Annotated in this window: 40 protein-coding genes and 1 other annotated feature (1 of these 41 running past the window's edge); of the genes, 26 read left to right on the top strand and 14 right to left on the bottom strand. The window is 46.1% G+C overall.

What is annotated here, in order from left to right:
• The 11 genes from murE to lpxC all read left to right on the top strand — a co-directional run.
• On the top strand, positions 1-1,427 hold the 3' portion of the coding sequence (murE, locus tag VJL_RS12030; protein WP_038878237.1) for a UDP-N-acetylmuramoyl-L-alanyl-D-glutamate--2,6-diaminopimelate ligase. The gene continues 55 nt to the left of window position 1, outside the view; 1,427 of the gene's 1,482 nt are visible here — the last part of the coding sequence; its start codon lies off the left edge, out of view; its stop codon occupies positions 1,425-1,427.
• Complete coding sequence (locus VJL_RS12025) at positions 1,424-2,788, top strand: UDP-N-acetylmuramoyl-tripeptide--D-alanyl-D-alanine ligase (protein ID WP_038878236.1); 1,365 nt, start codon at positions 1,424-1,426, stop codon at positions 2,786-2,788. The genes murE and VJL_RS12025 overlap by 4 nt, the downstream gene beginning before the upstream one ends.
• Positions 2,788-3,870, top strand: coding sequence for a phospho-N-acetylmuramoyl-pentapeptide-transferase (gene mraY, locus VJL_RS12020; protein WP_038866256.1), 1,083 nt, complete (start codon positions 2,788-2,790; stop codon positions 3,868-3,870). Before VJL_RS12025 ends, mraY begins: the two co-directional genes overlap by 1 nt.
• A gap of 39 nt (positions 3,871-3,909) precedes the next feature.
• Positions 3,910-5,223 carry a UDP-N-acetylmuramoyl-L-alanine--D-glutamate ligase gene (gene murD, locus VJL_RS12015; RefSeq protein ID WP_038878235.1) on the top strand — a complete coding sequence of 438 codons (1,314 nt, stop codon included), beginning with the start codon at positions 3,910-3,912 and terminating at the stop codon, positions 5,221-5,223.
• 18 nt (positions 5,224-5,241) lie between these two features.
• Positions 5,242-6,438, top strand: a complete 1,197-nt coding sequence (ftsW, locus tag VJL_RS12010; RefSeq protein ID WP_038878233.1) for a cell division protein FtsW — start codon at positions 5,242-5,244, stop codon at positions 6,436-6,438.
• On the top strand, positions 6,425-7,492 hold the full coding sequence (murG, locus tag VJL_RS12005) for an undecaprenyldiphospho-muramoylpentapeptide beta-N-acetylglucosaminyltransferase (protein WP_038878230.1): 1,068 nt from the start codon (positions 6,425-6,427) through the stop codon (positions 7,490-7,492). Before ftsW ends, murG begins: the two co-directional genes overlap by 14 nt.
• A gap of 22 nt (positions 7,493-7,514) precedes the next feature.
• The gene (gene murC, locus VJL_RS12000) at positions 7,515-8,972 is read left to right on the top strand and encodes a UDP-N-acetylmuramate--L-alanine ligase (RefSeq protein WP_038878227.1); all 1,458 of its coding nucleotides are present in this window, start codon (positions 7,515-7,517) and stop codon (positions 8,970-8,972) included.
• Between the two features lie 191 nt (positions 8,973-9,163).
• Positions 9,164-9,949, top strand: coding sequence for a cell division protein FtsQ/DivIB (locus VJL_RS11995; RefSeq protein WP_038866267.1), 786 nt, complete (start codon positions 9,164-9,166; stop codon positions 9,947-9,949).
• A complete protein-coding gene (ftsA, locus tag VJL_RS11990) occupies positions 9,942-11,204 on the top strand; it encodes a cell division protein FtsA (RefSeq protein ID WP_038866269.1) in 1,263 nt (420 codons plus the stop codon). Before VJL_RS11995 ends, ftsA begins: the two co-directional genes overlap by 8 nt.
• A 30-nt stretch (positions 11,205-11,234) precedes the next feature.
• Positions 11,235-12,482, top strand: coding sequence for a cell division protein FtsZ (ftsZ, locus tag VJL_RS11985; RefSeq protein ID WP_038878224.1), 1,248 nt, complete (start codon positions 11,235-11,237; stop codon positions 12,480-12,482).
• A 101-nt stretch (positions 12,483-12,583) separates the two neighbouring features.
• Positions 12,584-13,501 (top strand): UDP-3-O-acyl-N-acetylglucosamine deacetylase, encoded by a 918-nt coding sequence (lpxC, locus tag VJL_RS11980; RefSeq protein WP_038878223.1) that lies wholly within the window; start codon positions 12,584-12,586, stop codon positions 13,499-13,501.
• A 103-nt stretch (positions 13,502-13,604) separates the two neighbouring features.
• Here the strand turns inward: lpxC and VJL_RS11975 are convergent, their stop codons facing one another.
• Positions 13,605-14,063, bottom strand: a complete 459-nt coding sequence (locus tag VJL_RS11975; RefSeq protein ID WP_038866275.1) for a DUF721 domain-containing protein — start codon at positions 14,061-14,063, stop codon at positions 13,605-13,607.
• Positions 14,064-14,483: 420 nt separating this feature from the next.
• On the opposite strand from VJL_RS11975, the gene secA reads away from it, so the two are divergent.
• From secA to carB, 5 genes are all read left to right on the top strand, one after another.
• Entirely contained in the window at positions 14,484-17,213 is a 2,730-nt protein-coding gene (gene secA / locus VJL_RS11970) for a preprotein translocase subunit SecA (RefSeq protein WP_038866278.1), read from the top strand.
• 338 nt (positions 17,214-17,551) lie between these two features.
• Positions 17,552-17,950 carry an 8-oxo-dGTP diphosphatase MutT gene (gene mutT / locus VJL_RS11965; RefSeq protein ID WP_038878221.1) on the top strand — a complete coding sequence of 133 codons (399 nt, stop codon included), beginning with the start codon at positions 17,552-17,554 and terminating at the stop codon, positions 17,948-17,950.
• A gap of 113 nt (positions 17,951-18,063) precedes the next feature.
• Positions 18,064-18,873 (top strand): 4-hydroxy-tetrahydrodipicolinate reductase, encoded by an 810-nt coding sequence (dapB, locus tag VJL_RS11960; RefSeq protein WP_038866282.1) that lies wholly within the window; start codon positions 18,064-18,066, stop codon positions 18,871-18,873.
• Between the two features lie 481 nt (positions 18,874-19,354).
• Positions 19,355-20,494 carry a glutamine-hydrolyzing carbamoyl-phosphate synthase small subunit gene (gene carA, locus VJL_RS11955; protein WP_038866284.1) on the top strand — a complete coding sequence of 380 codons (1,140 nt, stop codon included), beginning with the start codon at positions 19,355-19,357 and terminating at the stop codon, positions 20,492-20,494.
• Positions 20,495-20,510: 16 nt separating this feature from the next.
• A complete protein-coding gene (gene carB, locus VJL_RS11950) occupies positions 20,511-23,744 on the top strand; it encodes a carbamoyl-phosphate synthase large subunit (protein WP_038878219.1) in 3,234 nt (1,077 codons plus the stop codon).
• Between the two features lie 484 nt (positions 23,745-24,228).
• Here carB and ssp4 read toward each other — a convergent pair whose 3' ends face one another.
• The gene (gene ssp4 / locus VJL_RS11940; RefSeq protein ID WP_038878211.1) at positions 24,229-25,143 is read right to left on the bottom strand and encodes an Ssp4 family T6SS effector; all 915 of its coding nucleotides are present in this window, start codon (positions 25,141-25,143) and stop codon (positions 24,229-24,231) included.
• Positions 25,144-25,392: 249 nt separating this feature from the next.
• On the opposite strand from ssp4, the gene VJL_RS11935 reads away from it, so the two are divergent.
• On the top strand, positions 25,393-26,172 hold the full coding sequence (locus tag VJL_RS11935; RefSeq protein WP_038878208.1) for a TSUP family transporter: 780 nt from the start codon (positions 25,393-25,395) through the stop codon (positions 26,170-26,172).
• On the opposite strand, the gene VJL_RS11930 is transcribed toward VJL_RS11935, so the two are convergent.
• From VJL_RS11930 to gltB (VJL_RS11885), 10 genes are all read right to left on the bottom strand, one after another.
• Positions 26,108-26,968 (bottom strand): LysR family transcriptional regulator, encoded by an 861-nt coding sequence (locus tag VJL_RS11930; protein WP_038878205.1) that lies wholly within the window; start codon positions 26,966-26,968, stop codon positions 26,108-26,110. The genes VJL_RS11935 and VJL_RS11930 overlap by 65 nt on opposite strands.
• A 130-nt stretch (positions 26,969-27,098) precedes the next feature.
• Positions 27,099-27,719, bottom strand: a complete 621-nt coding sequence (locus VJL_RS11925) for a TRIC cation channel family protein (protein WP_005425397.1) — start codon at positions 27,717-27,719, stop codon at positions 27,099-27,101.
• A gap of 77 nt (positions 27,720-27,796) precedes the next feature.
• Positions 27,797-28,621, bottom strand: a complete 825-nt coding sequence (gene btuF / locus VJL_RS11920) for a vitamin B12 ABC transporter substrate-binding protein BtuF (RefSeq protein WP_038878202.1) — start codon at positions 28,619-28,621, stop codon at positions 27,797-27,799.
• Entirely contained in the window at positions 28,621-29,574 is a 954-nt protein-coding gene (locus tag VJL_RS11915) for a cobalamin biosynthesis family protein (protein ID WP_038878199.1), read from the bottom strand. The genes btuF and VJL_RS11915 overlap by 1 nt, the downstream gene beginning before the upstream one ends.
• A gap of 14 nt (positions 29,575-29,588) precedes the next feature.
• A complete protein-coding gene (gene mtnN / locus VJL_RS11910) occupies positions 29,589-30,284 on the bottom strand; it encodes a 5'-methylthioadenosine/S-adenosylhomocysteine nucleosidase (RefSeq protein ID WP_005436177.1) in 696 nt (231 codons plus the stop codon).
• 65 nt (positions 30,285-30,349) lie between these two features.
• Positions 30,350-30,778, bottom strand: coding sequence for a DUF1499 domain-containing protein (locus VJL_RS11905; protein WP_038878196.1), 429 nt, complete (start codon positions 30,776-30,778; stop codon positions 30,350-30,352).
• 91 nt (positions 30,779-30,869) lie between these two features.
• Positions 30,870-32,282, bottom strand: coding sequence for an FAD-dependent oxidoreductase (locus VJL_RS11900; RefSeq protein WP_020194019.1), 1,413 nt, complete (start codon positions 32,280-32,282; stop codon positions 30,870-30,872).
• Positions 32,283-32,302: 20 nt separating this feature from the next.
• Positions 32,303-36,766 carry a glutamate synthase large subunit gene (gene gltB / locus VJL_RS11895; protein ID WP_038878193.1) on the bottom strand — a complete coding sequence of 1,488 codons (4,464 nt, stop codon included), beginning with the start codon at positions 36,764-36,766 and terminating at the stop codon, positions 32,303-32,305.
• Positions 36,767-37,218: 452 nt separating this feature from the next.
• A complete protein-coding gene (locus VJL_RS11890) occupies positions 37,219-38,688 on the bottom strand; it encodes a glutamate synthase subunit beta (RefSeq protein WP_009703022.1) in 1,470 nt (489 codons plus the stop codon).
• Positions 38,688-43,238: a glutamate synthase large subunit gene (gene gltB / locus VJL_RS11885; protein WP_005425388.1), complete on the bottom strand. Its 4,551-nt coding sequence runs from the start codon at positions 43,236-43,238 to the stop codon at positions 38,688-38,690. The genes VJL_RS11890 and gltB (VJL_RS11885) overlap by 1 nt, the downstream gene beginning before the upstream one ends.
• Before the next feature lie 554 nt (positions 43,239-43,792).
• Here gltB (VJL_RS11885) and mnmL point away from each other — a divergent pair.
• The 4 genes from mnmL to VJL_RS11865 all read left to right on the top strand — a co-directional run bounded on the left by mnmL (position 43,793) and on the right by VJL_RS11865 (position 49,565).
• Complete coding sequence (gene mnmL, locus VJL_RS11880) at positions 43,793-44,737, top strand: tRNA modification radical SAM protein MnmL/YtqA (protein WP_038878188.1); 945 nt, start codon at positions 43,793-43,795, stop codon at positions 44,735-44,737.
• A 50-nt stretch (positions 44,738-44,787) separates the two neighbouring features.
• The gene (locus VJL_RS11875; RefSeq protein WP_038878184.1) at positions 44,788-46,533 is read left to right on the top strand and encodes a sensor domain-containing diguanylate cyclase; all 1,746 of its coding nucleotides are present in this window, start codon (positions 44,788-44,790) and stop codon (positions 46,531-46,533) included.
• 220 nt (positions 46,534-46,753) lie between these two features.
• Complete coding sequence (gene arcB / locus VJL_RS11870; RefSeq protein WP_038878182.1) at positions 46,754-49,114, top strand: aerobic respiration two-component sensor histidine kinase ArcB; 2,361 nt, start codon at positions 46,754-46,756, stop codon at positions 49,112-49,114.
• A 1-nt stretch (position 49,115) separates the two neighbouring features.
• The gene (locus VJL_RS11865) at positions 49,116-49,565 is read left to right on the top strand and encodes a hypothetical protein (RefSeq protein ID WP_038866326.1); all 450 of its coding nucleotides are present in this window, start codon (positions 49,116-49,118) and stop codon (positions 49,563-49,565) included.
• Between the two features lie 69 nt (positions 49,566-49,634).
• Here VJL_RS11865 and arcA read toward each other — a convergent pair whose 3' ends face one another.
• Positions 49,635-50,351, bottom strand: coding sequence for a two-component system response regulator ArcA (arcA, locus tag VJL_RS11860; protein WP_038866329.1), 717 nt, complete (start codon positions 50,349-50,351; stop codon positions 49,635-49,637).
• Positions 50,352-50,712: 361 nt separating this feature from the next.
• Here arcA and VJL_RS11855 point away from each other — a divergent pair, with 361 nt between their 5' ends.
• Entirely contained in the window at positions 50,713-51,120 is a 408-nt protein-coding gene (locus VJL_RS11855; RefSeq protein ID WP_038866331.1) for a DUF3293 domain-containing protein, read from the top strand.
• A gap of 53 nt (positions 51,121-51,173) precedes the next feature.
• Positions 51,174-51,656 (top strand): putative 4-hydroxy-4-methyl-2-oxoglutarate aldolase, encoded by a 483-nt coding sequence (locus VJL_RS11850; protein WP_038866333.1) that lies wholly within the window; start codon positions 51,174-51,176, stop codon positions 51,654-51,656.
• Here the strand turns inward: VJL_RS11850 and VJL_RS11845 are convergent.
• Entirely contained in the window at positions 51,653-52,123 is a 471-nt protein-coding gene (locus VJL_RS11845) for a hypothetical protein (protein WP_038866336.1), read from the bottom strand. The genes VJL_RS11850 and VJL_RS11845 overlap by 4 nt on opposite strands.
• A 440-nt stretch (positions 52,124-52,563) precedes the next feature.
• Positions 52,564-52,683 (top strand) — a sequence feature (Thr leader region).
• A 53-nt stretch (positions 52,684-52,736) separates the two neighbouring features.
• Between VJL_RS11845 and thrA the strand changes: the two genes are divergently transcribed.
• The 3 genes from thrA to thrC are packed head-to-tail and all read left to right on the top strand — an operon-like array spanning position 52,737 to position 57,450.
• Positions 52,737-55,196, top strand: a complete 2,460-nt coding sequence (thrA, locus tag VJL_RS11840; RefSeq protein WP_038878179.1) for a bifunctional aspartate kinase/homoserine dehydrogenase I — start codon at positions 52,737-52,739, stop codon at positions 55,194-55,196.
• A 20-nt stretch (positions 55,197-55,216) separates the two neighbouring features.
• On the top strand, positions 55,217-56,173 hold the full coding sequence (gene thrB / locus VJL_RS11835; protein WP_038878176.1) for a homoserine kinase: 957 nt from the start codon (positions 55,217-55,219) through the stop codon (positions 56,171-56,173).
• A complete protein-coding gene (thrC, locus tag VJL_RS11830) occupies positions 56,170-57,450 on the top strand; it encodes a threonine synthase (protein WP_038878173.1) in 1,281 nt (426 codons plus the stop codon). Before thrB ends, thrC begins: the two co-directional genes overlap by 4 nt.
• Positions 57,451-57,671 lie beyond the last annotated feature (221 nt).

The raw sequence follows: 57,671 nt of genomic DNA, 5'->3' as shown, positions 1-57,671 counted from the left end.
GTTTGTCGTCCGTTCTTGTCTCTGAACTGGAACTCGATAGTAGACGAGTTCAGTCCGGCACTACTTTTGTTGCCATCATTGGCCATGCTGTCGATGGACGTGATTTTATCGCGAAGGCCATCCAGCAAGGTGCTAACGCGGCGATCGCTCAAGCCTGTGAGCGAAAAGCACACGGTACGATTGAGATTGTTGATAATGTTCCAGTGATTTACCTCGATGCACTGGATAAGTGCCTTTCTCAAATCGCAGGTCAGTTCTACCATTATCCCAATATGGAGCTGATTGGTGTCACTGGCACCAACGGCAAAACTACCATCACTCAGCTTATTGCCCAATGGATTGATTTAGTCGGTTCCAAAGCGGCGGTAATGGGGACAACAGGGAATGGCTTTCTAGATGATCTGCAAGAAGCCGCAAACACCACAGGCAACGCAGTTGAAATCCAAAAGACCCTATCCTCGCTCGCCGAGCAAAAAGCACATTACACTGCGCTTGAAGTTTCCTCTCATGGTCTGATTCAAGGTCGTGTTAAAGCATTGTCTTTTACCGCTGGTGTGTTCACCAATCTGAGCCGTGATCACTTGGATTATCATGGCACGATGGAAGAGTATGCAAAGGCGAAGCTGATGCTGTTTACCACTCACCAATGCGAGCATGCGATCATCAATGTCGATGATACAGTGGGAGCTGCGTGGGCGAAGCAATTATCGAATGCCATAGCTGTTTCACTCAAGCCGAATTCAGAATTCCTACAATCCGTATTTGCTACTGACATTGTTTACGCAGAGTCAGGCATTACGATTGAGTTTGATGGCAAGTTTGGTGAGGGAATACTTCATGCGCCGCTGATTGGCGAGTTCAATGCAGCAAACCTGATGTTGGCATTCACAACGTTACTTAGTCTCGGTTTTAGCAAGCAAGATTTGCTGGCAACGGCAGGCCAATTGCAACCCGTACTTGGTCGTATGGAACTCTTCCAAGCTGACGACAAGGCAAAAGTCGTGGTGGATTACGCCCACACGCCTGACGCGCTAGAAAAAGCGCTGCAAGCATTGCGTGTGCATTGCCAGGGTGAGCTTTGGGCTATTTTCGGCTGTGGTGGTGACCGTGATGCTGGTAAGCGCCCAATGATGGCGGAAATCGCTGAGCGTTTGGGTGACAAGATAGTGCTTACCGATGATAACCCTCGCAGTGAAGACCCTGTGCTGATCATGAAAGACATGCTGGCCGGCCTAACAAAACCTGCTGAGGCGATTGTGCAGCATGACCGTTTTAAAGCGCTGTCTTACGCACTGGAACATGCTTCTCCGCAAGACATTATCCTTCTGGCAGGTAAAGGTCATGAGGACTACCAAATTCTAAACTCTGGAACCATCCATTACTCTGACCGCGAGTCAGCCATGACGCTATTGGGGCTTTCATCATGATCACAGTAACGCTTTCTCAAGTCGCGGATATGACTGGCGGTGAACTGGTTGGCAATGACCTATCTATTGAATCTGTTTCTACCGACACTCGAGCGATCGAACAGGGTGCTCTTTTTGTTGCTTTGGTTGGAGAGCGTTTTGATGCTCACGATTTCTGCCAACAAGCGGTGGAGTCAGGGGCGGGTGCACTGTTAGTGCAAAAGCAACTTAATGTGAATGTCCCTCAAGTTGTTGTTACCGATACTAAGATAGCGTTAGGTGAAGTCGCATCTTGGGTACACAATTCGTCTCAAACACCGACAGTGGCGATTACAGGCAGTTGTGGCAAAACTACAGTAAAAGAGATGGTTGCAAGTATCCTGCAGTTGAAAGGCAAAGTGCTATTTACCGCGGGCAACTTCAACAATGACATTGGTGTTCCGCTTACGTTATTGAGATCGCAACAAGACGATGATTACGCTGTGATTGAGCTTGGGGCCAACCATATTGGTGAGATCGAATACACGACTCAACTGGTTCATCCTAACATTGCGTTAGTCAACAACGTAGCCGCCGCTCACTTAGAGGGATTTGGTTCGATTGATGGCGTAAAACAGGCTAAAGGCGAGATTTATCAGGGATTGCCTGCTGGCGGTGTTGCGATTGTGAACCTCGATAGCAATGGTGGTGAGAAGTGGAACCATGTTCTTGCCGATAAGCAAGTCATCACATTTTCTCAAACGAACACAGATGCTGACTTTTATGCAACAAATGTTGTAATGAACGCCGCCGGCGAAGCAAGCTTTAACCTACATCTCGCAATAGACTCACAAGAAATTGAACTGTCTCTGGGTATTATAGGTCAACACAACGTTGCGAACGCGATTGCGGCTTCTATCATTGCGTTACAAATGGGCGCGACGTTAGAAGAAGTTCGTGATGGCCTTAAACATTTAAATAAAGTGAAAGGTCGAGTCGAAGTTGAGGAACTCAGCGATAAAATCAAGCTAATTGATGACAGCTATAACGCGAGTGTTCCAGCGATGAAGGCCGCGGTGGACTTGCTTAGTGCATTCCAAGGTGAGCGTTGGTTGATTTTAGGCAATATGGCGGAGTTGGGTGAGGAAAGTCTTGCACTTCATCGTCAAGTCGGGGAACATGCTGCCCCACAAAAATTTGAACACGTTCTCACGTATGGTGCAGACACGAAGGTCATTAGTGAACTTTGTGATGGCATCCATTTCGAGACACATCCAGAGATGATTGACTACATCAAGCAGCATCTAGACCAAACCGCACCTCAACACCATACAATGTTGGTGAAAGGAGCGAACGGTGCTCGTATGTTTGAAGTCGCTGCTGCTTTGAAGGAGTATTATTAATGATTATTTGGCTTGCCGAGCTGCTACAGCCATACCTGTCTTTTTTCCGATTGTTTGAATACCTGTCGTTTCGAGCAATCCTTAGTGTACTTACTGCTTTAGGTCTGTCTTTATGGATGGGGCCTATCATGATCAAGCGTCTACAGATGCTACAAATTGGTCAGGTTGTTCGTAACGAAGGTCCAGAGTCTCACTTTAGCAAGCGTGGTACCCCTACAATGGGGGGGATCATGATTTTGGCTGCTATTTCAATCACTATTCTTTTATGGACTGATTTATCGAACCCATACGTGTGGGCGGTGCTGACGGTACTGCTTGGTTATGGGGCGATTGGTTTTGTTGATGACTATCGTAAAGTCGTTCGTAAGAATACCGACGGCCTGATTGCTCGTTGGAAGTACTTTTGGCAGTCGCTGATTGCATTTGTCGTGGCGTTTGCGTTGTACGCTTACGGCAAAGATACCGCAGCTACTCAACTTGTTGTGCCATTCTTTAAAGACATCATGCCGCAACTTGGCTTGATGTACATTATCCTCACTTACTTCGTTATTGTGGGTACTAGTAATGCGGTAAACCTAACCGATGGCCTAGACGGCTTGGCTATCATGCCAACGGTTCTGGTTGCGGCTGGCTTTGCTGTGATTGCTTGGGCAACAGGTAACATTAACTTCTCTGAATACCTTCATATTCCATACCTCCCACACGCTTCTGAGCTGGTTGTCGTTTGTACTGCAATCGTTGGTGCGGGCCTTGGTTTCTTGTGGTTCAACACTTACCCAGCACAAGTATTCATGGGAGATGTTGGTTCACTTGCTCTAGGTGGCGCGCTTGGTACTATCGCTGTACTGGTTCGTCAAGAGTTGGTACTGGTGATCATGGGTGGTGTGTTTGTAATGGAAACGCTATCGGTAATTCTACAGGTAGGTTCTTATAAACTACGTGGTCAGCGTATTTTCCGTATGGCACCGATTCACCATCACTACGAATTAAAAGGTTGGCCAGAGCCCCGCGTAATCGTGCGCTTCTGGATTATTTCTATGGTTCTTGTTCTGATTGGTCTAGCAACTCTGAAAGTGCGTTAATCGCACTTTCCAAGAACAAGACAAATTGCGTGATCAAATATGGAACGTTGGCAAAACATACATAAGGTCGTCGTCGTAGGGCTCGGTATTACCGGGCTCTCTGTCGTTAAACACCTCACAAAAACTCAACCACAACTGACAATCAAAGTCATTGATACGCGCACTAACCCTCCGGGGGCTGAGCGTTTGTCAGAGCAGGTAGAACTCCACAGCGGTGGTTGGAATACCGAATGGCTTGCAGAAGCTGACTTAGTCGTGACTAACCCAGGCATCGCCTTAGCGACACCAGAAATACAATCGGTTCTTGCGAAAGGAAAGCCAGTTGTTGGTGATATCGAGCTCTTCGCGTGGGCAGTCGATAAACCTGTTATTGCGATTACCGGTTCTAATGGTAAAAGCACGGTAACAGACCTAACAGGCGTGTTAGCAAAAGCTGCCGGGTTAACGGTCGGTGTTGGTGGCAATATCGGGGTTCCTGCTCTCGATTTGCTAGAGCAAGACGCAGATTTGTATGTACTTGAACTATCTAGCTTCCAACTAGAAACCACATCAAGCTTGAAGCTTAAAGCGGCTGCGTTTCTAAACCTTTCGGAAGATCACATGGATCGTTATGAGGGCATGGCGGACTACCGACAAGCTAAACTGCGCATTTTTGATAACGCGGAGCTGGCAGTAGTTAACCGTGATGATCAAGAAACTTTTCCTGATACTGATACGCCGTTGGTGACGTTTGGTAGTGATGAGCAGGCTTACGGACTTGAAGTTGACGGTAACCGTACTTGGTTACTTGATCATGGTCAGCGCGTGATTGCCAGTGATGAATTGAAGTTGGTTGGTAAGCACAATCTGGCTAACGCTCTCGTCGTACTTGCTCTGCTTAAAGCGGCGGATGTGGATTATCACAAATCCTTGAATGCACTGAAAACTTACACTGGTTTGACACATCGATGCCAAGTGGTTGCGGATAATCATGGTGTAAAATGGGTGAATGACTCCAAAGCAACTAATATTGCGAGCACTATGGCTGCGCTTTCTGGCTTAGAATCAATGGGTAAATTGTATTTGTTGGTTGGTGGTGTTGGTAAAGGCGCAGATTTCACACCATTAAAGCCGATCTTAGCGACGCTTAACTTGCAGCTTTGCTGCTTTGGCAAAGATGGCGATGATTTTATGCCACTGCATGAATCCGCAACTCGTTTCGACACCATGGAAGATGTGATTCAACAGATATCTTCGCAGTTAAATACGGGCGATATGGTGATGCTATCTCCGGCATGTGCTAGCTTTGATCAATTCGACAACTTTATGGCAAGGGGTGACGCATTTGCGGCTCTTGCTGAGAAATATGCATAATTAAAGGTCACACACTTCGTGGGTTTAGGTAACGTTAAACGCAGCATTGGCACTTGGCTTAAGCATCCTGCTCCAGAGGCGCTCTTTGACCGTCAACTCGTATGGATTGCACTGGGTTTGATGTTAACCGGTTTGGTGATGGTGACATCAGCATCATTTCCAATCAGCTCACGTCTGACGGATCAGCCATTTCACTTTATGTTCCGTCATGCCACTTTCTTGGTGCTGGCGATTGGTGTGTCTGCCGTCATTCTTCAAATCCCACTAGAACAATGGTTTAAGCGAAGCCATTACTTATTGTGGATCTCGTTTGGTTTACTCATCATCGTATTATTGGCTGGTAAGTCGGTAAACGGTGCATCGCGTTGGATCCCGCTGGGACTGTTTAACTTGCAACCGGCCGAAGTCGCGAAGCTCTCGCTATTTGTCTTCATGTCCGGTTATCTGGTGCGTAAGCAAGACGAAGTTCGCCAAACCTTCTTTGGCGGTTTCATGAAGCCCATCATGGTGTTTGCCTTCTTCGCCGTGTTGCTTCTAGGGCAGCCCGATCTAGGTACCGTGGTTGTAATGCTGGTGACGCTTTTTGGCATGCTGTTCATTGCTGGAGCCAAGCTGACTCAGTTTTTAGCGCTCATGATTGCTGGTATTGCTGCCGTGGTTGGCTTGATTTTGGTCGAGCCATACCGTATTCGTCGTGTTACCTCGTTTCTCGACCCTTGGGAAGACCCATTTGGTAGCGGCTATCAGTTGACTCAATCTCTCATGGCGTTTGGTCGTGGTGAATGGTTTGGGCAAGGCTTAGGCAACTCGATTCAAAAACTGGAATATCTTCCAGAAGCGCACACCGACTTCGTGTTTGCGGTACTGGCTGAAGAGCTGGGTTTTGTTGGCGTCGTGTTAGTGCTAATGCTGATTTTCAGTTTGGTGCTAAAAGCGGTTTATATCGGCAAACGTGCTTTTGAAGAAGGCGAAATGTTTGGCGGTTACCTCGCATTTGGTATTGGTATTTGGTTTGCTTTCCAAACGCTGGTTAATGTTGGCGCAGCGGCCGGTATTGTTCCGACCAAAGGTCTTACTCTGCCGCTGATCAGTTATGGTGGTTCGAGTTTAATCATTATGTCTGTAGCGGTGTCTATATTGCTGCGTATCGATCATGAATGCCGTTTGAAGCGCGGCCAGAAAGAACTAGAAAAACAAATTGATGAAGAAAAATAAACGTTTGATGGTGATGGCTGGTGGTACTGGCGGTCACGTGTTCCCAGGTTTAGCGGTTGCAAAACAACTGCAGGAGCAAGGCTGGGAGATCCGCTGGTTAGGTACTGCGGATAGAATGGAGGCGGATTTAGTGCCGAAACATGGCATTGAAATCGACTTTATCAAAGTAAAAGGTCTACGAGGTCAAGGCGTTAAGCGTCTTCTTGTGGCACCATTTCAGATTATTAATGCCATCAAGCAGGCTCGTGCTCACATGAAACGCTGGCAGCCAGATGCCGTGCTTGGTATGGGTGGTTACGTGAGTGGTCCTGGTGGTATTGCTGCTTGGATGAGTGGTATTCCTGTTGTCCTGCATGAACAAAATGCTGTCGCGGGTTTAACTAACCAATGGCTGTCGAAAATTGCCAAAAAGGTATTTCAAGCCTTTCCTGGTGCTTTTCCAAAAGCAGAAGTCGTTGGCAACCCAGTTCGTGAAGACGTGACTCAATTAGAAGCGCCAACTGAGCGGATGCAAGAGCGACAAGGTCCGATTCGGATTTTGGTTATGGGAGGAAGCCAAGGCGCACGAATTCTTAACCAAACTTTGCCAGAAGTGATGGCTAAATTGGGCGAAGATTACTGTATTCGTCATCAAGCGGGTAAAGGTGCTGCTGAAGAAGTGAATACAGCGTACCAAGCCAATGGTGTTGTGAATGCAGAAGTAACCGAATTCATCGACGATGTATCAAATGCTTATGCATGGGCTGACCTTTTGGTTTGTCGTTCAGGTGCACTCACGGTTTCTGAAGTTTCAGCTGCCGGTGTTGGTGCCATTTTTGTGCCGTTTATGCATAAAGACCGCCAGCAAGCATTGAATGCAGACCACTTGGTGGATTGCGGTGCGGCTAAGATGATTGAACAACCAGATTTAACCGTTGAGTCATTGACTCAACAGATCCAACAATTGGATCGACAAGCTTTACTTACAATGGCTGAGCAAGCACGCAGTGCAGCAAAGTTAGATGCGGATAAAACAGTCGCACAAGCCATTGTCGCTTTGACCGAAAAGCGTTAACGAATTATTGAGAATAGAATTGATGACAATCCAACATACACAAGACTTAGCTCAGATTCGCGCAATGGTGCCAGAGATGCGCCGCGTGAAATCCATCCACTTCATCGGTATTGGTGGTGCGGGCATGAGCGGCATTGCAGAAGTGCTGTTTAACGAAGGCTACCAAATCACGGGTTCTGATTTATCAGAGAACCCAGTGACGGAGCGTTTAGTATCAAAAGGTGCAACCGTGTTTATCGGTCACCAAGCCAGCAATGTGGAAAAAGCCAGTGTGGTTGTGGTTTCAACAGCAATCAACGAAGAAAACCCAGAAGTCATCGCAGCTCGCGAATTACGTATTCCAATCGTACGCCGTGCAGAGATGCTTGCTGAGCTAATGCGATTCCGTCATGGTATTGCCGTTGCTGGCACGCACGGTAAAACGACGACGACTGCGTTAGTGACACAAATCTATTCTGAAGCAGGTTTAGATCCAACGTTTGTTAACGGTGGTCTAGTTAAGAGTGCTGGCACTAACGCGCGTCTAGGTTCTAGCCGAATTTTGATTGCAGAAGCGGACGAGAGTGATGCGTCATTTCTGCATCTACAACCTATGGTGAGCATCGTCACGAACATCGAAGCAGACCATATGGATACGTACGGCGGCGATTTTGAAACTTTGAAGCAAACCTTCATCGACTTCCTTCATAATTTACCGTTTTACGGTCAAGCGATCGTGTGTATAGATGATCCTGTGATTCGCGAGCTGATTCCACGTATTAGCCGCCAAGTGATCACTTACGGTTTTTCTGAAGATGCCGATGTACGTATCGAGAACTACCACCAAGAAGGCCAGCAAGGCAAGTTCACCGTGGTTCGTGAAGGGCGTGCGAATCTGGATATCACACTAAATATCCCAGGTCGCCACAATGCACTCAATGCGTCAGCCGCGATTGCCGTAGCGACAGAAGACGACATCACTGATGAAGCTATCTTAAAAGCAATGGCGGGAACCCAAGGTACAGGTCGTCGTTTTGATCATTTAGGCGAGTTTGATACTGGAAACGGCCATGCAATGCTTGTTGATGACTACGGTCACCACCCAACAGAAGTGGATGTGACGATCAATGCAGCGCGCGCCGGTTGGCAAGACAAGCGTCTTGTTATGATCTTCCAGCCACATCGTTACAGTCGAACTCGTGACCTTTACGATGATTTTGCTAACGTGCTGGAGCAAGTTGATGTACTGATCATGCTCGATGTCTATGCGGCGGGTGAAAAACCTATCGCTGGCGCTGATGGTCGTGCTTTATGCCGAACGATTCGTAGTCGTGGGAAGGTAGATCCAATTTTTGTGCCTGAAATAGAGCAATTACCGTCAGTTTTAGCTAACGTTATACAAGATGGCGACCTGATCTTAACTCAAGGTGCCGGTGATGTTGGTAAAGTCGCTAAGCAATTGGCAACGCTTGAGTTGAACATAAATAATATGCTCGGGTAATCACGAAAATTGACGCAAAGCACAGAGAAAGACATAGATCTCGATTTTGCGTCAAGATCGTTGTGATTTATCGCTATCAGTGTTTGATAGTTTACAAGAGCTCAGTATAATCCCAAGGTTAAAGTCAATACTTTTGCCGATGTGTACTCACACGGTGAAAAGTACAAGACAAAAGTCAGGAAACAAAGACGTTGTTGAATATTGCACTGAATGAAGAGCGACTTAACACGGAGACTAACCGTGGTCGCCAAGAGAAAATCTTGGGTGTGCTATTTTTCGTTGTCGTCGTGACCTTAATCAGTTCTGTTTTGTACTCAGCGATCAGTTGGATGTGGGATGACCAAAGGTTACCTCTCTCCAAAATCGTGCTTCAAGGAAAACTGGAGTACGTAACCGCAGACGATGTTCAAGCAGCGTTTAGCAAGATTGATCATATCGGCACGTTTATGTCGCAAGACATCGATGTGTTGCAGCAAAGTGTTGAAGCCTTACCTTGGGTCGCGCATGCCGCGATCCGAAAGCAATGGCCAGACACGGTAAAAGTATTTTTGACAGAACATCGCCCTGTCGCCATCTGGAATGGCATCGAGCTGTTAGATAATAACGGTTTGGTATTTGAAGGCGATGTCGGCCTGCTAAAGGAAGAGAAAGTTAAGTTATATGGACCCAATGCAACTGGGCCGGAAGTCTTGCAAACCTACCGCGAACTCCGACCTAAGTTCCAACAATTGGGTTTGGCTATATCGTCTCTGGTTTTAAATGAGCGACGAGCTTGGCAAATCATCCTTGATAACGGTATTCGACTAGAGCTTGGTAAAGAGTCTCTGGATGAGCGAATAGAGCGCTTTTTCTCGCTTTATAACAAGCTTGGCAGTGACACTCAAAGAATCAGTTATATCGATCTTCGATACGATACGGGAGCCGCGGTTGGTTGGTTTCCTGAACATGAGTTAGAACAAGAGAGTACAGATGACTAAGGCCGCTGATGACAACATTATTGTTGGTCTGGATATAGGCACTGCAACCGTATCAGCTCTAGTGGGCGAGATTCTACCTGATGGCCAAATAAATATTATTGGTGCTGGTAGCAGCCCCTCACGTGGCATGGATAAAGGCGGCGTGAATGATTTGGAGTCGGTTGTAAAATCAGTACAACGCGCAATTGATCAAGCTGAGCTAATGGCGGAATGCCAAATCAGCCGAGTATTCATTTCGTTGTCTGGTAAACATATCGCAAGCCGAATTGAAAAAGGCATGGGCACAATTTCTGATGAAGAAGTGTCTCAAGAAGATATGGATCGTGCTATCCATACAGCCAAATCGATTAAAATCGGTGATGAACAACGAATCCTTCATGTGATTCCACAAGAGTTCACCATCGACTACCAAGAGGGCATCAAAAACCCACTTGGTTTATCTGGAGTGAGAATGGAAGTAAGCGTCCATTTGATCTCATGCCATAATGATATGGCACGCAATATTATTAAGGCCGTAGAACGTTGTGGTCTTAAAGTAGAGCAACTTGTGTTTTCTGGGCTTGCTGCGAGTAATGCAGTAATTACCGAGGACGAAAGAGAGCTTGGGGTTTGTGTGGTGGATATCGGTGCCGGCACGATGGATGTTTCTATCTGGACCGGTGGTGCGTTGCGTCACACAGAAGTATTTTCTTACGCAGGAAATGCGGTAACTAGCGATATTGCTTTTGCTTTTGGTACGCCAGTGAGCGATGCTGAAGAAATCAAAGTCAAATATGGCTGCGCCTTGAGTGAACTGGTCAGTAAGGATGACACGGTTAACGTCCCAAGCGTAGGTGGTCGACCTTCACGTAGTCTGCAACGTCAGACTTTGTCAGAAGTCATTGAACCACGCTACTCTGAGCTGATGGGATTAGTTAACCAAACTATCGACTCTGTACAAGCGAAATTGCGCGAAGAAGGCATTAAACACCATCTTGCTGCGGGTGTAGTTCTCACCGGCGGTGCTGCGCAAATCGAAGGAGTGGTAGAATGTGCGGAACGCGTATTCCGCAACCAAGTAAGGGTCGGCAAACCGCTCGAAGTCAGCGGATTAACTGACTATGTAAAAGAGCCGTACCATTCTACGGCAGTTGGATTACTTCATTACGCGAGAGACATGCAGTCTAGCGACGATAGCGATTATAATGAACCTAAGCGCTCATCTGTTACTGGCTTCTTCGGTAAATTGCGTAATTGGATACAAAAAGAGTTTTAACCTGAGTTGCAGGATAAACGGAGACAACACATGTTTGAACCGATGATGGAAATGTCTGACGATGCAGTAATCAAGGTCGTTGGAGTTGGTGGCGGCGGTGGTAACGCTGTTGAACACATGGTGCGTGAATCCATCGAAGGTGTGGAATTCATCAGCGTCAACACTGATGCGCAAGCACTTCGTAAGACAAGCGTTGGCAATGTTATTCAGATCGGTGGTGATATCACTAAAGGTCTGGGGGCAGGTGCGAATCCACAGGTTGGCCGTGAGGCAGCTCTCGAAGACAGAGATAGACTTAAAGATTCCCTAACTGGTGCCGATATGGTGTTTATCGCAGCAGGTATGGGTGGTGGTACAGGTACTGGTGCAGCTCCTGTTATCGCAGAAGTCGCTAAAGAGCTTGGCATTCTGACTGTTGCGGTAGTAACAAAACCGTTCAGCTTTGAAGGCAAAAAGCGTTTGGCATTTGCAGAGCAAGGTATCGATGAGCTTTCTAAGCATGTTGATTCTTTGATTACGATTCCAAACGAAAAGCTACTTAAAGTACTTGGTCGTGGTGTTACGCTACTTGAAGCATTTGCGAGTGCGAACGACGTTCTTAAAAACGCTGTTCAAGGTATCGCAGAGCTAATCACTCGTCCTGGCATGATCAACGTCGACTTTGCAGACGTACGTACTGTGATGTCAGAAATGGGTCATGCAATGATGGGTAGCGGCATCGCGAAAGGCGAAGACCGTGCTGAAGAAGCGGCAGAGATGGCAATTTCTAGCCCACTTCTAGAAGATATCGATCTAGCGGGTGCTCGTGGTGTTCTTGTTAACATTACGGCTGGTCTGGACATGCGTCTTGACGAGTTTGAGACCGTAGGTAACACAGTGAAAGCATTTGCTTCTGACAATGCAACAGTGGTTATCGGTACATCTCTAGACCCTGATATGACGGATGAAATCCGCGTAACTGTTGTTGCAACAGGTATTGGTAATGAGAAGAAACCAGATATCACGCTAGTTGCGGGTGGCAAAGCGAAAGTGGCTCCGACTCAGGCAGCTCCTCAAGCTCAACCACAGCAGCAAACTGCGGCACCGCAAGCTGAAGAGAAACCGGCACAAACTTTGCAGACTTCACCAATGCAAGAGAAGCCACAGGTAACTCCTCAGCCGACAAATACCGTTTCTTCTCCAGCTTCTTCTGCAAGCCAAAGTTCGGCGGCACCGAAGCAAGAGAAAGAAAGTGGTTACTTAGATATTCCGGCATTTTTGCGTCGTCAGGCTGATTAATCTTTAACCCGTAAATTTGACATAGCTCAAAATTATGGTAGCATTCACGGTCGACGTTACAGACGGCCGTGTTTTGTAGCATATTTTAGAGAGGCAAGCAGATGATCAGACAACGTACTCTGAAAGAAATAGTGAAAACAACTGGTGTGGGTCTCCACTCTGGTCGTAAAGTCACACTTACTCTGCGCCCAGCTGCTGCAAACACAGGTATCATTTACCGTCGTACCGATGTAAATCCACCTGTAGATTTTCCAGCTGATCCGGCATCTGTACGTGACACTATGCTTTGTACGGCATTAGTGAACGACGAAGGTATTCGTATTTCAACTGTTGAACACTTGAATGCGGCACTCGCTGGTATGGGTATTGACAACATCGTAGTTGAAGTTGACGCACCTGAAATCCCTATTATGGATGGCAGTGCAAGCCCATTCGTATACTTGCTACAACAAGCAGGTATCGAGATGCAAAATGTACCTAAGCGCTTTATTCGTATTAAAAAACCAGTTCGTTTTGAAGATGGCGATAAGTGGGCAGAATTTGTGCCATTTAACGGCTTCCGCATGGACTTCGAGATTGACTTTAACCACCCTGCGATTGAATCAGACGAGCAGCGCCTTATGTTTGATTTCTCTTCTCAAGGTTTCGTTCGCGAAATTTCTCGTGCACGTACGTTTGGTTTTATGCGTGACATCGAATACCTGCAATCTCAGAACCTTGTTCTAGGTGGTAGCTTTGATAATGCGATTGTTTTGGATGACTACCGTATTCTTAATGAAGAAGGTCTTCGTTTTGAAAACGAGTTTGTGACTCACAAAGTGTTGGATGCCATTGGTGACCTTTACATGTGTGGTCATGCAATTATTGGTGAATTCCGCGCTTATAAATCAGGTCACGGCCTGAATAACCAACTTCTGCGTGCTGTTCTTGCTGATCAAGAAGCATGGGAATGGACAACATTCGAAGAAGAAGTCGGTTCACCAGTTGCATTTGCAGAACCAAACATGGTGCTTGCGTAATCAACGCTGACGCAAAATAGATTAAAAAACCAGGCCCGCCGCCTGGTTTTTTACTATCTGAGTTTTGAACAGTGAGGTCACTGTTCTTTCTTCGCTCTACCTATCACTTGTCTTTCTTCTTTTCTGCCATTTCCGCAAGACGTTTCAAACGCTCTTGAATCTTTGGTGGCGCCATATCTGCGATGATCATTAATGAATTTGCTGCAGCTTCAGTAAGAGGTGGACGCTTTGGTCTGTCATCGTGCTCGAAACGATTCCGGTATAGTGATGGGTTGATTCGAACTTCCACACTCATCAGCTTTGCATAGCCTTGAGTTCGAAGCTTATTTAGGATCATTAAACGATCGTAATCGATCTTCATCTTTAGTGAAGCGCTGGCCACATCAATGAGCAAATGACCGTTACGGACGTTAGCCACTCGGCAATGATCTGCCGTACCCTTAGGTAGGATCTCTTGCAGCGCCTGATTAAGTTGCAGGATGTCTCCCGCATGTTCTTGTATCTTTTTGAACTGGGATTCGGCAATAAGATCGTCTGTTGAGGTAGGGCGATGATCACGCATAGGTAAAATCTAATTTTGTTGAGATATGGGTATTCTAGAGCAGCTTTCTGCTTAGGTATAGTTTACATTATGGCCTTTATCTTCAGCTCGCCCATAAATATTTGATATAGCATGGCGAGACGGATTGTTTTGATAATGCCGATTGAGCAGCGATATGTATGTGTAATACTGGCGAATCCGTCATCAGTTTGGTTAAAAACTTACGAGTGCTTCAAACAAATACGTCTATTTATGGTTGTATCGATGAAAAATCCTTACACTAAGCCACATTGATTCAAAATTAAGCCTTGAAATATGGACGTTTGAACTCAATATCTTTGATAAATGATTTATCTCAGTATTCTTAGTTCTAAACTGGCAGAGACTGAAGGCATTACGAGTAGATCGGGAACGGTCTGATAAAAGAGAGATTCACGAAAAATGATAGCTAAGCTACTGACAAAAGTTATTGGCAGTCGCAACGACCGAACACTGCGCCGCCTTAGAAAAATTGTAAAAGAGATCAATAACTACGAACCAACGTTCGAAGCACTGTCTGATGAAGAGCTAAAAGCAAAGACTGTTGAGTTCCGTGAGCGCCTAGAGCAAGGCGAAACTCTTGATAAGCTACTTCCAGAAGCATTTGCTACGGTTCGTGAAGCATCTAAGCGTGTTTACGGTATGCGCCACTTCGACGTGCAGCTTATTGGTGGTATGGTCCTTAACGGTGGCCAAATTGCTGAAATGCGTACTGGTGAAGGTAAAACTTTAACGGCGACTCTTCCTGCTTACCTAAACGCACTTCCTGGTAAAGGTGTCCATGTTGTAACGGTGAACGATTACCTAGCAACACGTGACGCGGAAACAAACCGTCCACTATTCGAGTTCCTTGGTATGACTGTTGGCATCAACGTGCCAAACATGCCTCCTCAAGCTAAGAAAGAAGCTTACGAAGCCGATATCCTTTACGGCACAAACAACGAGTTTGGTTTTGACTACCTTCGTGACAATATGGCTTTCCGCAATGAAGACCGTGTTCAACGTGAACGCTTCTTCGCTGTTGTCGATGAGGTGGATTCAATCCTCATCGATGAAGCTCGTACTCCTTTGATCATTTCTGGTCCAGCAGAAGACAGCTCGGATCTATACACTCGCATCAACTTGCTTATCCCACAGCTTCAGAAACAAGATAAAGAAGATTCTGAAGAGTACCGCGGTGACGGCCACTACACTGTGGATGAGAAGTCTAAACAAGTTCACTTAACCGAAACGGGCCAAGAGTTCGTTGAAGAGCTGATGGTTAAGAACGGTTTGATGGAAGAGGGTGACACGCTTTACTCTCCAACCAACATTAGTTTATTGCACCACGTAAATGCGGCACTTCGTGCGCACGTATTATTTGAACTGAACGTAGACTACATTGTAAACGATGACGGTGAAGTGGTTATCGTTGATGAACACACTGGCCGTACAATGCCAGGTCGTCGTTGGTCTGAAGGTCTTCACCAAGCGGTTGAGGCGAAAGAAGGCGTTAAGATTCAAAACGAAAACCAAACGCTGGCTTCTATTACTTTCCAGAACTACTTCCGTCTATACGAAAAACTGTCGGGTATGACAGGTACAGCAGATACAGAAGCGTTCGAATTCCAATCGATTTACGGTCTTGAAACGGTGGTTATTCCAACCAACAAACCAATGATCCGTAATGATATGCCAGATGTGGTCTACCGTACTGAAGCAGAAAAATTTGCTGCAATCATCGAAGACATCAAAGAGCGTGTAGAAAAAGGTCAACCATCTCTTGTAGGTACGGTTTCTATCGAGAAATCAGAACTTCTTTCTAATGCACTTAAGAAAGCGAAGATCAAACACAACGTATTGAACGCAAAATTCCACGAACGCGAAGCTGAGATTGTTGCGGAAGCGGGTACGCCAGGTGCGGTAACAATCGCAACCAACATGGCAGGTCGTGGTACCGATATCGTATTGGGTGGTAGCTGGCAGGCAAAAGTTGAAACGCTACAAGATCCAACCAAAGAACAAATTGATGCGATTAAAGCAGAGTGGAAACAGGTTCACGATCAAGTACTAGATGCGGGTGGTCTGCACATCATTGGTACGGAACGTCACGAATCTCGTCGTATCGATAACCAGCTACGTGGTCGTTCTGGTCGTCAAGGTGATGCGGGTTCTTCTCGCTTCTACCTATCAATGGAAGACTCACTACTTCGTATCTTTACTTCAGACCGTATGGCGAGCCTTATCCAAAGTGGTATGGAAGAAGGCGAAGCGATCGAATCGAAGATGCTGTCTCGTTCAATCGAAAAAGCACAGCGTAAAGTAGAAGGTCGTAACTTCGATATCCGTAAACAGCTTCTTGAATACGATGACGTTGCGAACGATCAACGTAAAGTGGTTTACGAATTGCGTGACGAGCTAATGAGTGTTGACGACATTAGCGATATGATCGAACAAAACCGTGAAGACGTAATCACAGCGATCATCGACGAGTACATTCCGCCACAATCTCTAGAAGACATGTGGGATGTTGAAGGCCTGCAAGAGCGTTTGAAAGCGGACTTCGATCTAGATGCTCCTATCAAAGAGTGGCTTGAGCAAGATGACAAGCTTTACGAAGAAGCATTGCGTGAGAAGATCGTTAACCTAGCAGTAGAAGTTTACAAGCAAAAAGAAGAAGTGGTTGGTGCACAAGTACTACGCAACTTCGAAAAGTCGGTCATGCTTCAAACGCTAGATACGCTATGGAAAGAACACCTAGCGGCGATGGATCACTTACGCCAAGGTATTCACCTTCGCGGTTACGCACAGAAGAACCCGAAACAAGAATACAAGCGTGAGTCGTTTGAATTGTTTGAAGGTCTACTAGAAGCGCTGAAAACAGACGTAATTACAGTATTGTCACGCGTGCGTGTTCAACAGCAAGAAGAAGTAGAACGCATGGAAGAGCAACGTCGTGCTCAAGCTGAGGAAGCGGCTCGCCGTGCTCAAGCTCAACACGCGGCAGCTCAAAACCCACTGACAGAAGGTGAAGAAGCAGAGGAAGGCTCTAGCCAACCAATGGTTCGTGACGAACGTAAAGTGGGCCGTAATGAGCCTTGTCCATGTGGCAGCGGTAAAAAATACAAACAGTGCCACGGTAAAATTGACTAATACAGTCAGAAGATATTAAGAAAGAGTCGCTTAGGCGGCTCTTTTTGTATTGATATACCCAAGTAACCTCGAGATGCTTGGGTCAGCGAGAATGACTTGGTTTGAAGGCGAGGCAACAATTTGAAGATCTAGTGGTTCTAAATCGAAAATTGTTAACGAAGCATGTGAACCAAGGCAACTCGCCCTTCGGGAGCGTGTCACTGAAGCAACTTCATCGTCAAACAACTTGGAAATAGCGTGCTATTCCGCTTCGTTGTTTTCCTTGAACTTGAATCAGTGACGACGCTCTGAAACTAGCATCTTGAAGTCACTTGGGTATAGATCTAGGAATGAATCTAATGAAAAGAATTCACATTGTTGCGGCGATTATCTTCAATCAAGACAGGTCGCAAATCTTCATCACTAAACGTCCGGACGATAAACACAAAGGTGGATTTTGGGAGTTTCCTGGTGGCAAAGTGGAGCAAAATGAAACAGTCGAGCAAGCGATGATTCGTGAACTTGAAGAAGAGATTGGTATCACAGTCACAGAACAAGCCTTGTTTGAGCATTTGGAATACGACTACCCAGATAAATCTTTAAAGTTTGATTTCATGACCGTTTCTCAATTCAACAATCAGCCTTATGGACGTGAAGGGCAAGAAGGGCGTTGGGTCGATATTATTGCGTTACCTAACTACGCTTTCCCAGAAGCTAATGTGCCGATTCTAGAGCGTGTAGTGAAAGAGTTTTCCTAACCTGTATCTAACTGTCTTGTGGTTAACACGGGATATTGTTAGTTTAAAAAGATACCGCGAAACGAAAGAGAACGAGTGCAAACCTCGTTATCCAGAGAAGGAGAGAAAGCGCAATGGTTCGTATTGCAATCGCAGGAGCGGCTGGCCGTATGGGTCGCAACTTAGTAAAAGCTTCACACTTCAATTCAGAAGCCGCTGTAACGGCTGGTTCAGAGCGTCCAGAGTCTTCACTTGTTGGCGTTGATGTGGGTGAACTGTGTGGTGAAGGTAAGTTTGATGTCTTTTTGACGGATGATTTAGCAAAAGAAGTCGACAACTTTGATGTTGTTATCGATTTTACTGCTCCAGTGAGCACACTGGCGAATCTAGAGCTATGTAAGCAACATGGTAAGTGCATTGTTATTGGAACGACGGGCTTTAGCGAAGAAGAACGGGAACTGATTGACGAGGCAGCTAAGCAGGTGCCAGTTGTCATGGCTCCAAACTACTCTGTTGGCGTGAATCTTGTCTTCAAGCTTCTTGAGAAAGCAGCGAAAGTTATGGGTGACTACTGTGATGTTGAAATCGTAGAAGCGCATCACCGCCATAAAGTGGATGCGCCATCTGGCACCGCGATTGGCATGGGGGAAGCGATAGCTGGAGCGATGGGTAACAAACTGAGTGATGTTGCTGTGTACGCACGCGAAGGCATTACCGGTGAACGTACTAAAGATGAAATTGGCTTTGCCACTATCCGTGCCGGTGACATTGTCGGCGAGCATACTGCTATGTTTGCTGATATCGGCGAGCGTGTTGAGATTACTCATAAGGCAACAGATCGTATGACCTTTGCTAATGGCGCGGTAAAAGCCGCCGTTTGGCTGCATTCGAAGCCATCAGGCTTCTATACCATGACCGATGTGCTCGGCTTGAACGAGCTTTAAATACATAATTATTCGCCGGCGTAAGCCGGCTTTTTTGTATTTAGAGGAAAGTATGTAAATAAATTGAGTCGTATCATCTGTGATTTCATCTTGAGTTATTGTGTGTTTTTGGGTGTCTTGTTGTGAAAAGCGCTTGAATTACTCAAAAGTATGGGTTGTTTTTGTGTGATGAACGTTTGCGCAAAAAACTCACAAAATTTTGTGATCTGCAATAAGTTCAAATTTGTAAAATTTACAAAAAAGGCCAACTGTCGGGAATGAATAACGATAAAACTTACAATTTTAGGGCTTTTTCTGTTTAAATGCCCTTACTCGCTAGAAAGTGATAATTTATTTTTCAATGTGTGTTGACAGTTTTGAAGTCCGTCATTAGAATACCGCCAATTTGTCAAAAATACCTGTTTATGTAAGTTTTCAAGGTAAAGGAAGGCAAATTTGCAGCTTAATTTATTTTTTATGCATTTTTATTCTGGAGGTTGTCTTGGGTAAATTAGCACTGTTAGTCCTAGAAGATGGGACAGTGTTCCGCGGTGTTTCCATTGGAGCAGATGGTATTTCCGTTGGTGAAGTTGTTTTTAATACCTCGATGACGGGGTACCAAGAAATTCTCACTGATCCTTCCTATTCTCAACAAATCGTTACTCTCACTTATCCTCACATTGGCAATACCGGAACCAATTCCGAAGACGAAGAATCTTCTTCAATCCACGCACAAGGCCTTGTGATTCGCGATCTTCCTCTTATCGCTTCTAACTTCCGTAATGAACAATCCCTTTCTGATTACCTCAAGTCGCAAAATATCGTCGGCATTGCAGACATCGATACTCGTAAGCTAACTCGTATCCTACGTGAGAAAGGTGCGCAAAACGGTTGTATCGTTGCAGGTAACAACCTAGATGAAGCTTTGGCATTAGCAAAAGCAAAAGAATTCCCTGGCTTGAAAGGTATGGATCTTGCGAAAGAGGTTACAACAAAAGAAGCGTATCAATGGAAACAAGGTTCGTGGACGCTTGAAGGTGGACTTCCTGAAGCGAAAGACGACAGCGAATTGCCATATCACGTTGTTGCCTACGACTTCGGCGCAAAACGCAACATCTTGCGCATGTTGGTTGACCGAGGCTGCCGCCTAACGGTTGTTCCTGCTGAAACGTCAGCAGAAGAAGTTCTGGCTCTAAACCCAGATGGTGTCTTCCTATCAAACGGCCCTGGTGACCCAGAACCATGTACTTACGCGATTGAAGCAACAAAAACTTTCCTAGAGAAAGGTCTGCCAATCTTTGGTATCTGTCTAGGCCACCAAATCCTTGCGTTAGCATCGGGTGCACAAACAGTGAAAATGAAGTTTGGTCACCACGGCGCAAACCACCCAGTAAAAGATTTGGAACGTAATGTTGTGATGATCACTTCTCAAAACCACGGTTTTGCAGCAGATGAAGCAACGTTGCCAGAAAATCTACGTGCTACTCACGTATCGCTATTTGATGGTTCTCTACAAGGTATTCACCGTACAGACAAGCCAGCATTTAGCTTCCAAGGTCACCCAGAAGCGAGCCCAGGTCCACACGACGCGGCACCGCTATTTGACCACTTTATCGAACTAATCAAAAAACACAGCGCTTAATTCGGAGTAGTAGATAATGCCAAAACGTACTGACATTCAAAGTATTCTTATTCTTGGTGCTGGTCCGATTGTTATCGGTCAGGCATGTGAGTTTGACTACTCTGGCGCACAAGCGTGTAAAGCACTGCGTGAAGAGGGTTACCGAGTTATCCTTGTGAACTCTAACCCTGCAACCATCATGACTGATCCAGACATGGCGGATGCAACTTATATCGAGCCAATCCAGTGGGAAGTGGTTCGCAACATCATCGCGAAAGAAAAGCCAGATGCAGTTCTACCTACAATGGGCGGTCAAACAGCATTGAACTGTGCTCTAGACCTAGAGAAGCATGGCGTTCTTGAAGAATTCGGCGTTGAGATGATTGGTGCAACGGCTGACGCTATTGATAAAGCAGAAGACCGTTCTCGTTTCGATAAAGCGATGAAGTCTATCGGCCTTGAGTGTCCACGTGCGGATACGGCTAAAACCATGGAAGAAGCTTACGGCGTTCTAGATATGGTTGGCTTCCCATGTATCATCCGTCCATCATTCACTATGGGTGGTACAGGCGGTGGTATCGCTTACAACAAAGAAGAATTTGAAGAAATCTGTCGTCGTGGTCTGGACCTTTCTCCAACTAACGAGCTTCTAATCGATGAGTCACTTATCGGTTGGAAAGAGTACGAGATGGAAGTGGTTCGTGACAAAGCGGACAACTGTATCATCGTATGTGCGATTGAAAACTTCGACCCAATGGGTATCCACACGGGTGACTCAATCACGGTTGCACCAGCGCAAACACTAACAGACAAAGAATACCAGCTAATGCGTAACGCATCTCTAGCAGTACTGCGTGAGATTGGTGTTGAAACTGGTGGTTCTAATGTACAGTTTGGTATCAACCCGAAAGATGGCCGTATGGTTATCATCGAGATGAACCCACGTGTATCTCGCTCTTCTGCTCTAGCTTCTAAAGCAACAGGTTTCCCAATCGCTAAGATTGCAGCGAAACTGGCAGTTGGCTTCACGCTAGACGAGCTAATGAATGACATCACTGGCGGCGCAACGCCAGCATCATTCGAACCAACAATCGACTACGTAGTAACTAAGATTCCTCGTTTTAACTTCGAGAAATTTGCAGGTGCTAACGACCGTCTAACGACGCAAATGAAGTCTGTTGGTGAAGTTATGGCTATCGGCCGTAACCAGCAAGAATCTCTACAAAAAGCGCTTCGCGGCCTAGAAGTTGGCGCGACTGGCTTTGACGAAATGGTTGACCTAGATGCACCAGACGCACTGACGAAAATCCGTCATGAGCTGAAAGAAGCTGGCGCAGAGCGTATTTGGTACATCGCAGATGCATTCCGTGCGGGTATGTCAGTAGATGGCGTATTCAACCTAACGCAAATCGACCGTTGGTTCCTAGTTCAAATCGAAGACATCGTTAAACTTGAGCAAGAGCTAAAAGCAAAAGGCTTCGCGGGTCTGAACAAAGACGAGCTAAACAAGCTGAAGCGTAAAGGTTTTGCTGATGCGCGCCTATCTAAGATTCTAGGTGTAGCGGAAAGTGAAATCCGTCGTCTACGTGACCAATACGATATCCACCCTGTTTACAAGCGCGTTGATACGTGTGCGGCTGAGTTCTCTTCAGATACGGCTTACATGTACTCATCTTACGATGACGAGTGTGAAGCAAACCCAACAGACAAAGACAAGATCATGATTCTTGGCGGCGGTCCAAACCGTATCGGCCAAGGTATCGAATTTGACTACTGTTGTGTACACGCATCACTAGCTCTACGTGAAGATGGCTTTGAGACTATCATGGTTAACTGTAACCCTGAGACTGTTTCAACGGATTACGACACATCTGACCGTCTGTACTTCGAACCAGTAACACTGGAAGACGTACTAGCAATCGCTCGTGTTGAGAAGCCAAAAGGCGTTATCGTTCAGTACGGTGGTCAAACACCACTGAAATTGGCTCGCGCACTTGAAGCGGCTGGCGTGCCAATCATCGGTACTAGCCCTGACGCAATCGACCGTGCAGAAGACCGTGAGCGTTTCCAAGTTGCTGTTGACCGCTTAGGCCTTCTACAGCCAGAGAACGCGACAGTAACAACAATGGAACAAGCGGTAGAGAAATCTCGCGAAATCGGCTTCCCATTGGTTGTACGTCCTTCTTACGTACTTGGTGGTCGTGCGATGGAAATCGTATACGATGAGCAAGACCTACGTCGCTACTTCAACGAAGCAGTAAGCGTATCGAACGAATCTCCAGTTCTTCTTGATAGCTTCCTAGATGACGCAGTTGAAGTGGATATCGATGCTATCTGTGACGGTGAGCGCGTAGTTATCGGCGGTATCATGGAGCACATCGAACAAGCGGGTGTTCACTCAGGTGACTCAGCATGTTCTCTTCCTGCATACACGCTAAGCCAAGAAATCCAAGACGTAATGCGTGAGCAAGTTGAAAAGCTAGCGTTTGAATTGGGTGTTCGTGGTCTGATGAACACGCAGTTTGCTGTTAAGAACAACCAAGTGTACCTAATCGAGGTTAACCCTCGTGCAGCACGTACGGTACCGTTCGTATCGAAAGCGACTGGCGCGCCAATCGCTAAGATCGCAGCACGTGTAATGGCGGGTCAATCGCTAGAGTCTCAAGGCTTTACGAAAGAAATCATCCCACCTTACTACTCAGTGAAAGAAGTTGTACTTCCATTCAATAAGTTCCCTGGTGTTGACCCACTGTTAGGCCCAGAAATGCGCTCTACTGGTGAAGTTATGGGTGTTGGTGCAACGTTTGCAGAAGCTTACTCTAAAGCTGAATTGGGTTGTGGCAACATCTACCCAGAAGGCGGTCGTGCACTTCTTTCTGTTCGCGAAGGCGACAAAGAGCGCGTTGTAGACCTAGCATCTAAGCTGTCTAAGCTTGGTTACCAACTAGATGCAACACACGGTACTGCGGTTATCCTAGGCGAAGCGGGCATCAACCCACGTCTAGTTAACAAGGTACACGAAGGTCGTCCTCACATTCTGGACCGTATCAAGAACAACGAGTACACCTACATCGTGAACACTGCAGCTGGCCGTCAAGCGATTGAAGACTCTAAAGTTCTTCGTCGTGGTGCACTGGCTGAGAAAGTGAACTACACGACTACGCTAAATGCGGCATTCGCAACTTGTATGGCACACACGGCAGATGCGAAGAGCACAGTAACTTCGGTTCAAGAGCTACACGCAAAAGTGAAAGCTAGCCTAGAAGCGTAATAGATAAAAATCAGTAAGCCCGTTTATTAGGGCTTATATGACAACCTCATTGCCCGCTCATTTGAGCGGGTTTTTTTGTCTTTAGGGTTTCTTAAAATGGAGATAATTGAAGTGCGCTAAGAAAGCTTGGTAGAGAGGACTTTTGTATAGCATCAAACTGATAACTGAAAGTAACGTCCCTAAAGATGAAGAAATAGTACTGCCATTTGTAATAACAAAATTAGCGCTGCAAGTAACAAGAATAAATGCAATGGTGAGCAAGTTTACCTTTGCAGCAATACTCAGGCCTTTGCTGATTGTTAGGATGTTTGGTACGCATATTACTGTCGCAGTTATGGCGCCGAAGAGAGTGAAGTAAGTATCGAGATCAATTCGTTGAGAGAGAGAAAACCATTCATTCCAGATGCTTAGGCTTATTGCTAAACCAATAGTTAATGCTAAATATAAACATATGCTTATTAATATGTTCACTAGGTCGATCGATTTAGTATTCAACTTTCAACTCCTCATAAATACCAATGGCAAGGTTCTTTACCTCTCCAGAATAACTGCTTCCTATTATGCTAATAGAACCTCCAATCGCGTCGAGGAGTTGGTGGGAAATGGATGCGGATACAGTGGCTTGTGAATATCTCTTGGGTATTAATCCTGCTAAGACAAGTTGTTTTCGTGCTTTGTTCGAGAAGGAAGGAAGATTTCTGCGGACAATCTCTTTCGTTAATCTTGCTCTCTCTTGTCTATTTAAACCTTTTAATACTTCTTGAATGCCTTTCCCTGTAGTTTGCTTTAGAGATAAAACCATTCTTGTTGTTTGGTAACCACTTGCACCAGCTCCGGCCAAAGAGATGTAATCTAAGGCCTTTGTGGTGTTTTGATACCATTCATTGTTGTCTAAATTAGATAATTTTTCCGGTGATTTTGACGCCATAAAGGTTCTTGCTACGCCTATGGAGCACTGGGCTGTAGCTGCTGCAGTTGCCGCATATGAAATGTAGGACATTGTTACACCTGCTGGACCACTTATTGGTACTGTTAATCCAGAACCAATAACACCAATCCATCCAATCGCGGCACCAACACAGCTGATGCTTGCAGATAAAAGCTCTTGGTTAAACTTAGATTTAGACTCTTCTTGCTTTATTGTTTTTGCAAACTCGAATGATGTTTGGTTTTTCATCGGTTCCCGCAAGATGATGAAAATAGGATTGATGCGGCATGTGGCAGTGAAGTCTCTCAACCGAACAATGGTAAACATGTTGTCGATATAAACGACCCCAGCTCCCGAGGTTTCGGGCCTAGAGTCTATGACTTTGAAAAGCTGTTTTAGATTTACGGTTTGTTCGATGCGAGAGCGTAGCTGTTGCTCTTTTATTGAAGGGCGAGCCCTTAAAACATCCATTGTTTTCACTTTCGATAAGGTTGAATTGATAAGATTAAGCCAGTGTTTTCTTTTTCCATCAAAAAATTGAAATGCTCTTGAGAGTGAATTCTATCGGAAATGTAATTGATACATTTAACGTATCATTTGTTAGATTTTTAGATTGATGAAAACCTGGAATAGGTTGGTGTCTTGAGTTTCCTTTTGTGCGTTTGTAAGGCAATGCTATCGTTGCCTCATCTGGTTACAAATATTTACAAGGACGCACGAGTGGAAATCACTTTCGAGATGTTAATTGCATTGTTTTTTGTCGCATCAGCAGCAGGATTTATTGATGCCATGGCTGGTGGTGGTGGTCTATTAACATTGCCAGCTCTACTGGCAGCGGGGCTTAGCCCAACTCAGGCATTGGCGACGAACAAACTCCAAAGCTCATTCGGAAGCTTCTCTGCTAGTTGGTACTTTGTGCGTAATGGTATTGTTAGCCTTAAAGAGATGCGCCTAGCGATTCTATGTACCTTTATTGGCTCTGCTATTGGGGCAGAGGCTGTGCAGTTTATCGATGCAGGTATACTCACTAGCCTTATCCCTGTATTGCTGATTGCGATTTCTCTCTACTTTTTGCTCTCCTCGACCTCTAAAACAGCGGAAGGGGAGCCGAAGCTTTCTGAAGCGATGTTCGCTTTGTGCGTTGGTGGCGGCGTGGGCTTTTACGATGGCTTTTTTGGCCCAGGTACTGGCTCTATCTTTGCGCTTTGCTTTGTCGCACTTGGTCACTTCTCTTTGGTTGATGCGACTGCTCGTACTAAGATTCTCAACTTCACTTCAAATATCGCGGCTCTGCTGTTCTTTATTCTTGCTGGCTTGCCTGTGTGGGAAATCGGTCTGACCATGGCGGTAGGTGGCTTTATTGGTGCTCAACTTGGTGCCAAAGTTGTTGTTACTAAAGGCCAAAAATGGATTCGACCTTTAGTGATTACCATGTCTATGTTGATGGCGACAAAACTTCTTTGGCAACAACATCACCAATGGTTTCTATCACTGTTTTAACTCTTGGTGACTGGTACACGTTTTGCCTAACGCAGATATGAATCGGTCGAATTAAAGATGCCAGTTGTTCGAACATGAAGCAGTTATGGTCAGGGATCTTTAACGCTCTAACGATCGATAACGGTATTAATGCTGGCGCTGCCCCTCCAAGTGCAAGTTGTGCAGCTGCAGTGTAGGCATCCATTTCCATCAATGGTTTGATACCGATTTTCTCTAATGCAGGCAGTTGGTAGCTATTGGACGGGTTAGTTAAATCATTTGTGATGACTTTTTTCGGTAATTCATTTAGTGGTTGATCACTAACGAGGAAGAAAGGTTCATCACATAAGTGGAAAGCCATCAAGCCGTGATGTGGTGGAAGCAAACCAGCGCAAAGCCCAATGGTCGCTTTACCGGATTGAACCCGCTCAACGATTCTAGGGCTGTGGTTGGTGGTTATGGTTAAGTACTGATCTTGCTTGAGGTAATCACCAATGGTTTTTCCAAGATAACCCGCAATAAGAGACTTTGAGCTATCGAGGGTGATTAATGATGTATCTTCTAGCTCTTGCTGTTCATAAATAAGGCCACGTAACTCGTTAAAAGATGGGCCAATATTCTCGATCAAAGCCATGCCATCAGGTGTGAGTTTAATGGTTCTCCCTGACGGTTCTACTAGCTTCTTTCCCAGTTTTTTCTCTAGGTTCGCGATTCGTTTACTCACTGCAGATTGGCTGATATACAGCAAACTCCCAGTGCGGCTCATGGTTTTCGCTTTGCTTAAAACTAATAGTGTTTCGATGCCTTCCAGTAACATGTCTATCCATGAATGTTGGGAATAATAGGCCTAATATAGCCAAGCTTGAGATGAGAAGCGATAGGTGATTTTACAAACAAAAAGAGCCGACGTTTCAGTCAGCTCTTTTGCGTAAATTGATTGGTATCGATTAGCGATTGATAGCAAAGGTTGGCAGTGACAAGTGCCAGCGAATCGCACCAAGGCGAATAATCAAAGTTGAGATGACACCTGCGAGTAGGGCGACTGAATGGTCGTGTCCCATACTCAATGCGGTTGTATGGAAAATACCACCGATGATACATGCGGTCGCATAGACTTCACTTCGCAGTACCATGGGTACCTCGCGAGCCAGCACATCACGGATAATGCCGCCACCGCAGCCAGTGATAACGCCCATGATCACCGCAACCATGCCAGAAGCATTGTAGGCGAGAGCTTTCTCAACACCGATACCGACGAATACCGCCAAACCAATTGCGTCACAGACAGGTAAGACCCACCAAGGTAAGCGCTTAGGACGACGAATGAGAATCATCGTGAGTAAACAAGTGATGAAAATTACCCAAAGATAAGTGGTGTCAGTGATCCAGAAGACCGGGGTTGCGCCAAGCGCCATATCACGAATAGTGCCGCCTCCAATAGCTGTCACACTACCGAGTACGATCACACCGAAAGGATCCATCTTTAATCGGCCTGCGAGTAAAACGCCAGAAACCGCAAAGACAGCAGTACCGAATAAATCGATCATATAAAGCAGCATGGAGTCCATGTTACTTGGTACCTTTTAAACAAATTGTGGGGGAACAGAAATGGGACGGAAATTGTACGGGATTTCCAACGAAAACGTTAGCGTTTTTGCCGAACGGTTTCAAAGTGTTCACACACCTCTGTGATCGCGTTTAAGGTTCTTGGGGTCGGGCGGTTGATCCAATCGGAATTGAGTGACCAAACATGGTTGTTTTTTAACGCAGGGATGTCGTTTTTCCACTCTGCCCACATGCCATCATCACTCATGGCATGGCGAGAGGTAAACAGGACTTCGGGTTGGCGAGTAATCACTTGCTCGATGCTGACTTGTGGGTAAGGAGCGCTGCCCTTAGCAAAGATGTTTTCACCACCGCAAAAGGTGAAGACTTCACTTGGCCAGTTCTTACCTGCGACCGTGATGATCGGCTTTTCACTTAACTGATAAAAGTAGCTGACTTTATCTTCGGTATCGTACTTTTCTTTTAGTGCTTCCAACTGCGCGCGAAATTCTGCGGCGGCTTTTTGCCCAACTTCTGGCTTCTCACTGTACTGGCTAAGTTGCTCAATGTTCGTAGCGATGTCTTCTAACGTTCCAGTAGTTGAGTAGTAGATAGGAATGCCAAACTGCTTGAGCTTTTCAAGTTCTTTGGCTGGATTACCTGCTGGCCAAGCGATAACTAAATCGGGTTGAAGGGCAATGATGCGCTCTAACTTGATGCCTTGATAGTTTGATACTTTCTCTAAACCTTTAGCTTGCTCGGGGTAGTCACTCATCTCGCTGACCGCAATCAGCTTGTCACCAAGACCTGCAGCATAGGCGATTTCTGTTGAGTGTGGAGCCAGGCTGATGACGCGCTGAGCAGGTTCATTGGCAAAAGAAGCGGCAGAGAAGATAAGAGGAAGAGCAAAGCAAAGTTTGTTCATCATAGTCCTTGATAAATGAGTCCGAGAATCAGGCTTTGGATAACGATCCAAGCAAAAATACGCCATACAATGAGGGTTTGGATTTGTGCTAAATGAATAGCAGATGGCGCTATACGACCACCAATTTTCGCTCGTTCAGCTCGTTGACCTTGGTACAGCGCTGGGCCGCCAAGTGACAATTGAAGCTTGTTACCAATCGAGCACAACAACCAAGCTGGCCCCGGAAGTGGCCAAGACTTCGCTTGTTGAAGCATGCCAGTCGAAACACTCGATAGGTTTTTACCCATGCTAATGAACACGGCAAACAAGCGCAAAGGAACAATCTCCAATGCAGCCGTTAGCTGAATAGCAGGCTTACCAAAAGGTGAATACTGACGGCGACTTGGAGACCAAGCACGAGCAAGTTCTGCTGTTAGGCGATACATTAATGCGCCAATTCCACCAGTCAATCCATACCAGAACAACACGCACACAACGTTACGTCCGTAACCCATGATGATGGTCTCTGCGCCTGCTTTACCAATACCAAGCAGTGATAAGCTCTCGGTATCTCGATTAAGGTAAGGCTTGAGTAACGCTCGGCACTGTACTTTGTTCTCATTCGACATTGCGGTGACGAGTTGTTTAGCAAGTGACTCGTTGTTTCGCCAGTCGAGAGCAATAAGCAGTAATGCCAGCTCAAATAAGGGCGCTTGCCAAACTAAGGGCTTCATCGCGAGCAGTAATATCAAGCAAGGTACAAGCATAAGAAGCAGTGCGAGCCCGCCAGAGAGAATGCTTTGTGAGTAGGCGTGGTTGTTATTAACTTTGTTCGCCAGTTGTTCTGCGAATTTATGCCATAAAGTCACAGGATGAGCAGCGTGAGGAATAGGGATTAATAAGTGGAATAGTAATGCGCCCCACATGACGAGGAGCGCACCATTGGCATAGAGCTGTTGAAATATTTCTTCCATGAAATTCTGGGGACTTACTTAGTCAGTTCCAACATTTTGCATACCATTTCTGAAGAGCTTTTCGCTGCTAGCGGTAGGAACTCTTCGAAGCTCATTGGTGATTCTTTGTCTGCTACGTCAGAGATAGCACGCACAACAACAAACGGTGTGTTGAATTGGTGACAAGTTTGGGCGATAGCAGATGCTTCCATTTCTACAGCGATAACTGAAGGGAAGTGTTTACGGATAAACTCTTGGCGTTCTGCCGTACAAACAAACGCATCACCAGTACAGATCAGTCCGCGAACAGCGTGCGTGTTTTCCATTTGAGCCAGTGCTTTTTCAGCAAGGTCCATTAACTTCTCATCCGCTTTGAATGCTGCTGGTTGACCTGCCATTTGACCCATTTCGTAGCCAAACGCAGTTACGTCTGCATCGTGGTGACGAACTTCTGTTGAGATAACAACGTCTCCTAGGTTTAGGCTTGAATCGAAGCCACCTGCAGAGCCAGTGTTGATAACCACATCTGGTTGGTACTCGTCTAGCAGAATAGTTGTGCCTACTGCAGCCGCTACTTTACCGATGCCAGATTGAAGCAGTACCACATCAACGTCGTTAATCTGACCAGAGAAAAACGTACAACCTGCTTTGCTTACTGTTTGGCAGTTTGTCATTGCTTCTTTCAGGATGGTGACTTCTTGTTCCATCGCACCGATGATACCAACTTTCATAACACTCTCTTTCGATAAAAATTTAAGTTGGCGAGAGTATACCACTCTGCACCAATATGTGGTCGTTATTTGATTAACTCAGCATTCGCCAACAGTGAACGTAATTGTTCAGCACGCTTACGGTTCACGCCAAAGTCTGAATAGCCAACGCGAGATTCAGAACGAACAATAAGCTGGTCGCCTTCGATCTTAAGCTCTAAATCGTCCACAAAGCGCATTATTTTAGATGTGCATTCGATACGTAGGTAATTGCCTTCTTTGACGGCAGTCTTCGCGCCTGGCAGTTCAAGCGCCACTTGCTCAATTGCATCGATGTTGGTGGATTCGGTTAGGGTGAATGGTGTTAGGTTGTATTCTTCACGCGTGTCTTGGGTGGAGACACAGTTTGGTTTGTCACCACAAGGTGATTGAGAACGATCAGTCATGGTTGTGACTCCTTGGCTACAAGCGGTTAAGCCGAGCAAAGTAATGGAAAGGAGAGCGGCTTTTTTCATTGGTTTTATCCCTTATCTTAGGAATTTAATTATATGTAATAAAAGAAAAAAGGATCCAATAGTAGGATCCTTTTTGAGACGTTAACAGTGATTAAACTTCAAGGTAATCGAGAATACCTTCTGCGGCTTTTCGACCCTCATCAATCGCGGTCACGACCAGATCTGAGCCTCGAACCGCATCGCCACCAGCGAAGATCTTTTTGTTGCTGGTCTGGAATTGGAACTCTTGTTTCGCAGGAGCTTTGATACGGCCCCATTGATCCAACTCGACATCAAACGGAGCTAGCCAGTCCATTTTGTGTGGCTGGAAACCAAACGCCATGATAACGACGTCTGCTGGTAGAACGTGCTCGCTGCCTTCTACTGGTTCTGGACGGCGACGACCCGCTTCATCAGGCTCACCAAGGGCAGTTTTCACCACTTTGACCCCTGAGACTTTGCCTGACGCATCCACTTCAATTCCTAAAGGCTGAAGGTTGAACATGAACTTCACGCCTTCTTCCTTAGCGTTTTTCACCTCGCGTCGAGAGCCAGGCATATTGGCTTCATCACGACGGTAAGCACATACCACGTTTGATGCGCCTTGGCGGATTGAGGTACGAACACAGTCCATTGCGGTATCACCACCACCGAGTACGACGACGCGTTGTTTTGCCATGTCGATAAAAGGTTTGTCGTGCTCCAAGCCCATGACCTTGTAAGTATTTGAAATCAAGAATGGCAGAGCATCGTAGACACCCGGCGCACCTTCATTTTCTAGTCCCGCACGCATGTACTTGTAAGTACCAACACCTAAAAAGACGGCATCGTACTCATCAAGTAGCTCTTGCATCTGCACATCTTTACCTACTTCGACATTCATCTGGAACTCTACGCCCATCTCGGTGAAGACGCGGCGGCGGTTTTCCATCACGCCTTTTTCAAGCTTGAACGAAGGGATACCGAAGGTCAGTAGGCCTCCAATTTCAGGATAGCGGTCAAATACGACAGGTTTCACTCCATTGCGCACTAGGATATCAGCGGCAGCCAAGCCTGCTGGGCCTGCACCAATGATGGCAACCTTTTTATCGGTCCACTCCACCTTAGACATGTCAGGTTTCCAGCCCATTTCAAAGGCTTTGTCGGTAATGTATTTTTCAACGTTACCTATGGTAACAGCGCCAAAGTCTTCATTGAGAGTACAAGAACCCTCACACAGACGATCTTGCGGACATACTCGGCCACAAACTTCAGGCAAGCTGTTAGTTTGGTGCGATAGCTCAACGGCCTCAAGGATACGACCTTCATTGGCTAACTTTAGCCATTGAGGAATGTAGTTGTGGACTGGGCACTTCCATTCACAATATGGGTTACCACAATCCAAGCAGCGATCCGCCTGCGCAGTCGCTTGTTGCTTGGTAAACGGTTCATAGATTTCAACGAATTCGATCTTACGAACTTTGATAGGCTTCTTCGCAGGGTCTACGCGTTGAACATCGATAAATTGATAAACGTTCTGACTCATGATTCAAACATCCTCCATGATTACTGGGCTTGAACGCGCAGTTCTGCGGCACTGCGACTCTGGTGACCAAGTAGCGTGCGCAAGTCCGCCGCTTGTGGTTTCACCAAGTAGAACTTTGGAATCCATTCATCAAAGTTCGCCAAGATATCTTCTGCGTGGCTAGAGCCAGTTTCTTCAAGATGCTCGGCAATCAGACCACGTAAGTGCTCTTGATGGATGTAGAGATCCGACAGAGAAATCGCTTCAACCGATTCGTTGTTCACGCGACCTTGGAAGTCTTGGTTCTCATCCAATACGTAAGCAAATCCGCCAGTCATGCCGGCGCCAAAGTTCACGCCTGTCGCACCAAGAATGGCAACAATACCACCAGTCATATACTCACAAGCGTTATCGCCAGCACCTTCAATGACGGCAATCGTACCTGAGTTACGTACGCCGAAACGCTCACCGGCTTTACCTGCCGCAAACAACTTACCGCCAGTTGCCCCGTACAGACAGGTGTTACCAATGATGGTCGCTTCATTACACTTAAATGCAGTGCCAAGGTGAGGTTTGATAACCACCTTACCGCCAGCCATGCCTTTACCTACGTAGTCGTTGGCATCGCCAGTGAGGTAAAGCTCTACGCCACCCGCGTTCCAAACGCCAAATGACTGGCCTGCAGTGCCATCCAAATGCAGTTTGATTGGCGTCGCCGCCATGCCTTGGTTGCCGTAACGCTGAGCGATTTCACCAGATAGGCGAGCACCCACAGAACGGTCGGTGTTGATCACGTTGTAGAAGAAGCTAGCAGATTGACGTTTTTCAACCGCTTGTAGTGCGTCTTCGATGATCTTGTTGTTTAGCTCTGCTTTATCAAATGGTGTATTTGGCTGTGTCCAGTAAAGAGGGTGTTCCTCTGGAGAGACTGGCGCCTCAAGGATATTCGACAGATCTAGCTTGGTTTGTTTCGCCGTAAGACCTTCAACGGTTTCCAACAAATCCGTGCGACCAATCAAGTCAGTCAGTTTTTCAACACCAAGTTCAGCGAGTAATCCGCGCACTTCGTCCGCCAGACCAATGAAATAGTTCATCACCATTTCCGGTAGGCCTTTGAAGTACTCTTTACGCAATGTCTCGTCTTGAGTTGCAACCCCTGTGGCACAGTTGTTGAGGTGACAAATACGTAGGAATTTACAACCCATTGCCACCATTGGCGCAGTACCAAAACCGAAGCTTTCAGCACCGAGAATCGCCGCTTTCACCACGTCTAGCCCCGTTTTTAGACCACCATCTACCTGTAGACGAATCTTATGACGCAGACCATTAGCAACCAGTGCTTGTTGTGTCTCTGCCAGTCCCAATTCCCAAGGGCTACCTGCGTATTTCACTGAAGTTAATGGACTTGCTGCGGTACCGCCGTCGTAACCCGAGATGGTAATGAGATCAGCGTAAGCTTTCGCTACACCTGTTGCGATGGTGCCGACGCCTGGTTCAGAAACTAACTTCACCGAAACCAATGCGTTTGGATTGACTTGTTTTAGGTCGAAGATCAGCTGGGCTAAATCTTCAATCGAATAAATATCGTGGTGTGGAGGAGGGGAGATCAGAGTTACCCCCTGTACCGAATAACGCAGTTTTGCAATTTCTGCGGTGACTTTGTGTCCCGGTAACTGACCACCTTCGCCCGGCTTCGCACCCTGTGCGACCTTGATCTGCAGCACGTCTGCATTGGTTAGGTAGTGAGGCGTGACACCAAATCGCCCAGAAGCAATCTGTTTGATACGCGAGTTACGCTCGGTACCGAAGCGACGTGGATCTTCACCACCTTCACCCGAGTTGGAGTAACCACCAAGCCGGTTCATCGCTGTTGCAAGTGCTTCGTGCGCTTCTGGGCTGAGTGCGCCAATAGACATTGCCGCAGAGTCAAAACGCTTGAAGAGTTCTGTGCTTGGCTCGATTTGCTCAAGTGGTAATGGGGAATCCGATTTTTTCAGTGCCATTAAGTCACGCAGCATGGCAACAGGACGTTGGTTCACCTGTTTAGCAAAGCTCTGATAATCGTTACTTTCGCCTGATTTCACCGCAGTTTGCAGTGTGCCAACCACGTCTGGGTTGTAGGCGTGATATTCACCACCGTGGACGTATTTCAATAAGCCGCCATGCTCGATGGCTTTACGTTTCGCCCAAGCTTTACGAGAAAGGTTGTACAAATCTTGTTGGAAGTCGTCGAAGTTCGCGCCTTCAATACGAGTCGTCACGCCTTTAAAGCATAAGGCGACGACTTCTTGGCTCAAGCCAACTGCTTCAAACAATTGTGAGCAACGGTAAGAGGCGATAGTAGAAATCCCCATTTTCGACATGATCTTGTACAGACCCTTGTTGATGCCGTATTGGTAGTTTTGCATCACATCGCGATAGTCTTTTTCTAGCGCTTTATCATCAATCAGCTTACCTAGTGCTTCATAAGCAAGGTATGGATAAACCGCAGTAGCACCAAAGCCAAGCAAGACAGCAAATTGGTGTGGGTCACGAGCTGTTGCGGTCTCAACAACAATGTTGGCATCACAACGTAAGTTGGCATCGATCAAGCGAGTTTGAACCGCACCGACCGCCATTGCTGCAGGAATTGGCAGCTTGCCTTTGACTAAAGCGCGATCTGAAAGCACGACTAGAACCGTGCCTTCACGTACGACCTGTTCTGCTTGTTCACACAGATCATCAATGGCTTGTTTGAGATCTTTTTGTTGTGGATCGTAATTGATATCGAGAATGGTATTACGGTAGTGATCGTCACCAAGCTCAAGCAATTGCTGCATGTCTGAGTAAAGTAATACTGGCGAATCGAAGGTCACTCGGTAGGCGTGGCCATCGGTTTCACAGAAGACGTTCATCTCCTGACCGATACTGGTCGCCAGTGACATTACGTGTTTCTCACGCAATGGATCGATTGGCGGGTTGGTTACCTGAGCGAACTTCTGACGGAAGTAATCAGTCACCAAGCGCTCTTTCGACGAGAGAACGGCCATTGGGGTGTCATCACCCATGGAGCCGACCGCTTCTTGGCCCATATCACCAAGAACACGCAGTACTTGATCGACCTCTTCATTGCTCATAGCAAATTGCTTTTGATAAGTCTTGAGTAAGTCTTCATCAAAGCTGCGCTCACCCACTTGATCTTCAGGTAGCTGAGCAAAAGGAGTGAGTTTGCGAACGTTGTTTTCCATCCATTCGCGGTAAGGGTGGCGGGATTTCAGATCGTTATCGATCTCGCTAGACTGCCAAAGCTTACCTTTACGAGTATCGACAACCAGCAGCTCACCCGGACCAACACGGCCTTTCTCGGCAACTTCATCGGGAGCGTAGTCCCAAATCCCTACCTCTGATGCTAGGGTGATAAATTTGTCCTTGGTAATCACATAACGTGCAGGACGCAGACCATTTCGATCTAGGTTACAGGCAGCGTAACGGCCGTCAGACAATACGATACCTGCCGGACCATCCCATGGTTCCATGTGCTTAGAGTTGAAGTCGTAAAACGCTCGCAGATCCGGGTCCATGTCTGGGTGGTTTTGCCATGCTGGTGGCACAAGCATGCGCATGGCACGGAAGATATCCATACCGCCAGAAAGGAATAGATCCAACATATTATCTAAGCTGGAAGAATCTGAACCTGTCTCGTTCACAAACGGTGCTGCGGTTTGTAGGTCTGGCAGCAGTGGTGACGAGAACTTGTAAGCTCGCGCTCGTGCCCATTGGCGGTTACCTTCAATGGTGTTGATCTCACCATTATGAGCAAGGTAACGGAACGGCTGAGCTAGTGGCCAACGCGGTTGAGTATTGGTAGAAAAACGCTGGTGGAACAGGCAGATAGCAGATTCCATGCGTAGATCAGCAAGATCAAGATAGAAGCGCGGTAAGTCCGCAGGCATGCACAAGCCTTTGTACACCAAAACTTGTGTCGACAAGCTACAGATGTAGAAATCAGGATCTTCGGTGATTTGTTTCTCGATGCGACGGCGTGCAATGTAGAGACGACGCTCAATGTCACGCTCGCGCCAACCTGCCGGAGCAGAGATAAAGACTTGTTGAATGTCTGGAAGTGAATCGGCGGCGATTGGGCCGAGTACTTCTGAATTGGTTGGTACTTCACGCCACCCTGCTACCGTCAAAGTCTCTTGTGCGAGCTCTTTGTTGATGATGTCTTTGGCGAGTTGAGCTTTCACCGGGTCTTGGTTGAAGAAAATCATCCCTATGGCGTATTGCTTGCCAAGGTTGAAGCCATTTTCTTCAGCGATAAGGCGTAAATAGGAATCGGGCTTTTGTAGAAGAAGACCACAACCATCACCGGTTTTACCATCGGCGGCGATACCACCACGGTGGGTCATGCGGTCAAGTGCAGAAATTGCTGTACGTACCAGCTTGTGACTTTGCTCGCCTTCCATGTGCGCGATCAAGCCAAATCCACAGTTGTCTTTCTCAAGACTTGGATCATAAAGAGCCATTGCAATTCTCCCTTTGCTTATCTGTCATCCCGACAGATATATCAACACTGCTCAAGTTGATAATGATGACTAACTATGCGTCACTTTCTAAGTTTTATGTATATCTATTCAATAAAATTCGTCAAATATCTTAACAAAAATTGTGTGTTTTATTTTCACCAACTTCACAAGCTATAGCTTATTGTAAAAAAGGTCAAGTTATTAGTGAATCATCGCGTGAATATGCGATTTACCATTTAATTGGCTGAAATAGTTCAAGAAAAACAGTGAGATAGAAAAGTGATTGTTACAAAAAAGTAACATTTGATTCTGGCGGGAATAAAAAAGACCAGCACAAAATGCTGGTCAAAATAAAAAGATTGGAAGGAACTGTTTTCTTTCCTGACAACCAACCATCGATAGTACTGATGGCTGGGTTTATGCCTCGAAAAGAGGAAGTGAGCGCACTCCCTTTAAGCAGAAAGCATCAGTGAATCTGCTTTTGCTTCTAGGTTTGTGCCACCCATTAGGTAATCATCGATAGCACGGGCACATTCGCGGCCTTCATTGATACAACGAACCACCAAAGATTGGCCTGTTCGCATATCACCAGCAGCAAATACACCTTCTTGGTTAGTAGCAAAACCTTGAGTTGCTACGTTACCGCGATCATCTAGAGCAATATCCAGTTGAGCAAGCACGCCAGTTGGTTCTGGGTGCAGGAAGCCCATCGCTAGGAATGCCATATCACATGGAATCACACGTTCGCTGCCTTCTACTTCTTTGAAGCTTGGACGCTCGCCTGGTTTCGCATCTTGCCAAACGATATCAGCTAAACGAAGGCCTGTAACTTCACCTTTGTCATTGCCGATGAACTCTTTGGTTAGGATGTTCCAGTGACGATCAACACCTTCTTCATGAGACGTCGAAGTACGCAGGATCATTGGGTACTGTGGCCATGGCATATTGGCAGGGCGTTTCTCAGGTGGAATCGGCATGATTTCAACCTGAGTGATGCTTGCTGCGCCATGTCGGTTTGAGGTACCTACACAGTCAGAACCCGTATCACCACCACCGATAACGACAACATGTTTACCCGCGGCGTGAAGTTCTTCACCTTTAAGATCCATGTCGTTGGCACGGCGGTTGTTTTGACCTAGGAATTCCATTGCGAAGTGAACGCCTTTTAGTTCACGACCCGGAACTGGCAAATCACGAGGAACGGTTGAACCACCAGTCAGTAGAACCACATCGAACTCTTGACGCAGCTGCTGAGCATTCACATCAACACCAACATGTTGGTTAACTTTGAATTCAATACCCGCTTCTGCCATCAGGTTGATCTTACGATCAATCACGTCCATACCCAGTTTGAAATCTGGGATACCAAAACGCAGCAGACCGCCTACTTTCTCGTCTCGCTCGAATACCGTCACAGTATGACCGGCGCTGTTTAGCTGCTCAGCAGCCGCAAGGCCAGCAGGGCCCGAACCGATGATCGCAACGGTTTTGCCAGTGCGAGAGCGTGGTGTTTTTGGCTTGGCGTACCCTTCACGATACGCCGTTTCTACGATGGTTTTCTCGATATTACAGATAGTGATTGGATCTTGGTTGATGCCAAGTACACAAGCACTTTCACATGGAGCCGGGCAAACACGACCAGTAAACTCTGGGAAGTTATTGGTTGAGCTTAGAATGTTCCATGCTTCTTCCCAGCTATCACGATAAACCGCATCGTTAAACTCTGGGATGATGTTACCGATAGGGCAGCCGTTATGACAAAACGGCACACCACAATCCATACAACGAGAAGCCTGAGTATTGATCTTGTCACCAAACTCCTCGTTCAGAACGAACTCTTTGTTGTTCTTGATGCGTTCAGCTGGGTCGATCTTCTGTGGTAGTTCACGACCATGCTCTAAAAATCCAGTAGGCTTACCCATTATACGGCCTCCACTTGAGTTTCGTTTCCTTGAGACTGTGCTTCAGCTTTACGCTTTTGAAGAACCGCTTTGTAGTCACGCGGCATTACCTTAACCATAGAGGCTAGGCTTGCTTCAAAGTTGTCTAGGAAAGACTGAGCGACTTCACTTCCTGTGAATTGAACATGCTTAGTTAGCATGTCGAGTAATAGATCTCTGTCTTCTTGCTCGATTGGATCTAGGTCTACTAGCTCTGGGTTCAGTTTTGACTCAAAGTCACCTGATTTATCCCATACGTAAGCCACGCCGCCACTCATACCTGCGGCAAAGTTACGACCTGTTGAACCAAGGATGATGGCTGCACCGCCCGTCATGTATTCACAACCGTGGTCACCAACGCCTTCTACTACTACTTTCGCGCCTGAGTTACGAACACAGAAACGTTCACCAGCCATACCGCGAATGAAAGACTCACCCGAAGTGGCACCGTAGAAACACACGTTACCAACCACGATATTGTCTTCCGCGACAATGCTTGATTTCGCATCTGGGTAAAGTACTAACGTACCGCCAGATAAGCCTTTACCCCAGTAGTCGTTCGCGTCGCCTTCCACTTCGAACTTCACGCCCTTAGCTAGGAATGCACCGAATGACTGACCCGCAGAACCTTTGAACTTCACGTTCATTGGTTGAGGTAGACCCGCATCTTTGTACACTTTCGAGATTTCGTTCGACAACATGGTACCTGCAGAGCGGTCTGTGTTGACGATAGGGAATTCGGCATTCACCGCTTCGCCTTTCTCGAGTGCAGGAATCGCTGCTTGAATCAGCTTGCGGTCTAGCACTTCTTCTAGGTTGTGGTTCTGCTGAGCTTGGTTGAATACACCATCAGCTTCGCGTGGTTGCTCAACGTGGAGAACAGGAGACAGATCTAGGTTCTTGTATTTCCAGTGAGAAACGTCTTGGCGAATCTTCAGTTTCTGACCTTGACCGACCATCTCATCGATAGTGCGGAAGCCAAGTTCAGCCATGATTTCACGCAGACCTTGTGCCATGTATTGGAAGAAGGTTACGACGTCTTCTACGCGGCCATCAAAGCGCTCGCGAAGCGTCTTGTTCTGAGTTGCGATACCAACAGGACAGGTATTCTTATGACACTTACGCATCATGATACAACCTTCAACCACCAATGCTGCGGTTGCCACGCCCCATTCTTCTGCACCAAGTAGTGTTGCCACTGCAAGGTCACGAGGTGTCTTCATCTGACCATCTGCTTGAACCACGATACGGTTACGTAGACCGTTCTTCAGTAGTGTTTGGTGCGTTTCTGCCAAACCAAGTTCCCAAGGAAGACCGGTATGACGGATTGAAGACATTGGTGATGCACCAGTACCGCCGTCAAAACCTGCGATTAGTACAACGTCCGCTTTCGCTTTCGCTACACCAGAAGCGATCGTACCTACGCCTGCTTCCGATACCAGCTTCACGTTTACACGGCCCGCGCGGTTCGCGTTCTTCAAGTCGTAGATAAGCTGAGCCAAATCTTCGATTGAATAGATATCGTGGTGTGGTGGTGGCGAGATAAGGCCAACGCCCGGAGTCGAGTGACGTGTTGCACCGATCCAATCATCCACTTTATCGCCTGGTAGCTGACCACCTTCACCTGGCTTCGCACCTTGAGCCATTTTGATTTGCAGCTCTTCAGCGTTAGTTAGGTAGTAAGAGGTTACACCGAAACGACCTGAAGCCACCTGCTTGATTGCAGAGCGTTCCCAATCGCCGTTCTCTTTGCGCTCGAAACGCATTGGGTCTTCACCACCTTCACCAGAGTTCGATTTCGCGCCAAGACGGTTCATCGCAACTGCCAGTGTGGAGTGTGCTTCGTAAGAAATAGAACCGAATGACATAGCACCTGTCGCGAAGCGTTTCACGATGCTTTCAATTGGCTCGACTTCGTCGATAGAGATAGAACCGGCTGGATTCTTAATAAACTCAAGTTGGCTACGCAGAGTTACCGCGTTGTCACCTTGTTTATCTACTGCTGTCGCGTACTGCTTGAACTGATCGTAGTTCTTGTTGCGTGTAGACTCTTGCAGTAGAGAAATGGTTTCTGGGTTGAATAGGTGCTTCTCACCACGCTGTTTCCATTGGTAAACACCACCAACATCCAGCATTTGAATTGGAATTTCGCGTTGTGGGTAACCGATGCGGTGACGGATCAGCACTTCTTTGGCGATATCATCAAGGGTTAGACCTTGGATACGAGAAACTGTACCTGTGAAGTATTTGTCGACCACTGATTTGTGGATGCCCAAGGCTTCGAAGATTTGCGCGCCGTGGTATGACTGTAGCGTAGAGATACCCATCTTCGAGAAGATCTTCAGAAGACCGCCATTGATCGCTTTACGATAGTTGTTGAACAGATCGCGAGGGTTCGCTTCTGGATCCAATTTCTTAGTACGTTGAAGCTCAATGATGGTTTCAATCACTAGGTATGGGTTAACTGCATTCGCACCGTAACCAAGTAGCGTTGCAAAGTGGTGCGTTTCACGTGCGTCACCGGTTTCAACCACGATGTCACACTTCGCACGTAGACCTTTACGGATCAAATGGTGGTGTACTGCACCAACCGCCAGCATTGCTGGGATCGCCGCATGGTTTGAGTTCACTGCACGGTCAGTTAGTAGGATGATTGAGTAACCATCGATAACCGCGTCTTCTGCGTATTGGCAAATACGTTTTAGTGCGCGCTCAAGCTTGCCTTGATCTTCATTAGCTTGGAATACGATATCCAGCGTCTTCGCTTGCAGGTGCTCGTTATCGATCGCACGCAGTTTTTCAAGCTCTGAGTTCGCCAGAACAGGTGATTCTAATTCTACTTTCTGACAGTGAAGTGGTGTTTCAGTCAGAAGGTTTTGGTCTTTACCCAAGTAAGTGTTCAGCGACATAACCATACGCTCACGGATCGGGTCGATCGGTGGGTTAGTTACCTGTGCAAACAGCTGCTTGAAGTAGTTTGAAAGATGCTGAGATTGATGAGATAGAACCGCAAGAGGCCAGTCGGCACCCATTGCTGATAATGGCTCTTTCGCATCATTCGCCATTGGAACGATGATTTCGTTCACTTCTTCAGTGCTCACACCGAAAGCTTGTTGGCGGTGTAGCAAACGTTCTGGAGAAGGTTGGCTGAACTGGTTGCTCGCGTCTGGCAGCTTTTTCAAGCTCAGTAGGTTTTCTTCTACCCACTTCTCGTAAGGCTGCGCCGTTGCGATGGTGTCTTTCACTTCTTCATCAGAGATGATGCGACCTTGCTCTAGGTCTGCAACAAAGATACGACCTGGTTGTAGACGACCACGGAACTCAACGTTCTCTGGTTCAATATCCACAACACCAGACTCTGATGCCATCACTAGGAAGTTATCCTTGGTCACTGTGTAGCGAGAAGGGCGCAAACCGTTACGGTCTAGTGTCGCACCAACTTGAACACCATCAGTAAAACATACTGAAGCAGGACCATCCCATGGTTCCATGATGTTCGCGTGGTACTGATAGAACGCGCGACGCTTCGGATCCATGTTTTTGTTTTCTTGCCATGCTTCCGGGATCATCATCATCAATGCGTGTGGCAGGCTGCGACCAGAAAGAACTAGGAGCTCAAGTGCCATGTCAAAGTTAGATGAATCCGAGCTGCCTTCCTGACAGATTGGAAGAAGCATGTCGATTTCAGCCTGAGTAAACAGGTCTGATTCTAGGATTGCTTCACGGGCTTTCATCCAGTTCAAGTTACCGCGAACTGTATTGATTTCACCGTTGTGGGCAATGTAACGGAAAGGCTGTGCAAGACGCCATTTCGGGAAGGTGTTGGTAGAGAAACGAGAGTGTACAAGTGCTAGTGCAGTCACCATGGTCGGGTTTTGCAGATCAAGGAAGTACTGAGGTACTTGCTCGGTTGTTAACTGACCTTTGTACACCAATGTCTTGTAAGACATTGAGTTAATGTAGAAGTCGTCACCAATGTTCGAAACGCTTTCTAGGCAAACACGTACAGTGTAGTTACGAAGTACGTACAGTTTGCGTTCTAGCTCTTCAGGTGTGATGCCAGGACCGCCAGAGATAAACACATGCTCAAACTGAGGCTCTGTGCTTAGTGGGTCTGCACCGATCATTGAATTGTCGGTTGGCAGTACTCGGTAACCGATAACTTCAAGATCTAGACGTTGTGCGTTACGTTCTAGAATGTCACGGCATTGTTCGCGTTTGTATTCGTCTTTCGGGAAAAGAACGACACCAACACCATACTTTTCAAACGAAGGCAGTTTAATGCCTAGCTTAACGGCTTCTTCTAATAGGAATTCATGAGGTTTCTGTAGCAAGATACCTGCGCCATCACCGCTACATGGGTCACAGCCTTGACCACCACGGTGTTCCATGCGAGCCAGCATATCTAGTGCTTGAGTCACTACTTCATGAGATTTACGGTTTTTAAGGTGAGCAACAAAACCGATACCACAAGCGTCATGCTCCAGCTCCGGAGTGTACAGACCCTGTGAATTTTGCTCTCTATCTACCATAGATACATCCTTCCAGTTCAATGTCGACGCAAGAATCCCAGACAGATCTTGGCTGTCTTAGGTACACTCTGTGCGTCTTGTCCTTTATATTTATGATTCGAAACCGACCTAGGTTGGTCAGTTTTGATTCCTTTCCGTATCTCGCAGGAAAAATTTTGCGAGAAAAACAATCCTTGGTGATATCCCTTTATTTATTATCACTATCTAGTGATTTATATCGGTGGGAGCGGGGTATCGCCGACAATTCCCGCAGTTGTCATTGTAATAAAAGTCACAAAAACAGCGGGGTTGTGTAAGTATCCTACAATTTTGTGACTTCGTAATGCAATGAAAAGTCGCTTTTGTGACCCAATTTTTTCGTTTAAATATGCACTTTTTGTTTAACAATTGCGCAACATGGCTGCTTTTAGGTTGGTTTTATGCAGTTTTATTGATTTCAAACCATTATGCTCTTGTTTGAATTGACTAGAATTATTTGTTTTTTCTTGCAGGGATGTAATTTATTTACATAGATCGTAGTGAGATTTATTACGGTTTACGATTGGTGAGAATCTATGCAGTTACATGAGTTGGTCAACACACTAGGTCAAGACCTTCAGCGTCGTTACGGCGAAAAAGTCCATAAGCTGACTTTACATGGTGGCTTTAGCTGCCCAAACCGCGACGGCACCATTGGTCGAGGTGGTTGCACGTTTTGTAATGTCGCGTCCTTTGCGGATGAAGAAGTCCAGATCAAAAGCATTCATGATCAATTGAAAGATCGTGCGGGAGAGATCCATCGTGCGAAAAAGTACCTTGCTTACTTCCAAGCCTATACCAGCACATACGCGGAAGTGCAGGTATTGAAAAATATGTATGAAGAAGCTCTCAAGGCCGCTGACATCGTGGGGTTGTGTGTAGGCACTCGTCCAGATTGTGTTCCTGATGCCGTATTGGATCTGTTGTCGGATTATGTCAATCAAGGTTATGAGATCTGGTTGGAATTGGGCCTTCAAACTGCCAAGAACGACACACTTAAGCGAATCAACCGAGGTCACGATTTTGAGTGCTATGCTGATATCACCAAGCGCGCTCGTGCGCTAGGTATCAAAGTATGTACTCATCTTATTGTTGGCTTACCAAAAGAAACACGCAGCGATAACATTGAAACACTGCGTAAAGTCCTTGAAGTAGGCACTGATGGCATCAAGTTGCATGGCTTGCATATTGTTGATGGTAGCACGATGGCAAAGGCATGGCGTGCTGGAAAACTAGAAGCTCCAGAATTGGAAGAGTATGTAGCGATTGCCAGTGAAATGATCCGTATGACCCCTAAAGAGGTGATTTATCATCGTGTCTCTTCGGCTGCACGTCGCCCAACATTGCTCTCCCCGTTGTGGTGTGAAAATCGTTGGCTAGCGATGACAGAGATAGGAAGAGCTTTGGATCGCGAGGGGGCTCAGGGCAGTTTGAATGGTGACCCTTTCATCTATAGTAAGCCAGAATTAAAGGCAGATTGATCGATTAATAACTGGTATATTTTTCCCGATTTGCATTAAAGGTCGGAAAAATGGATCAGTTACTCGATTGGTTATGGGATGGGTGGGGCAACTACGAATTTGTAGTCCTGCTCTTTTTCGTGTTTGCCGTTGCCGTTACATTAATTTATTTACGTTTTCAAACCGCTTTAAAGTACGTTGTTACTGATTCTCCTTATCCTGTGCTTGTGGTTGATGCTAACCATGGGCAGCTTCTGTTATCTAACCATCCCGCGATGCAACTATTGGCTATTCGTCCTTTAGGTTCTGGTTTTCTTTATCCGGCTTCATTTAATTTAGATGAACTTGTCGTATTGCTTGATAGCTTTTCAAACCGACAATTTAGCCAGCAAATTTTTGACTGGCGTTTATCCGATGGTGAAAGCATCAAAGTTGAGTTATCTGGTCGAAAGAGCTTACTGCGTAGGCAAAGAGTATGGATTCTGTATGCTCAAAGTCATCAAATGACCCAGAAAGATCAGCAACAAGAACTGGCCCAACTAAACATTGCTCGTTCTGCCTTGGACTCGTTGTCTGAATTGATTTGTTTGCAAGATCAAAAAGGTAAAGTACTGACCACTAACCGCGCGTTTGATCAATTTTGGCAAGGTCGAGAAAACGAAGCATGCACTTCAAAATCCAGTTCGATGTCTGCTAGAAAAAGTGACCGTCGTTGGACAACGGATCCTCAAGGACGCAGTTGTTTGCTAGAAGTGAATCAGAATTCACTAGTGTCTCAAACTGGGGAAATGATAGGGACGCTGTCAATTAGCCATGATGTAACTGAATGGCATAAGATGCAGCAAAACTTACGTGATGAAATGGAGCGTCGTAAAGATACGGAAGTGGCTCTGGCTCAACGTGACACCATTCTTCAGACCATTTTGGACGCCAGTCCAGATTCGATCGGTATCTTCAATGAAAACATGGTGTATCAAGCGTGTAATAAGCCGTTTGTTAATGCTTTAGGGATTCCAGATGTTTCAGACCTAATTGGAAAGCGTCTACAAGATGTGATCCCTGAAGATATTTACATCCGCCTAGAAGCCAGTGATCTTCAGGCTTTACAGCAAACTCACCCCGTGCGTTATATCGACAAAGTGACCAGTACCGACGGTTATTACACATGGTTTGATGTGGTGAAGTCACCCTTTAAAGATAAAGCTTCTGGTACCAATGGTGTGCTGATCATGGCTCGCGATATTTCTGAACGTTATCTTGCGGAGCAGAAACTGGAAGAAGCCAACTTGGAGTTGGAGAAACTCAGTTTCTTAGACAGCCTAACTCAAGTCGCAAACCGACGCCGATTTGACGAGCAACTCGATACGCTTTGGTACCATCATGTTCGAGAGAAGCTACCTCTGTGTATCATGCTATGTGATATCGACTTCTTTAAGCGCTATAACGACTGCTACGGCCATCAACAAGGTGATGAGGCGCTGATTAAAGTGGCATCGGTATTCCAGCAGGTGGTCAGTCGCTCTTCTGATTGTGTCGCTCGTTATGGTGGTGAGGAGTTCGCTTTCATCTTGCCAAATACCACGACGGAAGGGGCTCAAAAAGTCGCTCTGCGGATACATGAACGCATTCATGACCTCGGCATCGAACATTGCTGTTCAGAAGCTTTTGCTCAATTGACAGTCAGTATCGGCTTTGTCTCTTACATTCCTCAGCACGGCGATGAACCTGAAATGGGGGTCGCGATGGCAGACAGTGCACTCTACCAAGCGAAGGCCGATGGTCGTGATCGAACCAGTGTTCATCCAAGTTCTTGCTAACGCTTTGTGACCGCTTGCTCTAAGTTGAGAGTAGGCGGTTTTAATCACCGTATTAAACACGTTAAACTGCCCATACATGGTGTGAGGTGTCTGCTAGCCCTGAAGCTTCGCTGGTTCGCCAATGTGTATTGCCAAACTTAAAACAGCTCGAAATATCTTCACTGTTTTAACTTCTCTAACTGTCAGGGTTCGATATCTAGCTTGTTCCATGGAGTAGTGAATGAAGCCCATGAAAAACCTCGCCCAGTACTATGTTGACCTATTGGTTAAGCTGGGGATTGTCCGTTTCTCTATATTGCTGGCCTTAGCGCTGGTGGCACTGGCTGTTGTGGTGCAAGTTGGTATTACGCTCGCCTTGAAAGGGAACGTCGACGATATTGATATTGTTCGTTCTGTTTTCTTTGGTCTGCTTATTACCCCTTGGGCGGTGTATTTTCTTTCCGTTGTTGTTGATCAGCTAGAAGAATCTCGTCAACGATTGACCAAACTAGTCTCTAAGCTGAAAGACATGCGCTCGCGTGACCAAGAACTGAACTTCCAATTGCAGCAGAACATTGAAAAGCTCAATCAAGAAATTGAAGAGCGCATTAAAGCGGAAGAAGCGCGCGAAGAAGCCATGCAAGATTTGGAGAACGAAGTATTCCAACGTGAACGCACTCAGTTAGAGCTTGCCGAGCGTACCGCACTTTTACGCTCTTTCATTGATGCATCTCCAGACTTGATTTACTACCGTAACGCCGATGGTGTCTTCTCTGGTTGTAACCGAGCAATGGAAGAACTCACTGGTAAGAAAGAGCATCAATTGGTGGGCCTAAGCCCATGGGATGTTTACAGCAAAGAAGTGGCCGAGCACATCGTTGATACCGACCAAAAAGTCTTTGCAGATAATCAGGCCATCACTTATGAGCAATGGCTTGAATATCCAGATGGTCGCAAACACTACTTCGAATTGCGCAAAGTACCTTTCTACAGTAAAGATGGCCGTCACCTTGGTCTAGTTGGCTTTGGACGAGATATTACCGAACGTAAACGCCATGAAGAATCGTTAGAAAAAGCCAGCCGTGACAAGACCACCTTTATCTCCACCATCAGTCATGAACTGCGCACGCCATTGAATGGCATCGTTGGTTTGAGCCGAATGTTGCTCGATAGTCAGTTAACGCAAGAGCAGCGTAAGCACATGCAAACTATTAACGTCAGTGCCATTACATTGGGCAACATCTTCAACGACATTATCGATATGGATAAATTCGACCGTCGTAAATTGGAACTGCTGCCTGCACCATTGAACTTTGAGGATTTTGTAGCAGAGATTGAAAGCATCTCTGCTCTGATGGCGGAGCAGAAAGGGTTGCGTTTCGACCTTGAACGCTTGAGCGCATTACCAAAAGCGATTGAAGTGGATGCGACCCGCTTGCGTCAGGTTATCTGGAACTTGGTTAGCAACGCAATGAAGTTCACCAAAGAAGGTGGCGTCGTCATGACAGTCAGCGCAGATGTCGAAGACGACTACGCGACCATCATCATGGAAGTAGAAGACACTGGCATTGGTATTCCTGAAGAAGAGCTGGATAAGATTTTTGCGATGTACTACCAAGTGAAGTCAGGCAAAGACAACCTTCATGCGGTTGGTACCGGCATTGGTTTGGCGGTTTCTAAGCAGCTTATCAACATGATGGATGGCGATATTACTGTTGCGAGTGAAGAGGGCTTCGGTAGTACCTTTACCGTTTCAATTCACGTTCCGATTGTTGAATTGGAAGAGCCTGTTATCGATGCTCAGCGAGATAAAGTGCATCTAAATATCTTTATGGTAGAAGATATCGAACTGAACATTACTGTTGCTAAGTCACTGCTTGAAAGCTTGGGACATACCGTCACTGTAGCCATGACAGGTGAAGAAGCGCTGGTGAACTTTGTACCAGACGAATATGACTTAGCATTGCTGGATATACAACTACCAGACATGACAGGTTTTGATGTGGCTAAGTACTACCGTGAGCATTACGACCACTTGCCGCCATTAGTAGCACTAACGGCGAATGTGATGAAAGATCGTCGTGAATACTTAGACAACGGTATGGACGATGCAATCAGCAAACCACTTGCGGTACAAGCGATGCAATCAGTGATTGATAAGTTCTTCGTTAATCGTATTGATAACCAAGAAGAAGAGGTTGTTGAGCCTGAGCTCGTTGAGGATGTTACACCGACCCCATCGCCCGTCATCAATACCCATTTACTTGATTTGGATATGCTAGAGTCATACGTGGATATCGTGGGTGTGAAACCTGTTTATGACAGTATCAAGATGTTCGAAGACATGATGCCAGACTACATTCAGATTTTAGACTCGAACATGATGGCGAAAGACCAAGATGGTATTGTTTCAGAGGCGCATAAGATCAAAGGCGCCGCGGGTTCTATTGGTCTTAAACACATCCAAAGTGTTGCACAGAAGGCACAATCTCCGGATATGCCTGCTTGGTGGGAAAATATCTCGGACTGGGTCGAAGAAATAAAAAATGAATATCAAAATGACATTCAAGTCTTAAAAAGTTGGTTGGAACAGAGGAAATAACATGAAGAAGTTTGCATCGGCAGCACTGGCAATCGCATTACTTGCTGGTTGTAGTTCTGCTCCTCAAGTGGGTTGGCAAGAAGACAGCCAAATCACCATGAATAAAGTGAATGTTGAGCTGAAAAGCAACTTGTGGGTAAACCTAATGCCAACCATTGGTGAGGTTCAAGAGCAAAACGTACATGGTGCGTTGTACTTGAAATCAGACAAGGAACTACCAGCCAACTTGACCGTGGATTCATTGATCATCAAACAAGGCGATTCTGAATGGCAAATTGATGGTGACTTGCTTGAGTTACGTACTCATAGTGAGAACCAGTGGGAAGTCGCCTTTGTTTGGCAAATTGAAGCGGATATGGAAAAGTCAGTCGACTTAGCTTTGTTATTAGATGATGCTGGTAAGAAAGGCTGGTTGGTTGAGAAACACATTAAGATCGATAAAGTATACTGATATTGCGTTTTCTCAGATAAAAAAAGGGCTTGCTCATGGAGCAAGCCCTTATTGTTTGTGTTGAAGCGATTAGTCTTCTAGATCGCCACAGAAGCGGTAACCTTCACCGTGAATCGTCGCGATGATTTCAGGAGTACCTGATACAGATTCAAAGTGCTTACGAATGCGACGGATAGTCACGTCAACAGTACGGTCGTGTGGCTTAAGCTCACGGCCCGTCATCTTCTTAAGAAGATCAGCACGAGTTTGAATCTTGCCTGGGTTCTCACAGAAATGCAGAAGTGCACGGAACTCAGAACGAGGCAGTTTGTAGCCATCGCCAGCTGGGCTCACAAGAGAGCGGCTGTTGATGTCTAGCACCCAACCGTTGAACTCATATTTTTCTACCGAGCGCTTCTCTTCTTGTACTGCGTTAGTGCTCATTGAGCGGCTTAGCAGGTTACGTGCGCGGATAGTCAGTTCACGTGGGTTGAATGGTTTAGTGATGTAGTCATCAGCACCGATCTCAAGACCTAGGATCTTGTCTACTTCATTGTCACGACCAGTTAGGAACATCAGTGCGATGTTCGCTTGCTCGCGAAGTTCACGTGCTAAAAGGAGACCATTCTTGCCTGGAAGATTAATGTCCATGATAACCAAGTTGATTGAATTTTCAGACAACACTTGGTGCATCTCTTCACCGTCACTGGCTTCAAAAACAGCGTATCCCTCTGCTTCAAAAATACTCTTAAGAGTGTTACGAGTTACTTGCTCATCTTCTACGATAAGAATCTGCGGGGTTTGCATTGGCGGTACCTAAATTTGTGACAAAATTGTGCTAATAGAATAAATTCTAGGCAAAAATATAACATACAGGTAATGTGATTTTGATAATAAATCAAGTTGATCAAAAAAACACTTCTTTCAGTTATCCGCCTTCCTTGGAATTTTGCCAACTCACCAGTATCCGATGGCGACGTTTATTCTATAGGGCTTGTTTACCTTTCATTTCCTAGCCTTCGCGGGGCCTGAAACGTAAACACCCTAAGATATGGAGCGGATTTTATATTGTTAACAGCATGCTAACAATGCTCAAATGTTAATTCCATTCAGTTTGTTGATTTACATCAATTGATGAAATGTAACCGTTATTAATCGTTTAAGAGTTATGATAGAAAAAAGTAATACGAACATAGACGCATCGTTATGGAATGCTTATTCAGAATCTTTCTTTCGTTTTCATACTGATTGGTGTTCTTCAAGTTACGCAGTGATAACCGCTTGGAACCCTTACAGTAATTTGCGGTCAAAAGAGATGAATTGCATAAGTAATCATGAACTCGAAAAGCAATTAAACCACGTTAAACACGTGCCTGTCACGGTTGGTGATCAGGCATTCGAATGGTTTGAAGAAAGTTACGCAGCAGAACTCACGCCAGAAGCGGCGATAGTGCTGGCAAAAGATTTCCAACAGAATGCGATTTACTACGTCATTGATGACGAGCTTTACCTGATAGCGTGTTCAGAGCCAGAGATTTTGCACAAGCTTGGTTCGATGAAATCCAGACTGGTATAGAAGGATACTACTCACTGGAGTTTTGCTCGGGTGAGACATTTCACGGAGGAACTATGAGAGACATAACACCAGATATTTGTGACCAATTTGAAGAACAAGTTACGTTACTGAGTCTGCCATTGCAGAATTTTGGTCAACGTACCGCGTTTCATGGAGAGATAGTCACAGTGCGTTGCTACCATGATAATTCAAAAGTTCGCGAGGTACTGAGCGATAATGGTACTGGCAAAGTACTAATTGTTGACGGACACGGCTCTTGTCAAAAAGCCTTGCTAGGCGATCAATTAGCGATTCTTGGGATCGAAAATGGTTGGGAAGGCATCATAGTGTACGGAGCGATTCGCGATGTAGCTCAGATTTCTCAAATGGACATTGGTGTTCAAGCCCTAGGCACATGTCCGTTTAAAACAGAAAAGCGTGATGTCGGAGAAGTGAATGTTACGCTGACAATGCAGAACCAAATTGTTCAACCTAAGCATTACGTGTATGCGGATTGGAATGGCGTATTGATCTCTAAAGAGGCGTTGGATTTTTAAAAGCGGAAACCAAGTCCGACTTCAAAGCCTTGTTGCCAATCTTGATAATCTAAAGTGGCGTGAAGATCTAAGTTTTCGGTGATTTTTACGCGGCTTGAAACTTCGGCAGCGAGGCTACTGTCTTCTTCACGAATACCTTCGGTCGTTTCCGCTTTATAAGAGCGAACTGTACTTTTAACGGTGACGCGATCATTTAAGTGATAACTGATCCCACTCAAAAAGCCACTTTGGTTTTGCGTTGGTGAATTATTTACACGCGCACCTACGTAAAGATCAACCGAGTCAAACAGCTCATACGCGTAACCGCCATCAATATTCCAAACGTCAAAGCTCTCGGTATGGTAGTTTTCACTAGAAATGAAAAGCTTGTGTGGGGAAGCTGTGGTTTTTCCTGGGAGAGGTGGCAACTCATTTGCAGCACAAATGCTAGGCACAACAAACAGTAACAGAAAAATCCATTTTTTCATGTTGACCACTCCTTGTGTCGAACTTTGTTATTAGTATGTGCTTAAAGCTTCTCAATATTAAAGCATAGAATATGAAAGTCAGCTCACTTATTTTCTACTTAATTCAATCCTATGAACCTTGATCACAGTTAACTTGTTGTTAATTAGTATTCATGAGGATCGATGTTTTGATCATATGTAGATAGAAGAGGATCAAGTGTCATCACCGCTATTTGCTTCTATATCAAACAGACCGTTGTAGAGAGAGAAAAAGTTCAATTGACTATGATAATTCGCAACCCTTTGTAATTACATTGAAATATCAAAGACATTGCGTAGCAGAAATCACTACAAGACCGGAAAATAGACAATTTTTTGTTGACTCTGTACCGGAAACTCGGTAAACGTAGAGTTAAGCAAACACACAATTATCGTTGAATATTTATTTATGCCATCAAATAGCCTAGTAGTAATGACCACAACCATTATTATTACCAACACGACCAATGTTGGGGCAGGCTGCTGAGCGAAAGAAATTCACAAAAAAGGCCTGTATCCAACAAGATACAGGCCTTTTTTTATGCTTTTTTAAATGAAATTTAGACAGAATTAAGAAGATACATCGGAGGAAGGGATGCGAGTATTGAAGTTTGGCGGCTCATCATTAGCAGATGCAGATCGCTTTTTAAGAGCAGCGGATATCATTGCCAATAACGCTCAACAGGAAGACGTTGCAGTTGTGCTTTCTGCACCGGGTAAAACGACCAATAAGCTTGTTGCGGTGATCGAAGGCGCACTTCGAAACGGTGAAGCAGAGCTTCAAATCAATGAGCTAGAAGCGTCGTTTAAAACGCTATTTTCCGAAATCCAAGCGGTTGTTCCAAATGTGGATGGCACGGCTTTCGATAACCAAGTTAAAACCTCACTTTCTCAATTACGTCAATTTGTTCACGGCATTAATCTTCTTGGTATGTGTCCAAACAACGTCAACGCACGCATTATCAGCAAAGGCGAGCGTGTGTCGATTCAACTGATGAAAGCGGTACTAGAAGCAAAAGGCCAACCTGCGCATCTTATCGATCCGGTTGAGTACCTATACGCGAAAGGCGATCATCTAGAAGCGATGGTTGATGTTGAAGTCTCTACGCAGAACTTCCGCCAAAACCCGCTTCCAGAAGGCCATGTCAGCATCATGCCGGGCTTTACAGCTGGTAATGAAAAAGGTGAATTGGTAACTCTGGGTCGTAATGGTTCTGATTACTCCGCAGCGGTACTGGCCGCATGTTTGCGTGCAGACTGCTGTGAAATTTGGACTGATGTAGATGGCGTTTACAACTGTGACCCTCGCCTAGTTGAAGATGCACGCCTACTCAAGTCGCTCAGCTACCAAGAAGCGATGGAGCTTTCTTACTTCGGTGCTTCCGTTCTGCATCCAAAAACCATCGCACCAATTGCACAATTTCATATCCCATGCCTGATCAAAAACAGCTTTAATCCACAAGGTGCGGGTACATTGATTGGCCAAGATACTGGCGAAGATAATCTAGATATCAAAGGCATCACGACGCTAAATGATCTAACGATGGTTAACGTGTCTGGCCCAGGTATGAAGGGCATGGTAGGCATGGCAAGCCGTGTCTTTGGTGCGATGTCATCAGCGGGCGTGTCTATCGTACTTATCACACAATCTTCTTCTGAGTACAGCATCAGCTTCTGTATTGAAGCGCAAGATAAAGCCAAAGCACAGCAAGTGTTGGCTGACGCATTTGAGTTGGAACTAAAAGACGGTTTACTTGAACCAGTCGAGTTCATCGACGATGTGTCTATTGTGACGTTGGTTGGTGATGGTATGCGTACTTCTCGCGGTGTCGCTTCTCGCTTCTTCTCATCTCTTGCTGAAGTGAATGTAAACATCGTGGCAATCGCACAGGGCTCATCTGAGCGTGCTATCTCTGCCGTGATTCCTGAAGACAAAATCTCTGAAGCAATCAAAGCGTGTCACGAGAACCTATTCAACTCTAAGCACTTCCTAGACGTATTCGTTGTTGGTATTGGTGGCGTTGGTGGTGAGCTGGTGGATCAGATCGAACGTCAACAGGCGAAGCTTGCAGAGAAAGGCATCGTGATTCGCGTGTGTGGTTTGGCAAACAGCAAAGGTCTTCTGCTTGATAGTGAAGGTCTTCCTCTAGAGCATTGGCGTGACCGTATGTCTGCTTCAACTGAAGAATTCAGCCTAGCGCGTCTGATTTCATTGGTTCAACGTAATCACATCATCAACCCTGTGTTAGTTGACTGTACGTCCAGCGAAGCCATTGCGAATCAGTATGCAGACTTCTTAGCTGCAGGTTTCCACGTCGTAACACCAAACAAAAAAGCTAACACGGCAAGCATGGCGTACTACCATCAACTTCGCGATGTAGCGCGCAGCTCTCGTCGTAAATTGATGTACGAAACAACCGTAGGCGCAGGTCTACCGGTAATCGAAAACCTACAAAACCTAATCTCAGCGGGTGATGAGCTAGAGCGCTTCAGCGGTATTCTTTCTGGCTCTCTGTCATACATCTTCGGTAAGTTAGATGAAGGCATGAGCCTGAGTGAAGCGACAAACATCGCGAAACAAAACGGCTTTACGGAACCGGATCCTCGTGACGATCTATCGGGTATGGATGTGGCACGTAAGCTACTTATCCTTGCTCGTGAAGCTGGCATGTCTTTAGAACTGGAAGATGTCGTTGTTGACCAAGCGTTACCACCGGGCTTTGATGATTCAGGCAGTGTTGATGAATTCATGGAGCGTCTGCCAGAAGCGGATACGTACTTTAAAGAGCTGTCAGCTAAAGCGGCAGAAGAAGGCAAAGTACTGCGCTACGTGGGGGAAATCGTTGACGGTAAATGCACGGTAAGTATTGCTGCAGTCGATGAAAACGACCCGATGTTTAAGATTAAAGATGGTGAAAACGCACTGGCCTTCTATAGCCGCTACTACCAACCAATTCCACTGGTATTGCGTGGTTACGGTGCTGGTACTGAAGTGACCGCAGCGGGCGTATTCTCTGATGTGATGCGTACTTTAGGTTGGAAGTTAGGGGTATAACGGCAATGAGTTCAAGTGATATGGATGTTGTGGTTTATGCCCCAGCATCAATTGGTAATGTAAGCGTTGGTTTCGACGTTCTGGGGGCGGCGGTGTCCCCAGTTGATGGCACTCTTTTGGGCGACCGAGTATTGGTAAAGTCAGGAGCTGAGCCATTCAGCCTAAAAACATCCGGTGACTTCGTTGAAAAGTTGCCTACCGAGCCAAAAGAGAACATTGTTTACGATTGTTGGATAGTGTTTGCTCGTGAGCTAGACAAAAAAGGCGTCGAGCTAAAACCACTTGAGATGACGCTAGAAAAGAACATGCCAATTGGCTCTGGTTTAGGCTCAAGTGCATGCTCTATCGTTGCGGCATTAGATGCATTGAACCGATTCCATGGACAGCCACTTAACGAGACAGAGTTACTGGCACTGATGGGAGAAATGGAAGGCAAGATCTCTGGTGGTATTCACTACGATAACGTCGCACCATGTTACCTTGGCGGTGTGCAGTTGATGCTTGAAGAGTTGGGTATCATTAGTCAAGAAGTGCCTTGCTTTGATGATTGGTATTGGGTGATGGCATATCCGGGCATCAAAGTGTCCACTGCAGAAGCGCGTGAGATCCTACCATCTCAATACCGTCGACAAGATATCATTGCCCATGGTCGCCACCTTGCAGGCTTTATCCATGCGTGTCATTCTGGTCAGCCAGAACTTGCTGCAAAAATGATCAAAGACGTGATCGCAGAACCGTATCGTGAGAAACTGCTTCCGGGTTTTGCGAATGCACGTCAATACGCAGCGTCTGCGGGTGCATTGGCTACCGGTATTTCTGGCAGTGGGCCGACACTGTTCAGTATTTGCAAAGAGAAAGATGTCGCTGAGCGAGTTGCTCGCTGGTTAGAACAGAACTACGTACAAAACGAAGAAGGATTCGTCCACGTTTGTCGTCTAGATAAGCAGGGTTCGAAAGTAACAGGAAGTGAGCTATGAAGCTTTACAATATAAAAGAAAATGATGAACAAGTTTCCTTTGGCCAAGCCGTTCGCCAAGGGTTAGGTCGTAATCAAGGCCTATTTTTCCCATCGGAATTACCAAAATTTGAAGATATCGATGCGCTGCTTGCAGAAGACTTTGTCTCTCGTAGCACTAAGATTCTATCAGCGTTAATTGGCGATGAACTTGCAGAAGAGCAAGTGAATGCTCTTGTTGATGCTGCATTCCAATTCCCTGCGCCTATCAATCAAGTAAAAGACGGTGTTTATGCACTGGAGCTGTTCCATGGTCCAACGCTTGCGTTTAAAGACTTTGGTGGTCGCTTTATGGCGCAATCTCTTGCTGCGGTTTCGGATGGCGGCAAGATCACTATCCTAACGGCAACTTCTGGCGATACTGGCGCAGCCGTTGCGCATGCTTTCTACGGTATGGAAGACATCAACGTTGTGATTCTTTACCCGAAAGGCAAGATCAGTCCACTGCAAGAGAAGCTATTCTGTACGCTTGGTAAGAACATCCATACTGTCGCGATCGATGGAGACTTCGATGCGTGTCAGGCACTGGTTAAGCAAGCTTTTGATGATTCTGCACTGCGTGAAGAGATCGGTCTGAACTCTGCAAACTCAATCAACATCAGCCGTTTGATGGCGCAAATCTGTTACTACTTTGAAGCCGCTGCGCAAATGAGCAAACAAGAGCGTGAAAACCTAGTCGTGTCTGTACCAAGCGGTAACTTTGGTAACCTAACTGCTGGTCTACTGGCAAAAGCGCTGGGTCTGCCTATCAAACGCTTTATCGCTGCAACTAATGCCAATGACACTGTACCGCGCTACCTAGAAACAGGTAAGTGGGAGCCAAAACCAACAGTCGCAACAACATCGAACGCGATGGACGTGAGCCAACCAAACAACTGGCCTCGTATTGAAGAGCTGTGCCGCGTCAAAGAGTGGGGCTTGGAGACGCTAGGTAAAGGTGCAGTATCTGATGAGCAAAGCGCACAGTCAGTAAAAGATTTATACGCCATGGATTACCTGTGTGAACCGCACGGTGCGATTGCTTACCGCGTTCTTGAAGAACAATTGCAAGACGGTGAAACAGGTCTGTTCCTATGTACTGCTCACCCTGCGAAGTTCAAAGAAGTGGTGGATGATATTCTAGAATCAGATATCGACCTTCCTGCGCCACTAGCGAAGCACGCTGTGATGGAGCTGCTATCGGAAGATCTCGACGCTGACTTTGACGCACTGAAGCAAGTACTGCGCCGCGTGCAGTAAGCTTCAAAAATACAGTCAGTATCAAAAACACAAATAACGAGAGGTGAATGAGCAATCATTCACCTTTTTTATTGCCGGTAAGTTTTAACTCTCTTTATGATTGAGAAACGAACTTAACTAAATGAGATGGAAAGGAGCTATGCTGATTTCTGGTGTATGGAAGAGAAAGGAAGTTGCGGTGTAATCTGTTGATGCAGTTCTCCCCAGAACGATTAACAGAA

It is taken from the genome of Vibrio jasicida CAIM 1864 = LMG 25398 (genome assembly GCF_000400365.1).
In the GTDB taxonomy this organism is placed as follows: domain Bacteria; phylum Pseudomonadota; class Gammaproteobacteria; order Enterobacterales; family Vibrionaceae; genus Vibrio; species Vibrio jasicida.
The sequence above is the reverse complement of the archived record's forward strand: the minus strand, read 5'-3'. Positions and strand labels throughout refer to the sequence as shown.

What these genes read in the sequence shown, in the direction of transcription:
- arcB (WP_038878182.1), top strand. Translation starts at nt 46,754, where the DNA reads ATGAAGCCCATGAAAAACCTCGCCCAGTACTATGTTGACCTATTGGTT.
- dapB (WP_038866282.1), top strand. Translation starts at nt 18,064, where the DNA reads ATGGTTCGTATTGCAATCGCAGGAGCGGCTGGCCGTATGGGTCGCAAC.
- VJL_RS11900 (WP_020194019.1), bottom strand. Translation starts at nt 32,282, where the DNA reads ATGAGTCAGAACGTTTATCAATTTATCGATGTTCAACGCGTAGACCCT.
- VJL_RS11850 (WP_038866333.1), top strand. Translation starts at nt 51,174, where the DNA reads ATGAGAGACATAACACCAGATATTTGTGACCAATTTGAAGAACAAGTT.
- ftsA (WP_038866269.1), top strand. Translation starts at nt 9,942, where the DNA reads ATGACTAAGGCCGCTGATGACAACATTATTGTTGGTCTGGATATAGGC.
- murD (WP_038878235.1), top strand. Translation starts at nt 3,910, where the DNA reads ATGGAACGTTGGCAAAACATACATAAGGTCGTCGTCGTAGGGCTCGGT.
- VJL_RS11865 (WP_038866326.1), top strand. Translation starts at nt 49,116, where the DNA reads ATGAAGAAGTTTGCATCGGCAGCACTGGCAATCGCATTACTTGCTGGT.
- mutT (WP_038878221.1), top strand. Translation starts at nt 17,552, where the DNA reads ATGAAAAGAATTCACATTGTTGCGGCGATTATCTTCAATCAAGACAGG.
- VJL_RS12025 (WP_038878236.1), top strand. Translation starts at nt 1,424, where the DNA reads ATGATCACAGTAACGCTTTCTCAAGTCGCGGATATGACTGGCGGTGAA.
- arcA (WP_038866329.1), bottom strand. Translation starts at nt 50,351, where the DNA reads ATGCAAACCCCGCAGATTCTTATCGTAGAAGATGAGCAAGTAACTCGT.
- VJL_RS11905 (WP_038878196.1), bottom strand. Translation starts at nt 30,778, where the DNA reads ATGAAAAAAGCCGCTCTCCTTTCCATTACTTTGCTCGGCTTAACCGCT.
- btuF (WP_038878202.1), bottom strand. Translation starts at nt 28,621, where the DNA reads ATGAACAAACTTTGCTTTGCTCTTCCTCTTATCTTCTCTGCCGCTTCT.
- thrC (WP_038878173.1), top strand. Translation starts at nt 56,170, where the DNA reads ATGAAGCTTTACAATATAAAAGAAAATGATGAACAAGTTTCCTTTGGC.
- lpxC (WP_038878223.1), top strand. Translation starts at nt 12,584, where the DNA reads ATGATCAGACAACGTACTCTGAAAGAAATAGTGAAAACAACTGGTGTG.
- murG (WP_038878230.1), top strand. Translation starts at nt 6,425, where the DNA reads ATGAAGAAAAATAAACGTTTGATGGTGATGGCTGGTGGTACTGGCGGT.
- VJL_RS11845 (WP_038866336.1), bottom strand. Translation starts at nt 52,123, where the DNA reads ATGAAAAAATGGATTTTTCTGTTACTGTTTGTTGTGCCTAGCATTTGT.
- carB (WP_038878219.1), top strand. Translation starts at nt 20,511, where the DNA reads ATGCCAAAACGTACTGACATTCAAAGTATTCTTATTCTTGGTGCTGGT.
- murC (WP_038878227.1), top strand. Translation starts at nt 7,515, where the DNA reads ATGACAATCCAACATACACAAGACTTAGCTCAGATTCGCGCAATGGTG.
- ssp4 (WP_038878211.1), bottom strand. Translation starts at nt 25,143, where the DNA reads ATGGATGTTTTAAGGGCTCGCCCTTCAATAAAAGAGCAACAGCTACGC.
- thrB (WP_038878176.1), top strand. Translation starts at nt 55,217, where the DNA reads ATGGATGTTGTGGTTTATGCCCCAGCATCAATTGGTAATGTAAGCGTT.
- VJL_RS11890 (WP_009703022.1), bottom strand. Translation starts at nt 38,688, where the DNA reads ATGGGTAAGCCTACTGGATTTTTAGAGCATGGTCGTGAACTACCACAG.
- VJL_RS11855 (WP_038866331.1), top strand. Translation starts at nt 50,713, where the DNA reads ATGATAGAAAAAAGTAATACGAACATAGACGCATCGTTATGGAATGCT.
- VJL_RS11975 (WP_038866275.1), bottom strand. Translation starts at nt 14,063, where the DNA reads ATGCGTGATCATCGCCCTACCTCAACAGACGATCTTATTGCCGAATCC.
- VJL_RS11915 (WP_038878199.1), bottom strand. Translation starts at nt 29,574, where the DNA reads ATGGAAGAAATATTTCAACAGCTCTATGCCAATGGTGCGCTCCTCGTC.
- VJL_RS11925 (WP_005425397.1), bottom strand. Translation starts at nt 27,719, where the DNA reads ATGGACTCCATGCTGCTTTATATGATCGATTTATTCGGTACTGCTGTC.
- VJL_RS11930 (WP_038878205.1), bottom strand. Translation starts at nt 26,968, where the DNA reads ATGTTACTGGAAGGCATCGAAACACTATTAGTTTTAAGCAAAGCGAAA.
- mnmL (WP_038878188.1), top strand. Translation starts at nt 43,793, where the DNA reads ATGCAGTTACATGAGTTGGTCAACACACTAGGTCAAGACCTTCAGCGT.
- secA (WP_038866278.1), top strand. Translation starts at nt 14,484, where the DNA reads ATGATAGCTAAGCTACTGACAAAAGTTATTGGCAGTCGCAACGACCGA.
- mtnN (WP_005436177.1), bottom strand. Translation starts at nt 30,284, where the DNA reads ATGAAAGTTGGTATCATCGGTGCGATGGAACAAGAAGTCACCATCCTG.
- mraY (WP_038866256.1), top strand. Translation starts at nt 2,788, where the DNA reads ATGATTATTTGGCTTGCCGAGCTGCTACAGCCATACCTGTCTTTTTTC.
- ftsZ (WP_038878224.1), top strand. Translation starts at nt 11,235, where the DNA reads ATGTTTGAACCGATGATGGAAATGTCTGACGATGCAGTAATCAAGGTC.
- VJL_RS11875 (WP_038878184.1), top strand. Translation starts at nt 44,788, where the DNA reads ATGGATCAGTTACTCGATTGGTTATGGGATGGGTGGGGCAACTACGAA.
- thrA (WP_038878179.1), top strand. Translation starts at nt 52,737, where the DNA reads ATGCGAGTATTGAAGTTTGGCGGCTCATCATTAGCAGATGCAGATCGC.
- gltB (WP_005425388.1), bottom strand. Translation starts at nt 43,238, where the DNA reads ATGGTAGATAGAGAGCAAAATTCACAGGGTCTGTACACTCCGGAGCTG.
- gltB (WP_038878193.1), bottom strand. Translation starts at nt 36,766, where the DNA reads ATGGCTCTTTATGATCCAAGTCTTGAGAAAGACAACTGTGGATTTGGC.